Origin of the sequence: Streptomyces sp. NPDC012769 (genome assembly GCF_042901205.1) — a bacterium.
Taxonomy (GTDB): Bacteria; Actinomycetota; Actinomycetes; order Streptomycetales; family Streptomycetaceae; genus Streptomyces.
Genome location: NZ_JBIBCP010000001.1, coordinates 1,324,693 through 1,380,843 on the forward strand (window position 1 = coordinate 1,324,693; position 56,151 = coordinate 1,380,843).

The window sequence follows — 56,151 nt, forward strand, 5'->3', positions numbered from 1 at the left end:
GCCTCTGCCTCGCCTTCGGCCACGTCGAACCAGTTGATGTTGACGGGCTCCGAGTCGTCGGGGCCGCCCCACCACGCGCCGCGTGCGACGACCTCGCCGTCGCGCAGGGCGACGCGCTTCCAGTCGGGGCGGAACCGGGTACGCCGATGGCCTTCACGGGCGCCCAGGGGGTCGGGGAGTGCGTCGAAGAGATGGGCGTCGCTCGCGGAGAGCGCGCGGATGACCGGATCGGTCATGGATTCCTCCGGGATACAGGCTGCTCGGAGCGCTCCCGGTCAGAACTGACGAACCACGCCGGGACAGCGGAAGAGGGAGCGCTGGAAAGGTGTGAACTGCACGGCACTCGCCTCCTTCCGTCCGTCTCAGGGCGTGAAGCCCCACGGTACGAGATCTTCTGCGGGTCCGTCCACGGATTTCCGCGCCCCTCGAAGGAGGGGTTCGCGGGACGATGCGGAGCGCCGTGGCGGGAGGGGGCGGAGGCTCAGGACTCTTCGGTCGCCGCGTCGCGGGAGGACCTCGCGGTCCTTCTTCTGCGGTGGATCACCACACCGCACACCGCGAGGAGGAGGGCGACGACCACGGCCACGCCGAGCGCCGTCCGTTCGGCGAACAGTCGCCCCAGGATCTCCAGCGCCCCGAGCCCGGCGGTCGCGTAGACCAGCGCCCAGGCCGCTCCGCCCACGAACAGTGCGGGAAGGTAGCGCGAGAGGGGCATCCGCATGCTGCCCGCGAGGAAATTGGCGGCGGTCTGGAAACCGACGGTCAGGAAGGAGACGGCCACCACGGGCGCGCCCCACCGCTGGATCGCCCGTTCCGCGCGCCGGAACCTGGGCGAGGAGACCCGCCCGGCGAGCCTGCTGCGCCGGGCACCGGCACCGGCCAGCCACCCCACGGCGAACGTTCCTCCGGCGCGCAGCAGGACGATGACGTAGAGGGCGGCGGCAGTGAGCGCGATCTTGTCCACGACGCCTCACCCGTCCCCTGCGTTTCCACCGCGGCGGCACCGGAACCCGAGCCTGACGCCGAGCCGGGCTCACCCGGCACAGCCAGGTTAACCGAACGGCCGTGCGCCGGGCACACGGCCCTGGACCCAGGGGCCCGCCACGCCTCTGACCTGCGGATTCCTCACGGAGACATGCGGGTCGTCCTCGTGGGCGGCGGGTCCGGAGCCGTACGCGTCCCTCGCCGAGCTGTGGCGGGACCGACGCCCGGAACTGCGGGAGGGCCTCGAAGGGGACGGCTCCCTGAGCGCTGTGGTGGCGCAGGCCTACTTCCTGTTCCTCGAAGGGGACATGGACGACGCGGTGATGGCGCTCGGTTCGGTCACGGGCGCGCGGCCCGACGTGGCGTGGGGCGCGGCGCCGTGGTTCGGCGACGCGCGTCTTCTCGACGCGGTGAGCGCCGAGGCGCTGGCCGAGGCGTGTCTGCGGACGCTGGACTACGGCCACGACCTGGACACCGACGCGATGCGCGCGCGGTTCGCGCCCTGGTTCCACGCCATCGAGGTGGTGTCCGCCCGCAGTCCCGTCCCGGAATCGCCGGCCGCCATGGCCCGGCTGCCCCGGGCCTGCGGCCGCTACGAGCTGTCCTTCGCCGAGGTCTCCCTGCGCGCGGCGGGCGCCGCGTACCGCGCACGCCTCTCCGGCTCGTCCGACGACCTGAAGGCCCTGATCGCCCTGGCGCCGGAGCTCGCGAACACCGCCTACCGGAACCTCCTGATCGACCACGCGTGCGCGGGGCCGAAGCTGCCGCGCAGACTCGTGGCCAAGGCCCGCCGCATCGCCGGGAACTGAGGAGGACCCGTCCCGGATCTAGCCGGCCACCGGTGTCACGCTGCCGTTGGGGCCGCAGCGGACGGTCCACGGAGTGGTGGGGGTGGCGGACGGGGTGAGGCGTTCGTGGATACGGATGTCGACCTGGGCGGCGGGGCGGTCGCCGGGGACGTGGGCGTGGGCGGCGGTGCAGGCGAGCTGGGCGACGGCGGTGACGTCGAGGTCGCCGCTGCTCACCGTGCGGGGTACGTAGAGGTCGACCGCACCCGAGGTGGTGGTGGCGGTGAGCTGGCCGGCCATGGGCGGGACCTGGGTGATCAGGCCGCGTTCGCGCTCGGCGGGGGTGGGGCCTTCCAGGAGGAGGTCGAGGGCCTGCTGCGGGCTGAGCGGGCGGTCGGTGGGGCGGTTGACCGCGCGCAGGCCGTACGGGCCGGCGAAGTAGAGCCGGGCCGTACGGGCCTCGGTGCCGGGCCGCTGGATGCCGGAGGCGGGGGCCCCGGCGGGGGTGGGGCCGGTGGGCGTGATGCCGCAGGCTGTGAGTGTGAGGGCGGTGAGGGCGACCACCAGGGCGCCGCCGGCACGGGTACGGGAGGTCATCGGGGTTCCGGCGGGGTCGGGTCGAGCGGGAGGGTCAGGGTGAAGACGGCTCCGGCGCCGGGGGCGTTGGCGGCCGTCAGGGTGCCGTCGTGCAGGAGGGCGTTCTCCCGGGCGAGGGCGAGGCCGAGGCCGCTGCCCTCGGAGCGGGCGCGGGCGGTGTCGGCCTTGTAGAAGCGGTCGAAGACATGGGGCAGGGCATGGTCCGGGATGCCCGGTCCGTGGTCGGTCACGGTGAGGACCGCCCGGTCCCGCTCGGCCCGGGCGCGCAGGGTGACGGGCGGGTGTCCGTGACGCAGGGCGTTGCCGACGAGGTTGGCCAGGATGACGTCGACGCGGCGGGGGTCGGCGTGGACGCGGACGGGGCCGGCGAGGTCGACGGTGACCCGCTCGTCGGTGTCCCAGCCGCGCAGGCGCAGGGTCTTGGCGATCAGCGTGCGCAGGTCGACGTGCTCGGTCCGCAGGGGCGCAGTCCTGGCGTCGAAACGGGAGACCTCCATGAGGTCCTCGATCATGCGGGCGAGGGTGCGGGTCTCGTCGCTGATGAGGCGGACCGCGTCGGCGGTGTCGGGCGGCAGGGTGCCGGAGGCGGCGTCCTCGTCGAGGACTCCCGTGACGGCGCTCATCGCCGCGAGCGGCGTGCGCAGTTCGTGGGCGACGTCGGCGGCGAAGCGGCGCGCGCCCGCCTCCATGCGGCGCAGTTCCGCGTCGTCCTTCTGCAGGGTGGCCGCCATGGCGTTGAAGGTGCGGGTGAGGTCGGCGAGTTCGTCGTGGCCGTCGGTCTCGAGACGGGTGCCCAGCTCGCCGGCGGCGATGCGTTCGGCGCCGTCGTGGAGTCGGCGCACGGGGCGCAGGACGCGGCGGGCGGCGAACAGGGCGGGGACGAGGGCGAGGGCGAGGGCGGGGACCGCTCCGGCCTGGGCGGCGGTGAGGAGGGCGGCGATGTCGGCCTGGTCGTCGTCGAGCGGGAAGGAGGCGTAGACGGTGAGTCCGGAGGACCTGTTCGTACGGTCCGGCGGCGGCGGGTCGTCGGCGGCGTCGGCTTCGGCTTCGGCTTCGGCTTCGGCGTACGCGACGGGCATGGCGAGCACGAGCCACGGGCGGCCGTCGTGGGCGATGCGCTGGTACGCGGCCTCGCCGTCCTCCCGTACCGCCCGGCGCAGTTCCGGTGGGAGCGGCGGGGTGGCGGGGGAGGCGGAGACCAGGGGGCCGTCCTGGTAGGAGGCGGCGGAGTGCCAGGTGCGGGCGCCGCCGGCCCGGTCGAGCTGGAGGGCCAGGGCCCGCAGGTCCTCGGTGCTGGGCGGGAAGGGCAGGCCGGGGGCGAGGGAGTCGAGCTGGGCACGCAGGTCGGCCACGGCGTCGTCCTGGGTGCGGTCAAGGATCGCGGAGCGGGCCTGGAGGAAGGTGAGCCCCGCCGTGAGCAGGGAGCCGAAGGCGACGGCGAGCAGGAAGGCGACCACGAGCCGTGCCCTCAGGCCGCGCGGGACGCGGAGCCGAAGTGTCATGTGACGGGCCCGAAGCGGTAGCCGAAACCGCGCACGGTCTGAACGTACGCGGGGGTGCGCGGGTCGTCCTCGATCTTGGCCCGCAGGCGCATCACACAGGCGTCGACGAGGCGCGCGTCGCCGTAGAAGGAGTGCTCCCAGACCTGCTCCAGGAGCTGCTGGCGGCTGTAGACCTGGCCGGGCTTGGCGGAGAGGAACAGCAGCAGCTTCAGTTCGGAGGGCGCGAGGGCGAGTTCCGTGCCGTTCTTGGACACGATGAGCGCCGTGCGGTCCACGGCCAGGTCCCGGTGGCGCTCCGCTCCCGTCTGGGCTGGCGCGTCGGTCTCGCCGCCCTGGCTGGGGGCGACCCTGCGCAGGACCGCCTTGATGCGGGCTTCGAGGACCTCGCTGCCGGCCGGTTTGACGATGTAGTCGTCGGCGCCGGCCTCGAGTCCGACGACCATGTCGATGTCGTCGCCGCGGGCGGAGAGGATGATGATCGGGACCTGCTTGCTCTCGCGGATGCGCCGGCACACCTCCAGGCCGCTCATCCCCGGCAGCATCAGGTCGAGCAGCACCAGGTCGGGGCGGTGGCGCTCCAGAGCGAGCAGGCCGGTCTCACCGCTGGCCGCGACCTCCACCTCGTGTCCCCGGCGCTTGAGCGCGAGGGTGACGCCCTTCTGGACGGCCAGGTCGTCTTCGATGAGCAGGACTCGTGCCATGGCGGGTGTGCTCTTCTCCCGTCTGCGGTTCCGGGGGCTTCGGTGTCGTTCGCCCGGGGGTGTTGTTCGACCAGGGTGCTCGAAGCGTATGACGGGAGATTCCGCTTTTCGTGATGAAACGATGACAGCCTGCCCTTCTCGCCGCTCTCGCTGGTTCCGTCGAGGGCATGGACTTCATCACCACCACTCCTTCCCCCGCCCGCCGGACCGTCGGTCTCGCCCTCGCGGCCACCGCGGCCGTCCTCGGTCTCACCGCCTGCCAGGGAGCCGCCGGCGGCCCCGACGCCACCAGCACCGGCACCGGCACCGGCACCGGCACCGGCACCGACGACACCAAGCCGCGCAGGCTGCTGTGGATGGGCGACTCCATCGGCGAGGCCGAGGCCCCCGCCCTCGCCGCCGCGATCACAGCGGGCGGGGCCGAGTTCGCCTCCATGGCCGCCGCGGGAGGCGGCGGTGTCATCGGCGAGATCGCCGCGCCCACCTGGGAGGAACTCCCGAAGAAACTCGCCTCGTTCAAGCCGGACGTGGTGGCCTACCAGATCACCACCTACGACTGGGGCACCGCCGCCGAACAGAGGGCCGGATACGAACGCCTGTCCAGGACCGTGAACGAGGCCGGGGCCGATCTGCTCATCGTCTCCGCGCCGCCCTTCAAGATCGACGACTTCTACGAGGAGCACGAGGCCGCCATCAGGACGGCCCCCGCCTCGGCGCGCGAGGTCGCCGACGAGCACCCGGACACCGTCCGCTTCCTCGACGCCGCCGCCCTGTGGGGAACCGACGCATCCGCCGCCAAGGCGCAGCGCAGCAAGGACGGCATCCACTCCTGTCAGCAGGGGTCGGCCGCCTTCGCCACCTGGTTCGGCAAGGAACTGGACAAGCGGTACTCCTTCGAGCCCGCTGCCCCGGACCAGTGGGCCAACGGGCCGTGGACCGGCGACCAGGTCTACGGCCGGCTCGGCTGCGCGTAGCGCCCGGCACGTCGACGGCGCGGCACTCGGCGCGCGCCCACCACACCCACGCCCGTACGCGAGACGGCTCCGGGACTTCCGCCTCGGAGCCGCCTCGTTCCCCCCTCCCCCCTCCCCCCTCCCCCCTCCCCCGAGGAAGATCCCTTGGTCACGCAGACGCCCGCCCCACACTCCCCCCGCCGCGCCCCCGCCGCCCCGGCCCCCGCCCGGGCACCGGCACGCTCCCACCACATCGCCGCCCTGGACGGTCTGCGCGGGCTGGCGGTCCTCGGCGTGCTGCTCTTCCACGCCGGCCACTTCGGCGGCGGATTCCTCGGCGTCGACCTCTTCTTCGTCCTGTCCGGCTTCCTCATCACCGGCCTGCTCCTGGGCGAGGCGCGGACCCGGAACGGCCGTATCGACCTGGCCGCGTTCTGGGGGCGGCGCGCCCGCCGCCTCGCGCCCGCCCTCGCCGTCATGGTCGCGGGCACCCTGCTCCTCGTCGGGGCGTTCGGCACGCCGTCCGTCGTACGGCAGGCCCTCGACGACACGCCCTGGGTCGTGGCCAACCTGGCCAACTGGCACTTCATCGCCGATCAGGTGGGCTACTGGCAGTCGTCCGACACGCAGGTCTTCAGCCACCTGTGGAGCATCGCGGTGGAGGAGCAGTTCTACCTCGTCTGGCCCCTGCTGATCGTCGTGCTCGCGCGCGGCGGCGGGGCGGGCTCGGGCGACCGGCGCGTGGCGGTCGCGGCCGCGACCGGGGCCGTCCTCTCCCTCGTCCTCATGGTCGCGCTCGCCGATCCGGTCGACACCACGCGGGTCTACGAAGGCACCGACACCCGCGCCTTCTCGCTGCTCCTCGGCTCGCTCATGGCCACCGAACCGGCCGCGCGGCTGCTCCGCCGTGCCGGTGAGCGCGCCGTCGGCCGGTGGAGTCTCGTCCTGGCGGCGGGAATCGCCGCGTACTGGTTCGCCGCTGACGGACAGCACTCCCCCGGTCTCTTCCACGGCGGGCTCTTCCTCCACGCCCTGGGCGCCGCCCTGCTCATCGCCTGCGTCGCCCGAGCCCCGCGCTCCCCTCTCGGCCGCGCCCTGGCCGTGCCGCCCCTGCGTGGCCTCGGCCTGATCTCGTACGGCCTCTACCTCTGGCACTGGCCGGTCTTCCTGCTGCTGACCGACGACCGGCTGGGCCTGACCGGCCGGCGCCGCACGGCGGTGCTGCTCGCCGTGTCCCTGGCCGCCGCGTGGCTCTCCAAGGTCCTGGTGGAAGACCCGATCCGGTTCCGCGCGCGCTGGTCCTACGGCCGGACCGGCGCCGCCGCCCTCCTCGCGGCCCTCCTCGCACTCGCCGCCCTGTGGGCCCTGACGCCGCGGCCCGCCGTCGGCGCCGGATCCGTCGACATCACCCGCCTGACCGCGGGAGCGCCTCCGCACCCGGCACCGGCGCCGCCGGCGGCGCCGGCACCGGCCTCGTCGTGGATCAGCGGGGCGACCGCGAGGCCGCTCGTCCCTTCATGAGCGCGGTGTACAGGAGCAGGGAGGCGGCGAGGCCGACGGCCCAGCCGTAGTCGGCGAGCGGCTTCAGGAAGGGGATCAGACCGTCCTCTGGGAAGGGTCCGGTGCCGGGGGCCGAGTGGGAGCCGCCGATGGCGAGGATGCCGCCGACGGCGAAGGCGAGGACGGCGGCCGGGTTCCAGCCGCCCCGGTACCAGTAGGGGCCGTCCGCGCGGTACAGCCCTTCGAGGTCGAGGACGGTGCGCCGGACGAGCCAGTAGTCGGCGATGAGGATGCCGGCCACGGTGCCGAGCAGCCCGCCGACGAGGCCGAGCCAGGTGAAGATGTACAGCTCGGGGGTGGAGGTGAGCTTCCACGGCATGATGACGACGCCGACGACTCCGGTGATCAGGGCGCCCTTGCGGAAGTCGACGAGCCGTGGCGCCAGGTTGGCGAGGTCGTACGCGGGCGAGACGACGTTCGCGGCGATGTTCACCGACAGGGTCGCCACCAGGACCGTGACCAGGGCGAAGAGCAGTCCGAAGACGTTGTCGGTCTTGGCGGCCAGTGCCACCGGGTCCCACACCGCCACCCCGTACACGGCCTGTGATCCGGAGGTGACCAGGACCGACAGCAGCGCGAAGAGGGTCATCGTGGTCGGCAGGCCGAGCGTCTGACCCCGGACCTGGGCGCGCTGTCCGGCGCCGAAGCGGGTGAAGTCCGGGATGTTGAGGCTGAGCGTGGCCCAGAACGCGATCATGCCCATCAGGGACGGGAAGAAGACCGGCCAGAAGTCCGCGCCCCAGCCCAGCTTCGAGGGCTGGTCGAGCAGCGGCCCGAAGCCGCCGGCCTTGACCGCGATCCAGCCGAGGAGGACGAGCGCGCCGACGATGACGAAGGGCGCGGCCCAGTTCTCGAAGCGGCGCAGCGCCTCCATGCCCCGGTGGATGATGGCCAGTTCGAGCGCCCAGAAGAGGACGAAGCAGAGCCAGAGCGTCCAGGGCCGGCCGGCGATCCGGTCCGCGTCGGCCCAGCCGCCGAAGGTCTTTCCGAGCAGGACGAAGACGCCCTGACCGCCGATCCAGGTCTGGATGCCGAACCAGGCACAGGCGACACCGGCACGGATCAGCGCGGGCAGGTTGGCGCCGCGCAGTCCGAAGGAGGCGCGGGCGAGGACCGGGAAGGGGATGCCGTACTTCGGACCGGCGTGCCCGGTGAGCAGCATCGGCAGCAGCACGATCACATTGGCGAGCGCGATGGTGACGACGGCCTGCACCCAGTCCATGCCGAGGGCGACCAGGCCCGAGGCGAGCATCCAGGAGGGGATGTTGTGGGCCATGCCGACCCAGAGGGCGGCGAAGTTGTACGTGGTCCAGCGGCGCTCGGCGACGGGGACGGGCAGGAGGTCGTCGTTGACGAAACGCGGGTCGGCCGGGGCCGTGCCGGGCGTGAGCTCGACACGGTCGTCGGCTGTCGCCGGTCTGTCGGAGGGGCTGGTGGCGGTCATGGCGGCGGAACCCTTCGGTCAGGGACGGGTCGGAAGGGCCGTGCGGGACGTGGGGGGTTCGGCTGCGGGAGCTGAGGGGTGATCGCGGCGATGTCGGTGACGGCGAACCGGTCGACGGCGAGTTCCTTCCCTTCCACCGCACCGCGGAATCGACGAAGGCGGTTCCTTGTGCACGAGCGCCGAGTGCGCTGACCTCTGGAGCCCACCCCGGCTCCGTAAGGGCCGGCTGGATCCCGTAAGGGTCGTTAAGAACGCGCTAGGAATCGCGTCCCTCCCCGCCGGGCGTGCCGCTCGGCCGCACGGGGGCGTGCGCCGGGTCGCGGGCGAGCTCCTCAGGGTCGCCGTGCCCGCGATCGGGCGGGAACCGCTGGTGACCTCGTGTGGTTCCCGGGGTCGGGGTGCGGGGGCCCAGGGCCGCTCCCGCCGTCATCCGTGGCCGCCGCCTGTCGCGTACGTCTGGAGAAAACCGCAGCTCAGGGGGGCTGTCGGGGGCCTTCCTGGCCGGGCCGGTCGGGCGGTGCGGCGGGTGGCGCTCACGGCGCCGCGCTCCGCCGCCGCGGATCCGTGGGGCGAAATTCTCCACAGGACGGCGGGGCGGGGACGGCGCCGTACACCGCGCGGAGACACCGCTGTGAGGGTGTCGGCGGCCCTGAGAGCTTGGTCGGGCGGCCCGTCCGGGCCGTCGCATACTCGTTGGTCGGCGCGGAGCCGTCGATGTGGTGACCGCACGCCCGTGTGCTCGAGCGAGGAAAGGTTGATGGGGGAGATGGCAGACCCTGGCGAGCAGGCTGTTCCCGAAGTGGTGGACAGTCCGGCCCTGCGGACGCAGCCGACCGGCGCCGTGGCCCGGTGGCTGCTGCGCCACCAGGTCCAGCCGGTGGGGCCGGCGGCCGGCGAAGCCCACGCACAGCCGCACGCCTGGTGGAAGGTCATGTGCCTGACCGGAGTCGACTACTTCTCCAGCCTCGCCTACGTGCCGGCCATCGCCGCGCTCGCGGCAGGGGCGGTCTCCCCGCTGGCGACACTGCTGATCGTGGCGCTCACCCTGCTCGGCATGCTGCCCATGTACCGCCGGGTGGCCCGTGAGAGTCCGCACGGGGCGGGGTCGGTGGCGATGCTGGAGGATCTGCTGCCGTTCTGGTGGGGCAAGCTCTTCGTCCTGGTCCTGCTCGGCTTCGTCGCCACCTCGTGGATCATCACGATCACCCTGTCCACCGCGGACGCCTCCGTCCACGTGGTCGAGAACCCCTTCTTCCCCGCGGCGCTGCACGGCCACGAGGTCGCGCTCACGGTGGCGTTGCTGCTGGTCCTCGGCGGTGTGTTCCTGCTCGGCTTCAGCGAGGCCGTCACCGTGGCGATCCCGCTGGTCGCCGTCTTCCTGGCGCTGAACGCGGTCATCATCGCCGTCGGCCTGGTCCATGTGGTCACCACTCCGGGAGCGTTCGCGGCCTGGACGGACGCCCTTGTCGGGGGTGGCGCCGGTTTCGGGGACCTGATGGCTCCGGCGCTCCTGGCGTTCCCGCTGCTCGTCCTGGGCCTGTCCGGCTTCGAGACCGGGGTGAGCATGATGCCGCTCGTGTCCGCCGAGGGCGCCGACGACGGGGCGCGGCTGCGCTCGCGGATCCGCAACACCCGCAAGCTGCTGACCACCGCAGCCCTGATCATGAGCGTCTACCTGCTGGCGGCGAGCTTCGTCACCACCGTCCTCATCCCGGAGAAGGAGTTCGCGCCCGGCGGGGCGGCCAACGGCCGCGCGCTGGCCTGGCTGGCGCACGAGCACGTCGGTGAGGCGTTCGGCACGGTCTACGACATCAGCACCATCCTGATCCTGTGGTTCGCCGGTGCGTCCGCCATGGCCGGACTGGTCAACATCGTGCCGCGGTACCTGCCGGGGTACGGCATGGCCCCGGAATGGGGCCGGGCGGTGCGGCCCGTGGTGCTCGTCTACACCGCCCTGTGCATCCTCATCACCATCGCCTTCGACGCCGACGTCGACGCCCAGGCCGGCGCCTACGCCACCGGGATCCTCGCCATGATGGTCTCCGGCGCCTTCGCCGTCACCATCTCCGTGGCGCGCTCCGGCCGCCGCCTGGTCGCGGCGGGCTTCGGACTGCTCACCGCGGTCCTGCTGTACGCCCTGGTCTACAACATCGTCGACAAGCCGGACGGCATCACCATCTCCGGCATCTTCATCGCCGGCATCATCCTCGTCTCGCTGGTCTCCCGCGTGTCCCGCACCACCGAACTGCGCGCCGACCGCATCGTCTTCGACCCGGCGGCCCGGCAGTTCATCACCGACACGCTCGCCCATGACGCCGCCATCAACATCATCGCCAACCGCCGCCAGGCCGGTGACGCCGCCGAGTACGGCGGGAAGGAGTCCGAGCAGCGCGGCACCAATCCGGTGCCGGGCCCGGCCGACGTGATCTTCCTGGAGATCGACGTGGTCGACCCCTCGGACTTCAGCGAGGCCCTCACCGTGCGCGGCGTCGAGGTCGACGGCTACCGGGTCCTGCGAGCGGAGGCACCGGCCGCCCCGAACGCCATCGCCGCCATCCTCCTGGCCCTGCGCGACACCACGGGCGTCAAGCCGCACTGCTACTTCGCGTGGGCCGAGGGCAGTCCGCTGCTGCACATGTTCCGCTACTTCCTCCTCGGCCGCGGCGACACCGCCCCCGTCACCCGGGAGATCATCCGCAAGCACGAACCCGATCCCGACCGCCGGCCGGGCATCCACGTCGGCGGCTGACGCCTACGACCGGGTGACCGGCCGGCTTCGCCGGCGCAGATCTCCGCCGGCTCGGGCCTTCACCGGCTCAGACCTTCGCCGCGGGTTCCGCGGCCGCCGGTTCGGCGGCCCGGGCCTCGAGGCCGCGGTGGTAACGGCGCAGCAGGAGCAGGGCGGTGGCGGCGAGCCCGGTGAGCAGGCCGAGCCAGACACCGGTGCTGTCGAGGCCGGTGAAGCGGCCGAGGAGCCAGGCGGCGGGCAGGCCGATGAGCCAGTAGCCGACGAGGGTGACGTGGAAGCCGCCCTTGGTGTCGTCCAGGCCGCGCAGCAGGCCGACGCCGATGTTCTGCGTGCAGTCGAAGAACTGCAGGACGGCGGCGATGAGGAGGAGGTCGGTGGCGATCGCGAGGGCCGTGGTCTCGTCCGGGGAGAGGAAGGGTCGCAGGACCAGTTCGGGGACGAGGAGGTAGACGGCGCCGACGACGGCCATGACGGCGGCGGCGCAGGCCAGGGCGGTGTTCTTCAGGCGGCGGGCGGCGTCGATCCGGCCGAGGGCGAGTTCCCGGCTGACGTTGATGGACGCGGCGTGGGACAGGCCGACGGCGATCTGGAAGACCAGGTAGACGAGCTGGTTGACGGCGGTGTGGGCGGCGAGGGCGGCGCTGCCGAAGGTGCCGACGATGAGGGCGACGACGAAGAAGAAGCCGGCCTCGGAACCGTACGTGGCGGCGATGGGGGTGCCCAGGCCGGTGAGACGGCGCAGGGTGCTCGGGCGGGTCTTCCAGACGCGGATGTCGAGGAGGGGGGCGAGGGTGGCGTCGCGGGCCGTGAAGGCGTACAGCGCCAGGCAGGTCAGCAGGTACACCAGGGACGTGGCCACGCCGATGCCGGCCAGGCCCAGCTCCGGGAGGATCCAGGTGCCGTGGATGAGGCCCCAGTTGAGGGCGGCGTTGACGGCGATGGACGCGAGGGTGATCTGGAGCAGCGCCTGGGGGCGGCGCATGCCGACGGTGAACTGCCTGATGGCCTGGAACCACAGGCAGGGGATCAGGCCCGGGGCCATGGCGTAGAGGACGGGCTTGGCCGCGTCGACGACGGAGGCGTCCTGGCCGAGCCAGGCGACGGCGTGGCCGATGAGGATCATGAGCACGGCGCCGGCGAGGCCGGCGAGGGTGGCCAGGGCGAGGGCGGCGCGGACGAGGTCGCGTACGTCCTCGGCGGCCTCGGCCCGTGCCGTGTCGGTGTCCGCCGCTTCGGCGCGGGCGGCCGCGGCGGCCACCTGGTTGCCGACGGCGGTGACCATGCCGACGCCCATGGTGCGGAGCTGGTTGAAGATGACCATGGCGAGGCCGCCGGCCGCGAGCGCCTCGGCGCCCATGAGGCCCATCATCACCGTGTCCGTCGTGGTCAGGGCGACCTGGGCGAACTGGGTGAGGGCGAGCGGCACGGCCAGGCCGGCGAGGGCCCGGCTGTCGGTCAGCAGGGTGCGTAGGGGTGTCGGCATCGGTCTCAGTTCCCGCGGAGCTTGGTGAGCAGTTCGTCGATCTCGCGCTCGACCGTGGGGTCGATGAGGTCGCGAGCGTTCATCCAGTCGTCGTTGAAGACGGTGTCCATGTACTTCTCCCCGCCGTCGTTGACGAAGGCGACCATAGTGGTCTCGGGCGGCAGCGCCGTCATCCGGGTCAGCGCCTCGTAGACGACACCGCCGGCGGAGCCGCCGATGAGCAGTCCGGTCTTGCGGGCGACGACGCGGGCGGTGGCGAAGGCTTCGACGTCGCCGACCTTGACGCCCTCGTCGATGAGGTCGAAGTCGACCAGGGCGCCGATGGTGGCGCCTTCGGGCGTGCCGGTGCCGGACTGGTAGTAGTCGTGGGCCGGGCCGCCGAAGGCGATGGATCCCTTCGGCTCGACGCCGACGATGCGGACGTCGGGGACGGTGCGGCGCAGTTCGAGGCCGGTGCCGCACAGGCCGCCGCCGGTTCCGACGGCGCCGATGAGGATGTCGACGCGGCCGTCGAGGGCGGCGGCCAGCTCTCTCCCGACGGCGTAGTAGCCGACGGCGTTGGCCGGATTGTTGTGCTGCTCGGTGAAGATGGCGTTGTCGTCCTCGTCGGCCATCTTCTCGGCGAGGTCCTCGCGGGCGGCGGTGGCGAGTTCCTCGGTGCCGTCGTCGACGACGTAGACGAGTTCGGTGCCCATGGCCTTCATGCCGCGCAGTTTGTCGGCGGCGGCGTGGTTGTCGACGACGGCCGTGAAGGTGTAGCCCCGTTCGGCGGCGATCACGGCGAGGCCGAGGCCGGTGTTGCCGGAGGTCGACTCGATGATGCGGCCGCCGGGGCGGAGTTCGCCGGCCGCCTCGGCGGCGTCGATCATGGCGCGGGCCATGCGGATCTTCGCGGTGCCGGTGGGGTTGAACTGTTCCAGCTTGAGCAGCAGCCGGCTGCCGTTCTCGGTGCGGCACAGCTCGAAGAGGGGCGTGTAGCCGATGAGGTCGGAGACGCGGCTGACGACGGCGGGGCGCATCAGGTCCTTGTGCATGAAGGGCTCCAGGGCTCCAGAGGGGAGGGAAGGTCAGGAGGGCGGGCGGCGGTCGAGCCGCCAGCGGACGCGTCCGTCTGCTTCGTCGAGGACGACCTTCGGGGGGAGGGAAAGGTCGTGGAAGGGCGACTCGTTGGAGTCCATCTGGTATCCGGCGGTGTTGGGGTAGACCAGGAGGTCGCCGGGGCGGGGTCGTACGGGGAAGGCGACCTTGCGCCAGGTGAGCATGTCCGACTCCAGGCAGGTCGCGCCGCCGACGCAGGCGCGTACCGGGGCGGTGTCCGGTCGCTCGCCGGGGTTGGGGAGGCCGGGGGCGCCCTCGCGCCGTTCGCCGGTGGTGAGGAGCACCGGGTCGGGCAGATATTCGCTGTTGAACCACTGCTCGGACAGGCTCAGGCTGGTGCCGTCCGCGGTGAGGATGGCGTAGCCGCTGCGCTCCTTGACGCCCTGGACGCGGAAGACGGTGCAGCCGGCCCGGTCCAGCAGAGCGCGGCCGGGTTCCATCAGGAGCGTGACGCCGGCCTCGCGGAGCCGGTCCGCGAGCGGGGCGCCGCCCCCGGAAGGCCGGGCGGCGAGGATGGCGCGCAGCGCGTCGGCGCCGGCGACGGGCGAGTGGTACGGGTAGAAGTCGGCGGGCGTGAAGGTCTTGCCGGCGTGGTAATCGCCGGGGCCCTGCTCCGCGAGGAACCGTTCCCAGTCGCCGGCCGCCGCGTAGTCGACGGCGAAGCCGCCGCCGATGCTGATCCGGTCGGCCGGCAGACCCATGGCGCGGGCCTTGAGGCACAGTTCGACGAGCTCGCCGGCGAGGTCGGCGCGGGGCTGGGTGGCGTACCCGGACAGGTGGAAGGAGAAGCCCTCCATCCGTACGGAGCCGACGGCGTCCGCGCACCGCTGGAGCGCCGTGGCCAGTTCGGCGTCGTCCAGGCCGAAGCGGCTGTGCGGCTGGGCCGGGGGCAGCCGGCGCAGCAGCAGCCGGGCCGGGCGGGTGACCGTGGTCAGCGCGACGATCCGGTCGAGTTCGTCGAGGGCGTCGACGGCGATCAGGCAGCCCTGGAGGACGGCGATGCGCAGCAGGTCGTCGGATTTCGCGGGTCCGGTCACCACGAGGTTCTCGCCGCGTACGCCGTGCCCGAGCGCCTCGCGCAGCTCGCCGAGGGACGCCACGTCGACACCGGTGCCGTTCACCGCGCACCGCTCGATCCAGGCGGCCGCCTTGTTGGCCTTCTTGGCGTAGTACACGTGGCCGTCGACGCCCGCCTCGTCGAGGGCGGTGCGGAAGGCGGCGACGTTGGCGTCGAAGCGTTCGGGCAGCAGCAGGTGGAAGGGGCCGCCGAAGGCGTGCGCCAGCTCGTGCGGCAGGTCGCCGGCCAGGATCGCGTCGAGCCGCGGATCGGGGTGGGCCGGCAGGCTCGGCGGGTTGGTCACTGCCACAGCGGCACCCGCGTTCCGGCGCCCTGGGCGAGGGCGAGCTGCGCGAAGCGGTGGCCGAGGGCGATGTCGGTGACGACGAGCCCGCTGTTGTACGCGAAGACGCTCTGGCCGGCGTCGGTGCGGCCGGACGCGCGGCCGGCGAGGACCTCGGGGAACTCGGCGTCGACCTCGCGCAGTTCGCCGTCGGCGTCGGCCATGTCGGTGCCGGTGACCTTCATCTGCGCGGCGCTGGTGGCGATGACCCGGTCGGCGCGGTGGAGCGTGGAGGGCGCGATGCCGTGGCCGACGAGGATGCACAGGGCGGCGGGCTTCAGCCAGTCGGCCTCGACCTCGGCCGGGGTGTTCGGGCCCGCGGTGGCGACGATCACGTCGGCCGCGCCGGCGGCGGCGCGCAGGTCGTCGACGATCTCGACCTCGCGGTCGGGGAAGTGGCTGTGGAGCTGCTCGCGTACGGCGCGTATCCCGTCGGGGTGGGTGCCGTAGACCATGAGGCGGTCGAGCCGGGGCAGGGTGGTGAGGAGGAACGGCAGGGCGAGGCGGCCCTGGGTGCCGGTGCCGATGACCAGGGCGGTGCGGCTGTCGGGCGCGGCGAGCTCGCGGGCGAGCAGGGCGGAGACGGCCGGGGTGCGCAGGGAGCCGATGCGGCCGCAGTCCATCATGGCGACGGGCAGGCCGGTGACGTCGTCGTAGATCGTGAGCGCGGTGTAGTAGTGCTGCTTGTCGCGCTCCTCGTGCAGCCCGTGCTTGTACGAGGTCTTGATGGCGACGACGTCGCGCACGCCGTCGCGGCCGAGCATCGCGTACGAGACGGAGTGGCCGTCGGCGGGCTTGACCGTCAGCTTGCGGGGGTTGTCCGACTGCCCGGCGGCGAGGGTGCGGTACGCCTGCTCGACGACGTCGACGACGTCGGTCAGCGTGATGTCGATGCCCGCGATGTCACTGGTGCTGAGCACGCACAGGCTCTTGTCGGCCGCGAGTTCGGTGCTGGCGGTCATGGGAGTCCCCTTCGTCCGGTGGTTGTCCGTGGGATGGATGAGGCGCGCGCGGATCACGCGTACGCCTGGATCGCGGCCTGGCCGTAGCCGTGTTCGTCCGCCTCGGCGGTGGGCCGGGTGCGGCGGCCGGGCACGCGTACGGAGGCGCGCTTCAGCCAGCGGTCGGTGCCGTCGTAGCGGGCCTGGAAGGGCACGCGGCCGTGGACGACGAGGTCGTTGTCGACGACCAGGACGTCACCGGGCTCCAGGCTGACGGCCACGGAGACGCGGGCCAGTTCGTCCGCCAACCGCCCGTACGCGGCGCGGTGTTCGGGGGTGGCGTCGTCGAGCGGCGTGTAGGCGGGGTCGAAGCGGAGGGTGAGGCCCTCCCCGGAGTCCCACACGGTCGGCACCTTCGGCGGCAGGCCGTCGAATCCCTGCGCCTCGGCGTAGGCGTCGTCGGGCAGGATCGGCAGCTCCGGGCGGGCCAGCAGCGCCACGTCCTCGTCGGCGAGCCGGGTCTTGCGGATGCTGGCGGCGGTGGTGGCGATGTGGTCGTGGTTGCGCATGCAGCCGAGCATCAGCAGGTGGGCGCGGCCGGGGTGGAAGGCGTCCTCGGTGTGCGGGCTGAGCAGGACGGCGCTGCTGGCGCCGGTCTGCTCCTGCTCGTGGCCGGGGCTGGGGACGATGTTGTGGACGAAGCGGCCGTCCTGCTGGCCGGCCCAGGCGATGGGGTTGCCCATCACGGTGGCGAGCAGCAGCAACAGCACGTCCCAGACGGCGCCGCTGTCGCCCGCGGCGGCCCAACTCAGCGGTGTGGGGCCGATCTCGGCGTCGTCGAGGGGCAGGCCGCGCAGCACGAACAGGCCGTCCGCGGTGTCGACCGGGCGGCAGTGGTGTCGAGTCGTCTCGCTCAGGCCGGCCGCCGTCTCGGCGACGCGCTCGAGGAGTTCGGGCCGGGTGGCCGAGCTGCCGAACTCGTCGAGGATCTTCTGCGCCGCTCGGGTCAGTTCGTCGATCGTGGCGGCATCGAGCGCACGGACGGGGGCGGGGGCGGTCGCCGGAGTCATGGCTGAGTGTTCCGTTTCCGTTGCGGGCGTACGGGAGGAGACCGGGCGCGAGGCCGGAAGAGGGCATGCGAGGAAAGGCCCCCCGTGAGAACCGGAGGCCTGGATGACGTGGCCGCGTCAGTGATCAATTGGGAAAGTAGCAGCGCTATTTAGGTAAGGCAAGCCTTACTGACGAGAACAAGTCGCCTTTGCCGGACGTTAGTTCACCGTTAAATCGCCTGTTCACCACCGATGCGGAGAAGATTTCGGACATCGCGTCCGGTAAGCGATTGCCCCCTTGTCACGACCACGCCTCTTAGGGTAGGCACACCTAAGTAAAATGATTTTCGGTCTGAACGACGCAAGGACGGACGCGTGGAACTGAATCGACGGCAACTGCTGTGGGCCGGTGGCGGCATCGGCGCGACGGCCCTGCTGGCAGCCTGCGGAGCCGACGGCGACAGCTCGTCCCCCGACTCCGCCAAGAACTCCACCGCCAAGCCCAAGGCCGGTGGCACCCTCCGCGTCGGCGCCCTCGGCCGGACGAACGCCATCACCCGGGATCCGCACGGCAGTCAGGCCAACGAGACCGACTACCTCATCCTGTCGCTCGTCTACGACACCCTCACCGTCCCCGGCACCAAGCCGAACACCCTCCCCCGCCTCGCCTCGTCCTGGACCTCCTCGGACGACATGAAGACCTGGCGCTTCACCCTCGCCAAGGGAGCGAAGTTCCACGACGGCACCCCCGTCACGGCCGAGGACGTCGTCTTCTCGCTCCGCCGGCTGCGCGGCACCCCGTCCGGCGCCTCGCGCCTGCCCGGCATCAAGGCCGAGAACATCAAGGCCGAGGGCACGGACACCGTCGTCCTCGTCTCCGACTACGCCAACGCCGAACTCCCGCTGCTCATGCGCCTGACGACCTTCGTGATCAAGAAGGGCACGACGGACAAGGACATCGAGAAGGCGCCCGGCACCGGCCCCTTCAAGCTGGAGTGGTTCCGCGGCGGCAACGCCCGCCTCGTCCGCAACGACGACTGGTACGGCGGCAAGGTCCTCCTGGACGCCATCGAGGTCAAGATCTTCGAGTCCCCCCAGGCCATGGCCAACGCCCTGCTCGCGGGCCAGATCGACGTCGCCTCCAACGTCGGTGCCGTCGCCGCCCGCACCGCCGAGAAGCGCAAGGACGTCCAGGTCGTCCGCCGCGCCAACGACATGGCGATGCCGATCGTCATGCGCACCGCCGCCGGCTCCCCCTTCGCCGACCCCAGGGTCCGCGAGGCGCTGCGCCTGGCCGTCGACCGCGAGGCCATGGTCAAGCAGGTGCTGTCCGGGTACGGCACGGTCGCCAACGACATCCTCGGCACCGGCGACCCCGGCTACGCCAAGGACCTTCCGCAGCGCACCCGTGACCTGGCGAAGGCCAAGTCGCTGCTCAAGGAGGCCGGTTTCGACCTGTCGAAGACGTACGAGCTGATGACGACCGAGGACGTCCCCGGCCTCGCCGAGATGGCCACTCTCTTCGCCACCCAGGTCCGCGAGGCGGACGTCAAGATCAAGGTGGTCAAGCAGGAGTCGGGCACCTTCTGGGACAAGACCTGGCTGAAGGGCGACCTCTACACCACCTATTGGGGCACCAACGACTCCGTCGTCTTCTTCGCCAGCAAGGTCCTGGTCTCCGAGAGCGGGACGAACGAGACCGGCTGGAAGGACCCCGCCTTCGACGCCGCGTACCGCACGGCCATGGCCACCAAGGACCCGGCGGCCCGCGCCAAGCTGCTGCACGACGTACAGAAGATCCAGTACGAATCCTCCGGCTACCTGCTGTGGGGCATGGCCGACGGCATCGACCTCGCCAACGCCGCCGTGCAGGGCCTGCCCACGCTCCCGGGCTACGGCCGGGTCCAGCTCGAGCGGGCATGGCTGAACCGCTGACGGACACCGCCGCGCGGCCGGGCACCGGGACGACCGGAGGGAAGACCTCCGCGCCGTCCCGGCCCCGGCCGTTCGCGGGTGTCCCCCTCCTCGGCCCCCTGCTGCGCCTCCTCGGCCTCCTCGCGCGCCGCGCCCTGCTGCTCGCCGCCCTCCTGGCCACCCTCTTCGCCGCCGTCGAGCTGCTCCCGGGAGACGCGGCGACGGCCACCTCCGAACGCGGCGAGAGCGCCGCCGACCTCGCCGAGCGGCGCCGGCTGCTCGGCCTGGACCGCCCGGTGCTCGAACGGTTCGCGGACTGGATGACCGGCCTGCCCACCGGCGACCTGGGCACCTCGGCGCGCGGCGAACCGGTCGCCGACCTGCTCTCCCGCCCCTTCCCCAACACGCTCCTGCTCGGCGGCCTGGCCCTGCTGGTCACGCTCCTCGCCTCGCTCGCCCTCGGCGGCTGGGCCGCGCTCAGGCCCGGCGGCAGGACGGACCGGGCGATCTCCGGCAGTGCGACGGCCGTACTCGCACTGCCCGAATTCGTCGTCGGTGTCGCGCTGGTGCTGGTCTTCGCCCAATGGCTGGAATGGCTGCCGGCCGTGACCCTCGCCGACAGCGACGGCGCGCCCGCGTCCTGGCAGATGCTCGTCCTGCCGGTCATCGCGCTGTCCGTCCCGCAGATCGGCTGGAACACCCGGATCGTCCGGGCCGCCCTCGCCGACGAGGCCAGGGCTCCGCACGTGGAGACCGCCGTCCTCGACGGGCTCCCGAGCCACCGCGTCCTCCTGCACCACGTGCTGCCCGGCGCGCTGCCCGCCGTCGCCGCGGGCATCGCCACCTCCACCGGCATGCTCCTGGGCGGCGCGGTCGTGGTGGAGACCATCTTCAACTACCCCGGGCTCGGTGCCGTTCTCGCGGGCGCCGTCACCGACCGCGACAGCCCCGTCATCGCCGGAGTCGTCGCCGTGACCGGCGCCGTCATCACCTGCGTACTCCTGCTCGCCGACCTCGTCCGGGCCTGGGCCTCCGGAGGACGCCTGTGACCACCGCACCTCCCGCGCGGCGCACCCGACCCCTCCGGGCCACGCTGCCGCGCACCCTCCCCGCACTGCTCCTGGTGCTCCTCGCCGTGGCCGGGCCGTGGCTCGCCCCGCACGCCATCGACGCCCCGCTCACCGCCCCGTACGCGGAAGCCGGCGACGGAGCCCTCCTCGGCGGCGACCAGCTCGGCCGCGACGTCTGGACCCGGCTCCTCGCCGGCGGGCGCGCGCTCATCGCGACCTCCCTCGTCGTGGCCGCGCTCGTCACCGGGACGGCCGCCGTCCTCGGCACGGTCGCCGCCCTGCGCCCGGGGATCGGACGGGCCATCGACAGGGCGGCCGACGTCCTCATGCTGCTGCCGCCGGTCCTCGGCATCCTGCTGGTCGCCCTGTCCTGGCCGGCCGGCGGGCGCGTCGCGCTGATCGCCGCCGCGTACGTCCTCGGCGTGCCGTACGCGGTACGGCTGGTGGCGGCGGCCGCCGCACCCGTCGTGGCGTCCGGCTACGTCGAGGCGGCGGCGGCCGGCGGCGAGCGCCTCGGACAGCTCGTGGTCAGGGAGGTCCTGCCCAATCTGCGCGCCACCCTGCTCGCCCTGTTCGGACTGCGGTTCGTCGCCGCCGTGTACGTCGTCGCCACGGCCGGCTTCCTCCAGGTGGGGCCCCAGCCCCCCGCCGCCGACTGGGCCCTGATGATCCGGGAGAACGCCGGCGGCATCCTCCTCAACCCCTGGGCCGTGCTGGCCCCCAGCATCGCCATCGGCCTGCTGGCCATGAGCGTCAACCTGGCCGCCTCGGCGCTCGTCCCGCACGGCGGCCGCAAGGCGGTGACCGCGCTGTGAACCACATGCCCGACTGGTACACGGACCAGCAGCCGTCGGCGGACGGGACCGCCGTGCGCGTCGACGGCCTGACCGTCACCGGACCCGACGGCCGCCCGCTCCTGGAGAACGGCGGCCTCGAACTCCGCGCGGGCCGGGTCGTGGCCCTCACCGGCCCGTCCGGCTGCGGGAAGACCACCCTGCTGCGGGCCGTCGCCGGCGTCCTGCCCCCCGGCGCCCGCAGGTCGGCCGGCACCGTCGACGTCCTGGGCCACGACCCCTTCGCCCTGCCCGACGCGGAGCTGCGCGAGCTGCGGCGCCACCGCCTCGCGTACGTCGGCCAGGACCCCGGCTCCGGACTCAACCCCCGGATGAAGGTCCGCCGCCTGCTCGCCGAGGTCGCCGCGGACCGCGGCCCGGGGGCCATCACCGCGCTCCTCGAAGAGGTACGGCTCCCCACCGACGGAGACCTCGCCGACCGCCGCCCCGGTGGCCTCTCCGGGGGCCAGCAGCGGCGGGTCGCCCTCGCCCGCGCGCTGGCCCGCCGCCCGGCGGTCCTCCTCCTCGACGAACCCACGGCCGGCCTCGACCCGCACCTGCGCGACGAGATCGGCGAGCTCCTGCGTCACCTGGCGGAGCGTCACCACATAGCGATCGCCCTGTCCTGCCACGACGCCGATCTCGTCAGCCGGCTCGCCGACGAGGTCGTGGAACTCCACGCGGGAACACCCACGCGGCCCGCCCGTATCCCCTCTCCCCGAGCCGCCTCCGACGGCCCCGCCGCGTCTCCCCTGCTGACGGTCACCGGTCTGACGGCCGCCTTCACCCACCGCGGGCGCCGCGTCCCGGCCCTGCACGGCATCGACTTCACCCTGCCCACGGGCGGCAGCCTGGGCCTGGTCGGGGCGTCCGGATCCGGCAAGACCACGCTGATGCGCACCGTCGTCGGCCTGCACCCCGCCACCGGCGGCACCGTCACCCTGCACGGCGACGCGGTGCCCGCCTCCGCCACGCGCCGCAACCGCGAACAGCGCCGCGCCGTCCAGCTCATCCCCCAGAACCCCCTGGGCACGCTCAACCCGAGCCGCACCATCGGCGCGGCCATCCGCCGTCCCCTCGCCCTCCACGACCGCACCCCCCGCCCGCAGCGGGACGAACGGGTCCTGGAGCTCCTCGAACAGGTCGGCCTTCCCGCCGACTTCGTGGCCCGCTACCCCCACGAGCTGTCCGGTGGCCAGCGCCAGCGCGCCTCCATCGCCCGGGCCCTGGCGGCCGACCCCGACATCCTCGTCTGCGACGAGGTGACCTCCGCCCTCGACCCGGAGACCGCCGAGGCCGTCATGAACCTGCTGGGCGAACTGCGCGCCCGGAGGAACCTCGCCCTCGTCCTGATCAGCCACGACCTGCGTCTGGTGGCGGACCGCACCGACAGCATGCTGGTGCTGTCGGAAGGCAGGATCGTCGAACACGGCCCCACGGCGGAGCTCTTCGCCCGCCCCGCCCACCCCGTGACGGCGGCGCTGCTGGGAGCCGTACCGGTCGAATGACCGTAGGAAGCGTGGACCGGCCCCGGCCCGGCAGGCGGGGGCCGGTTCGGCAGGCGGGGGGGGCCGCCCCCAGGGTGGCGGCCTACGCGCCGCCCCACGTGTCACCGGAGTCCCCGCCACCGCCGTACGGCCACGGCTCGTCCGTCCCGAAGTGGACCCACAGCCAGTAGGCCCCCAGACCGAGCGCCAGCAGACCGACGGGAATGAGGACGGCCAGCAGTATCGTCACCACCACGTCCGACTCCTCCGCCCGGCGTGTCCGGGGCGACGAACAGGTCCGCGCATCGCTCCCGGGCTTCACCTTCCTACTCGGCCTTGTGCATACTCCACAAGAGGCGGAACCGACCGCCTGAACCGGAGGTTGGCGGATGGACCAGACCCTCCTGACGAAACTCCTGATCGCCGGCGGTGTCTTCGCGGCGATCCTCCTCGTCGGCCTCCTGCCGATGCTCCTCATCCAGACGCCCAAGGAATGGTGCCGCACCTGCAAGCACCAGAGCTACGACCACGAGGGCGGCACCGGACAGTGCACGGGAGACGACTTCGCCACCGGGGAACTCGCACCGTCCGGCACCTGCCGCTGCTGGGCGTACGTGTCGAACAGGGAGCCCCGATGAGGGCGGCCGCCCCGGCTCCCCCTCCCCCGCCTCGTAGAGGCCAAGTGGCGCGAGCAGTCCGGTAGTTCGCCGGCCATCGCCCGCAGGCATACTGGACGCGCATCCGGATCGCGACGGGGGAGCGTGCCACACATGGGGCTGGGTACGGAGGGCGGGGACCTGCCGGGACGCATCGGCGGGTACACCCTGGAGCGGGAACTGGGTGCGGGCGGCATGGGGACGGTGTACCTGGCGCGGTCCCGTGGCGGCCGCACCGTGGCCGTCAAGGTGGCCCGGCCCGAGCTGGCCGCCGATCCGCACTTCCGCGCACGGTTCCGGGCCGAGGTCGAGGCCGCCCGAAAGGTCGGCGGCTTCCACACGGCGCCGGTCGTCGACGCCGACCCGGACGCCGCGACGCCCTGGCTGGCCACCGCCTACATCCCGGGGCCCACGCTGTCGAGGATGCTCGGCGAGCGAGGCCCGATGGACGAGGAGCGACTGCGCCTGCTGGGCGCCGCCCTGGCGGAGGCGTTGCAGGCCATCCACGCCTGCGGGCTGATCCACCGCGACCTCAAGCCGGGCAACATCATCATGGCCGACGACGGCCCCCGCGTCCTCGACTTCGGCATCGCCCGCGCCCTGGAGTCGACCCGGCTCACCTCCACCGGCACGGCCTTCGGCACGCCCGGCTTCCTCGCCCCCGAGCAGGCCCAGGGACTCGAAGTCGGCCCCGCGGCAGACGTTTTCGCGCTGGGGGCGGTGCTGGTCGCGGCGGCTGGCGGCAGCGCCTTCGGAGAGGGCACGCCGATGGCGCTGATGTACCGCTCGGTGCACGAACAACCGGACCTGTCCGCCCTGCCGGGTGAGATACGGCCGATGGTCGCCGACTGCCTGTCGAAGGACCCGGCGCAACGGCCCACGCCAGAGCGGCTGTTGGACCTCCTGTCCCCGGAACCGCCCTCGGATGCCCCGCACTCGGATGCCCCGCCCTCGTACACCCCGACCGTGTCCGCACCCGCCTTGCCCACACCGGCCCGGTCGGCCCCGCCCACGCCGACCGCCACCCCCACCGCCGGTGCCATCGAGAGTGCCGCGACCGTCACCGCCACCCCGACCGCCGAGCCCCGGACCCAGGAGCCGACGGCCGCTCCGCAGAGCGTGCGGCGCCCTGGCGTGGTCGTCGCCTCCGTGCTGGCGGTGGCCCTGCTCCTGATCGGCGGGGCCGTCTACGCCACGTACGCACTGAAAGAGCCGGAGAAACCGTTCCCCGAGGCCACCCACGAGCTCACCCTGCCCACCTCGATCATGGGAGGCACCTACGTCCAGGACGCCGGACGATCGGACTCGCCCAGCGCCATGGAGGACGATGCCGTCACCAAGGACGCGACGCGCGTCTCCATCACCTACACCGGTACCTCGAAGTCGAGGTTCGGCACCCTGCAGGTGTCCGGCTGGTACGGCCGGCTCAAGGACCCGGAGCGGCAACGGGACGCGCACATGAACGCCGTGACCGAGGCCCTCGATGCGAGGAGCCTCGTGCCGCGCCAGGAGTTCCGCCTGCCCGGATCCGACGTCGAGTTCAGCTGCGAGATGGTCAATTACCTCACCGTGTGCGCCTGGGCCGACGACAACACCGTGGGCTCCGTCTCGTTCGAGCCGGCCACCGCCTCTCTTGACGTCGCTGCCGCGGAGACCCGCAAGATCCGCGACGACATGCGCAAGCCGATCGTCCGATAGGCCCCTGGGCCGCCCGGACGCCCTGGACGCCACGGTCTCCGGACGGCGCGCGCCGCGGTTACGCTGTGCCCCCGGAGCACGCCGGAGCATGGGCGTGGGACAAGGTGAGGAGCTGGGTGATGGGCACACACGAGCGCTGGACGCGGCTCCTCGACGCGCTCGGTGAGCGGGGCAGCATCGAGGTGGGCGAGGCCGCCGAGCTGCTCGACGTCTCCCCCGCGACCGTCCGCCGTGACCTGGAGGAACTCGCCCGCCAGCAGCTGCTGACCCGGACTCGGGGCGGTGCGGTGCTCAGCGGCGTCACCTACGACCTGCCCCTGCGCTACAAGACCGCCCGCAAGGCCGACGAGAAGCAGCGGATCGCCCGCGCCGCGGCCGCCCTCGTCCCGCCCGGCGCCGTCCTCGGCCTCACCGGCGGCACCACCACCTCGGAAGTCGCCCGCGAACTGGCCACCCGCCCCGACCTGGCCGAGCACACCTCCGGGACCGCACTGACCATCGTCACCAACGCCGTGAACATCGCCAACGAGCTGGCCGTCCGCCCGTATGTGAAGACCGTCGTGACGGGCGGGGTCGCCCGCCCCCAGTCGTACGAGCTGACCGGCCCCCTGACCGCCGCCGTCCTGCAAGGCCTGTCGCTCGACTACGCGATCCTCGGCGTCAACGCCGTCGACCCGGGCTTCGGCGCCTCCACCCACGACGAGGGAGAGGCCAGCGCCAACCGGGCCATGGCCGAACGAGCCGACAAGATCGTCGTCGTCGCCGACTCCACCAAACTCGGCCGACGGGCCTTCGCCAGGGTCTGCACGATCGCGGAGATCGACGTCCTGGTCACCGACCACGACGCCCCCGACGACCTAGTCGAACAACTCACCCAGCAGGGCGTCGACGTCCACTGCGTCTGACAGCCACCACAGCCGTCGTCGCGGCCTTCCCCCGACTCCCCGGCGGTCGAGCCGCATAGCGTGGCGCCTGTCACCGGTGGGGCGGCTCGCCGGCCCTGTCGCGCTTCTGCACCGTAGACGTGGACCTGCCGCTTGCCCCCGCGTACGAAAGGGGCCGCAAGGGCCATGGCATTCGGAAGACGCAAAGGGGCGGCCGGGGGGCTTCTGGCCGTGGGAGCGGTGGTCGCCTCCTTGGTAGGGGCTCCGCAGACGGTCGCGGAGGAGGTGCCGACAGCGCCCAAGCCGGTGCTGCGGGTGATCTCCTGGAACATCTGCGGCGAGGCGGGCGGCGCCCGCACACAGACGGGCTACTGCCCCCGCCGCAACGACGTCGCGGCCAAGGTCGCCGCCGTCGCCTCCCTCGCCCGACAGCACCGCGCGGACGTGCTGCTGCTCCAGGAGACCTGCGGTTACGGGGACGGGGACGTCCCTGAGAACAAGGCGAGCAGCCATCTGGCCCATCTGGAGACGACCCTCGGCACGGAGGGCTGGCAGTTCGCCTTCGCCAAGGGCAATCGCCCGGAGAAGCGCCCCGGAGGCGAGACGGTCTACAACAGCGACTGCCGTGGCGCCGTGGGCGGTGATGTCGGGGTGGTCCTCGGGGTCAAGGGGACCCTCAAGGACGTGCAGCGCTTCGACACCATGCCGAAGGACGACCCCACCATCGCCTCCGCCTACGCGAACCGGGTGCTGCCCGCACTGTGCGGGCGCCTGGAAGGCTGGCCCGACAAGGTGTGCAGTACGCACCTGATCCCCGGGGACGGCGCGGAGGCGGCCGAGAACGCCCGCGCCAAGCAGTCCGCGCGGATCCGCAGCACTCTCAAGGACGACTTCGCCAAGGGCCTGGTCATCGGCGGCGACCTGAACGCCCGTGAGACCTCGTCCAGCCTGGCTGACTTCACCGCCCAGCCGGGCGGTCTGCACCGTTACACCAGCGACGAACACACGCGGCAGAGCTGGCCCTTGGGCCAGAGGGACCCGAGCCGCAGCCGTAGGGCGGCCTGCGGCTGCACCCGGGGGACGGCACCGGCAACCACGGTCCATCGGTCTCCGTCCACGCGTCGAAGCAGTGGGCCGGCACCTCCGTGACCCACCGCGGCGACTGGACCGGCGACGGCCTGGAGGACGTGGTCGCCCGCTTCGGCACCGAGCTGCGCCTCTACCCGAACAGGGGCGGCGGGCAGGTCGACACGTACCAGGTGCTCGCCACGGGCCTGGAAAGCGGCGCCAAGGTGATCGGCGTCGGCGACACCGGCGGGGACGGCTTCCCCGATGTGGTGGTCCAGAACCCCGTCTCCGACGAGCTGTTCCGCTACGACGGTCTGCCCGGCTCCGCCCCGTCGGTGAAGGCCCCCGTGCGGGTCGGCCATGGCGGCTGGAGCGTGATGGACCTGACGGCCGCCGGTGACGCGGACGGGGACGGCTTCCCGGACTTCCTGGCCCGCAATCGCAGCACGGGCGTCCTGTACCTCTACCGTGGCGGCGACGGGGTCAAGGACGCGAACGGCACGATCCCCCGCCCGATCGGCTCCTTCGGCGCCCGTATCCCCTACGGCAGCGGCTACACCACCGCCAGCCGGCCCCTGATCGCCGGCGCCCACGACGCGAACGGCGACAGGGTCGCCGACATGTGGACCACGGCCGTGGACGCCTCGGGCGTCCACACCCTGCTGTTCTACGCGGGCGAGGTGGACGACACCACCGGCACGCCGCCCGACGGCCCCTCGACGAGGGTCGGCGCGGGCGACTGGTCGGTCTACAGCGCCTTGAGCTGATCCGATCCGATCCGGTCCGATCCGATCCGGTCCGGTCCGGTCCGGTCCGGGTGAGCGCGGGCGGGCGGAGAAAGCCTTCGCCCGCCCGCGCCTCGCGCCCGGCATCCCGCCCGGTATCGCGCTCGCTCAGCGCTGGATCTCGAGCCGCGCCCTCTCGTTCGGCGTCGCGATGTCCCAGAAGCGGGCGATGCCCCGAGCGTTGCGGTAAATGCCCGTGCCGCCGGTGACGGCCATGTCGAGGGAAGCCGTTCCCTTCGTCCACAACGACTGCATCGTCACGGAACCCTGGGCGACTTCCATCGTGATCACGCACTGCGACGTGAGTTCTTCGCCCTTCAGATGAATGACCTGACAGGTTCCGCCCCCTCGTCCGACACTTCGCCCGTCCTTGATCGCCGTGCCGGAATACACGTCCATGTCACCGAGGCTCGGCCCCGCGGGGCCGAGATCGACAGCCGTGTACTGATCGTTCTGCACCTTGAGTTCGAGCACCTCGACCCGCCCCTTTTCCGGAACTCCGGCATTCGCGCTGCCGACTGCCCCGAAGCCGACCGCGACCACGGCGAGCGACGCGGCGGCGAACCTCATGAGCGTCGCTCGCCTGCGCGGCTTCGAAGTGGATGCAGAACCGCTGGTGATCATGATGAACACTCCCTCTTTCCCTGTGCATTCGATGAGCGGACGACTTCGACGCGATGCGTGGGACGATCACGGCCGTTGCTCGTCGACCCAGCCGCGCTCGACCGCCCACCCGCCCGTGAGGTCCTCCGCGGCGGGCAGCGTGAGGAGCGAGACGGCGGACGCGACGACGAGGAGCCCGATCGAAACGGCCCAGGCGCGAGGACGGGTCCCGTCTTGGTCTGTTCCGCGTGTTCGGTCATACCCTCAAGACACCGCAGCCCCTCGGAATGTGACGCCGGCCGACGTGACACCAGGCACACCCGGCACACCATTCCCCGTCCTACGCAAAACGCTCGACCGGGAATCCCCGGTCGAGCGTCTCGCCGAACTCCTGAACCCAGCCGTCCGATCCCTCGGATTCGCTAGCGGAGCGGATACGCGGCGATCACGGTCTGATCGGTGACGCCGCCTGCGGCGTCGATCAGGTGAGCCTTCAGGGAGACGGTTCCGGCGTCCCTGGGAGTGGGGAAGATCGCCGTGTACGTGCCCTTGCCGGTCGGTACGACCATGGCCTTCCGCCAGGTCTTGCCGTCGTCTCCGGAGACCTGGATCTCCAGCTTCCTGATGTCCGGCAGCGACGCACCGGGCTGGGCGGCGACCTCGACGGGCAGCGCGGTCACCGGCCTGCGGTCGACGGCGTTCTCGCTGTCCACGTTCGGCTTGTAGCGCACGGCGAGCATCGGCAGCAGCGTCTCCCGGGTCGTCGCGGCCGAGGAGAACGTCCAGGTCAGGTCGGTCCTGGTGCTGAACGTCGAGTACGTCTGCCGCGTCTGGGAGGTCTCCAGCCGGTACGTCGCCTCCCCGGCGGGCAGCCCGCTCGTGTTCGCGGAGCCGAAGAACGGCTCCTCCGCGATGAGCTGTCCGTCCCTGTAGAGCTTGCTGTACTGGGAGTCGGTCAGGCTGCCGCCCATGTTCCCGTCGGCGTCCAGCGCCGCGCCGGCCGAGAGGTGCAGCAGGTCTCCCGTCCTGCTCGCGGTGATCGGCGCGGGGCTGAAGACCGCCGCGTTGAGCCGCTGACTGTAGGTCCTGCCGGCCGTGTAGTGCGTGGGCCGTGTGGTCAGGGCGCTGATCGTGATCGGCATCGGGTTGTTCGGATCCGGGTGCGGGATCACCTCCTCGATCCTGGTACGCCAGGTGACCGAATCGTCGCCGACCAGCAGCAGCTTCGTGGTGATCGGGGCCTCGTTGGTCAGTCCGACCGCCCAGGCTCCGCCCGCGTCGGGCGCATCGCCGTACACGATCCGCTCGACCCGCCGGTCGGAGCTGGCGTTGATGGTCTGGTCGACCACGGCCAGATCCTCTGTCTCGACGTCCCGCTGGAATCCGGTCGGGAAGCCGCCCCGTACGGTGTCGAGCTGGCTGTACAGATACGGCGTCTTCGTGAACGTCCCGTCGGCGGACCGCCTGCCCCACTGCGACGAGATGTGACTGCTCATCTGCTCCGGCGGCAACGACGCGCCGACCTGTGCGGTGTAGACGTGGTCGAGGTTCCGGAACAGACTTCCCGAGTCCAGCCGGCGGAGCCCGTCGGCGGACCGCCGCAGGTAGCCGATGTCGGCGATCGCGACCTCGGCCTCGGACTGCGGCATCGTGACCTTGACGGGCTTGGCGTTCCGCGCGTCGAGGACCGCGCTGGTGTTCTCGGTCAGCCGCAGACTCGGCTGGACGAGCTGGTAGGAGGCTTCGCCCTGACCGTCCGGGGCGGGGAAGTCGATCGTGCTCTGCAGCGCGTACTCGCCCTTGGGCAGCCGCAGCTTCGACGTACCGTCGGCTTCGTAGAACCAGGTGAAAACGTCCTTGTCGAGCCCGAACACCACACCCGAGGCTGCCGTCGGCTCCCCGTCGGGACCGACACTTGTGACGGTGAGGTCGTAGCTCTCCTCCTCCATGACCACCGCGATCGCGGTGCCGACCGTGATGTCACCGCCGGTCGCGGTGATCCGGCCGGAGTAGCCGCCGTCCGGGCCGCTGTGGTTGGTGTCGGACGTCGCCTGCACCGACGCGGTCCCGCCGGCCGCGACGGTGAGAGTGTGCGCGCTGAGCCGGATCGCTCCGGCCGGGGCCGGGGCTCCGTCGGGACCGGCCAGCGTCGCCGTCAGGTCGAGCGTCACCGGCTGGTCGCCGAGGTTGCGGTAGGTGAGCGTCCTGGTCACCGGGGTGTCGTCGTCATGCGGTGAACTCGCCGTGCCGAACGAGATGCTGCCCGGCTCGGCGATCACGCTCTGTGTGATGCCCTTGGCGACGTCGACGCGGCCGGCGCCCTGCTGGAAGGCGGTCTGGCCGGCGGCCGGCTTCGCCGAGGCCATCAGCGCGCCCTTCAGCTCGGCGGGCGTCCAGTCCGGGTGCCGCTGCGCCAGCAGAGCCGCCGCGCCCGCGGTGTGCGGGGTCGCCATCGACGTGCCGTCGAGCCGCAGGTAGTGGTCACCCACCGGCGTACCGATGCTCGACTTCGTCGCCTTGGCGGCGACGATGCCGACACCGGGCGCGGTGACGTCGGGCTTGATCGCCCCGTCGCCGACGCGCGGGCCGCGGCCGGAGAAGCCGGCCAGCCCGTCCTGCCCGTCCACCGCGCCGACGGTCAGCGCCGCATCCGCGCTGCCCGGGGAATCGACCGTGCGCTCATCGGGACCTCCGTTGCCGGCCGCGATCACGAACAGCGTGCCGGTCTGCGCGGTCAGCCGGTCGACGGCCTCCTCGAGCGGGTCGGTCTCCGGTGTGTCGGGACCACCGAGGCTGAGGTTGACGATCTTCGCGTGCACCTCGTTGGCGGCCCACTCCATCCCGGAGAGGATCGCCGACTCGGGGCAGCCGAACTGCTCGCACACCTTGCCGTCGTACAGCGTGGCGTCCGGCGCGACGCCCTTGTACCGGCCGTCCGAGGCCGCCGCGGTGCCGGCGATCGTCGAGGCGACGTGGGTGCCGTGGCCGACCAGGTCCTCGGCCGTCTCGTCGGTGAAGTTCTTCGCGCCGGCCACCCGGCCGGCCAGGTCCGGGTGCGAGGCGTCGATGCCGGTGTCGAGGACGGCGACCGACACGCCCTTGCCGGTGTACCCGGCCTGCCACGCGGTCGGCGCGCCGATCTGCGGGACGGACCGGTCGAGGCTGATCTCCCGCTTGCCGTCGAGCCAGATCCTGTCGACGCCCGTGGTGGATCGTGCCGAGGTGGCGCCGGTCAGGAACGCGCCGGTCTTCGCCTTGTCCACCTTCATGGCCGCGCCGTTGACGCCCGGCAGCCGACGGGTCACCGTCGTCCCCGGCGCGGCCGACCGCTTCGGGGTCTTCTCGGCCTTCTGATGGTCGGCGTACGTCACGATCACCGGGATCGCCGTGGTCGACCTGTCGTCGTACCCGGCCTTGATCAGACCGGTCACGTCGAACAGCCGCCGGTCCAGGCGTCCGCTCGCGATCTCGTCCTGGACGTCGGACGGTACGACGTACAGGTGGTCCTTCAGGCGGTGCGTACGGAAGGTGACGTCGCCTCGGCCCGCTCCCGGATCGATGGCGGCACGGCTCGGATCGCCTCCCTGCAGCGTGATCCGGTCACCGGTGATCAGCGTGACCCGCTGATCCGGTGCCGCCGTCTCCGACCCGGCGGCGGCGATCGACTGCTGCCGCGGCCGGATCTCCGATGCCTGAGCCGGACCGGCCAGGCCCACCCCTGACAGGCACAGTCCCGAGGCTGCGATGAAGGCGACGGTTCTGGCGGAGCCAGCTCGCCTCGATCGTGGTGTGGATGTCACCACGCGTCCCTCCCCTTCGGTTGTCTCACGTCGGCGAAAGGGGCGCCCCCGTAACGGAGTCGATCTCCCCTTCGCCATGGGACGCGATACTCCCCAGCCCGTCGACCACCCGTCCATGCGTTTGCGTCGCCACTTGCGGCGACTCGCGGCGGCTGACTGCGACTGACGGCGAAGGACAGGTTGTCGAGCGTCACGTAGACGGCGAACTGCCGATTGCCTCTCCCCGAGAGCCGTGCGGGCCGCCGGGTGGGGCCTCGCTTCGCGACCGGACCGACCGGTCGACCTTCCTCCCCGCGCCCAGGGGGTGGCATGACAGCGCACAGGCCCCGAGAAGGCATCACACCCCGTGGCACCCGGCCAGGGCTCACCCGCTGAGACGGCGAGGGGAGGGCGTGGCCTATCGTGCGGTTGTGCCGTCGTACAGCATTGGGCAGGCCGCGCAGCTGCTCGGAGTGAGTCCGGAGACCGTTCGCCGGTGGGCGGACGGTGGCAAGCTGGGCATGGAGCGGGAAGGGTCCGGCAAGCGGGTGATCGAAGGGACGGCCCTGGCCCGCTTCGCTCAGGAGCGGGGCGCCGGGCTCCACGCCGTCCCGGAGGACGACGTGCCGACCTCGGTCCGGAACTCCTTCGTGGGGATCGTGACCGCCGTGCGGGCCGACGACGTGGCCGCGCAGGTGGAGGTCCAGTCCGGTCCGCACCGGCTGGTGTCGCTGGTGACGCGTGAGGCGGTCGAGGAGCTGGGGCTCGATGTCGGTGTCACGGTGACCGCCCGGGTGAAGTCGACGAGCGTGCACATCGATCTGCCCTGACCCCTCCCCTGCTGGATCTCAGCGGCAGAGGAGTGCCGCGCGCAGGTCGACCTTGTGGTCGAGTCGCGACAGATCCCGGCCGGTGAGCGCCCCGATGCGTTCGACGCGGTAGTGGACCGTGGTGACGTGTATGCGCAGGGCCTCGGCGGTCCTCGCCCAGGAGCAGTCGTGGGCCAGGAAGACCGCCAAGGTCTCCAGGAGCATCGCACTCGATCCCCGGCCGGCGGCGACGAGCGGCCCCAGGACCGTCTCGCGGTACGCGTTCCGCACGTCGGCGGGGATTGTGGCCATCAGCCTGCCCAGTCCGTCGAGGTCAGCGAGGCCGGCGACGCACGCGGACGACGGCCCCGCCGCGCGGGCCGCCGCCAAGGCGTAACGGGCTTGCACAAGCGCCGAGTCCAGCCCGGACGACGCGGCGGCCGGCGCACTGACCCCGACGTGCAGCGCGATCTCCGGGTGGCAGGCGTCGATCAGCGGCCCCACTTCGCCCAGCCGCGCCCGCCCACGCCGGATCCATCGCGCTCGCGCTCTGGGGGGGGGACGTGGCCCTCCCGGCCACGCTCACCGTCGCCGATCTGCGTGCAGGGTGGGAGCAGCACCGGGGCCGAAGTGGTGTTCGACCGCGCGACGGCGGGACCGCAGCACCACACCTTCGTCGGACCACTCCCGCGCGAGGTGGCGGCCGTGGCACGAGCCGGATTCGACCCCGTCCGCCGCACGGAACGCTCCCGCTTCCTGCTGGCCGTGAGCGGTGGCGACGGACACCACACCGCCCTCTCCTGGGCGGAGATCGATGCCGACTTCGGCGACGCGCCCGTCCTGCTCGCCACCCGCGTGGACGACGAGGAACTCGACATGGCCGGCGCCCAGCTCGTCATGCCGTCCGACCGCTGCGGCGCCCGCTACGTCAGCGCCGCCACCGGGATCTGGATCGGGACGCCACGGCTTCCGGGTATCCACCCGCCCGAGGGCTGAGACGCCGCCCGCCCCTCCTCGTCCCTTCCTCCAAGGCGCCTCGCATCCGCGATGGAGAGTCCCACGATGTTGTTGCAGATGAGGGCGAATGCGCCCTACGGTGTCGCACATGCAGTCCTACACCATCGGTCAGGCCGCAAGGCTGCTGGGCGTCAGCCCCGACACCGCGCGGCGCTGGGCGGACGCGGGCCGGGTTACCACCCACCGCGACGAGAGCGGCCGGCGCGTGATCGACGGCAAGTCGCTTGCGGCGTTCTCCGTGGTGATCGCGCAAGGCGATGAAGACGACGCGTCGTACACCTCGGCGCGCAACGCCTTCCCCGGCATCGTCACGGGGATCAAGCTCGGCGACATCGCGGCCCAGGTCACCATCCAGGCCGGTCCGCACCGGCTGGTCTCCCTCCTCACCCGCGAGGCCGTGGAGGAGCTGGGACTGGAAGTCGGCGTGCAGGCCACCGCCCGCGTGAAGTCGACCAGCGTGCACATCGACCGCACCTGAGAGCTGACCACAGCTGACCCCTCACGCAGCACCGAGAGATCTCGGCCGTCGGCGCGACCGGCCCCTCCCGCACTTTCCGCTCGTTCCCAAGGAGTTCAGACCCTCATGTCCCCCATCCTGACCGTCGCAAGACGTCGCTCCGCTGCCGCCGCGCTCACCGCCGCGCTGCTCGTGCCGCTCGCGGCCTGCTCGTCCGACGACGGCACCGGGAAGGACACCGGCGGGTCCACCGCCTCCGGGTCCGCCGGTGCCGCGCCGGCGGCCGACCTGACGGTCCTGGCGGCCGCCTCGCTGACCGACGTGTTCAAGACGGCCGGCGCCGCGTACGAGAAGGCGCACCCCGGCACGAAGATCAGGTTCTCCTTCGCCGGCTCGCAGGAGCTCGTCGCCCAGGTGTCCCAGGGCTCGCCCGCCGACGTCCTGGTCACCGCCGACACCAAGAGCATGGACAAGGTGGAGGCCGACACGAGCACCCCTGCGATCATCGCGAAGAACCGGCTCGTCATCGCCACCGGCGAGGGCAACCCCCACAAGGTCGCGGGCCTCGAGGACCTCGCCGACACCAAGCTCAAGGTCGTGCTCGCCGCGCCCGAGGTCCCGGCCGGCAAGTACAGCAGGCAGATCCTCGACGCCCAGAAGATCACGGTGAAGCCGGTCTCCCAGGAGCCCAACGTCCGCGCCGTGCTCAGCAAGGTCGAACTCGGCGAGGCCGACGCCGGTCTGGTCTACAAGACCGACGCCGAGAGCGCCAAGGACAAGGTCGACGCGGTGGAGATCCCGGACGTCCAGAACGCCATCGCGAAGTACCCGGCCGCCACGCTGAAGGAGTCCAAGAACGCCGAGGCCGCAGCCGCGTTCGTCGCCTGGCTGAGCTCGCCCGAGGGCCAGAAGATCCTTCAGGACGCCGGCTTCCAGAAGCCGTAGCGGGGCGGGGTCAGGTCGGACCGCGAGGGCTGTCCGTCTCGGGGGGCGGACAGCCCCTCGCGTGCGCGGTGACCAGGAACCCCCGCTTCCCCTGGGTCGCCCGGATGCCGGGCCGCAATGCCTGGGCCGGCAGGCAACGGCCGACGGCCTGGCCCTCAACGCGGGCGGGCCGCGGGCTCGGCCCGCAGCCCGCCCCCGCGTTCATCGAGGCCGCGCCGCCGGTGTCAGCGGCGTCGGTCGTACGCCGGCGTCGTTGATGGGCCGCCCCATCGCGACGCTCAGGTGAGCATCGGGATGACCTCCGAGCCGTACGCGTCGATGGTGCCCTCGCGGTTGTCGTGCATCGCGTAGACGGCGAACTGGTCGACGCCGAGGTCGCGGAGGTGGCGGAGCTTGGCGATGTGGGTCTCGGCGGGGCCCAGGAGGCAGAAGCGGTCGACGATCTCGTCGGGGACGAAGTCGGTGGAGGGGTTCCCGGCACGGCCGTGGTGGGAGTAGTCGTAGCCGTGGCGGTTCTTGATGTACGCGGTGAGCTCGTCGGGGACCATCGAGGAGTGCTCGCCGTAGCGGGCGACCAGGTCGGCGACGTGGTTGCCGACCATGCCGCCGAACCAGCGGCACTGGTCCCTCGCGTGCGCCAGGTTGTCACCGACGTACGCGGGGGCGGCGACGCAGATGGTGATCGAGGCGGGGTCGCGGCCGGCCTCCTCGGCCGCTTCACGGACCGCCCTGACCATCCACTCGGTGAGGAAGGGGTCGGCGAGCTGGAGGATGAAGCCGTCCGCCTTCTGCCCGGCGAGGGCCAGCGCCTTCGGGCCGTACGCGGCCATCCACACGGGCAGCTTCCCGTCCTTCACCCACGGGATGCGGACCGGATTGCCGTCGACGTCCGCCTCCCGGCCCTCCGCCAGGTCACGGATGACGTCGATGGCCTCGCCGAGCCGGGCCAGGGTGTTCGGCTTGCGGCCCGCGACGCGCATGGCGGAGTCGCCGCGGCCGATGCCGCAGATCGTCCGGTTGCCGAACATGTCGTTGAGGGTGGCGAAGGTGGAGGCCGTCACCTCCCAGGTCCGTGTGCCCGGGTTCGTCACCATGGGGCCGACGTGGAGCTTGGTGGTGTGCTCCAGGATCTGGCTGTAGATGACGAACGGTTCCTGCCACAGCACGGCCGAGTCGAAGGTCCACCCGTAGCGGAAGCCGTTGCGCTCCGCCCGGCGCATCAGGCCGACGACCTGCGAGGCGGGCGGGTCGGTCTGCAGGACGAGTCCGAAGTCCACTTCGGCGGCCTCCTAGTTCAGGTACTGGCAGGTGGAGCGGGGGACGAAGCTGCCGTGGCCGGCGCGCCCGGTGAACTTCCGCTGTTCGATGACGACTTCGCCGCGCGACAGCACCGTCTCGACCTGTCCGGTGACGCTCTTCCCCTCGTACGCCGAGTAGTCGACGTTCATGTGGTGGGTGGCCGCCGACAGGGTCTGCGTGACGTGCGGGTCGTAGATCACCACATCGGCGTCCGCGCCCGGCGCGATCGTGCCCTTCTGCGGGTACAGGCCGAACATCCGGGCCGGGGTGGCGCAGGCGATCTCGATCCAGCGGCGCCGGGAGATGTGCCCGTCGACGACCGCCTGGTGGAGCAGGTCCATGCGGTTCTCGACGCCCGGCAGCCCGTTGGGGATCTTGGAGAAGTCCCCGACGCCCAGCTCCTTCTGCCCCTTGAAGCAGAACGGGCAGTGGTCCGTCGACACCACCTGGAGGTCGTTGGTCCGCAGGCCCCGCCACAGCGCCGCCTGGTGCTCGCGCGGCCGCAGCGGCGTCGAGCACACGTACTTCGCGCCCTCGAAGCCCGGCTCGGCGAGGTTGTCCGTCGACAGGAACAGATACTGCGGACACGTCTCCCCGAAGACCGGCAGGCCCTTGTCCCGGGCGGCGGCGAGCTCCGCCACCGCCTCCTCCGCAGACACGTGCACCACATACAGCGGCGAGCCCGCCACCCGGGCGAGCTGGATCGCCCGGTGCGTCGCCTCCGCCTCCAGCAGGGCCTTGCGGACCTCACCGTGGTAGCGCGGATCGGTCTCGCCCCGGGCCAGGGCCTGCTCGACGAGGACGTCGATCGCGATGCCGTTCTCGGCGTGCATCATGATCAGCCCGCCGTTGGCGGCGCCGCGCTGCATGGCCCGCAGGATCTGCCCGTCGTCGCTGTAGAAGACGCCGGGATAAGCCATGAAGAGCTTGAACGAGGAGATGCCCTCCTCGACGAGCTTGTCCATCTCCTTGAGCGTGTGTTCGTTGACGTCGGAGAGGATCATGTGGAAGCCGTAGTCGACGGCGCACCTGCCGTCGGCCTTCGCGTACCAGGTGTCGAGGCCCTCGCGCAGGGTGCTGCCGACGGTCTGGACGGCGAAGTCGACGATGGTGGTGGTGCCGCCCCAGGCGGCGGCGCGGGTGCCGGTCTCGAAGGTGTCGGAGGCGAAGGTGCCGCCGAAGGGGAGCTCCATGTGGGTGTGGGCGTCGACGCCGCCCGGGATGACATAGCGGTCGGTGGCGTCGATGACGCGCTCGGCGGTCCAGCCGGCGGCGGCGTCCGAGCCGTGGGCGGCGAGGGCGGCGATCCGCCCGTCCTCGATCAGCACATCGGCGTGGAGCTCGTCGGCGGCGGTGACGACGAGGCCGCCCCTGATGAGTGTGCGGGTGCTCACGGGACTTCTCCCCTGCGAACTAGAGGGAACGGAGGGCCTGTTCGAGGATCGCCGCGCCTTCCTCGGCCTCGGCGACGGTGAGCGAGAGCGGGGGTGCGATGCGCAGGGCGCTGGTGTTGTGGCCGCCGCCCTTGCCGATGAGCAGGCCGTTCGCGCGGGTGGCCTCCAGGACGGCGGCCGCGGCGTCGGGGTCGGCCCGGTCGGTGCCCGGTTCGGTGAGTTCGAGGCCGATCATCAGTCCGCGTCCGCGCACCTCGCGTACGGCGTCGATGCCGGCGGTGGCGGCCCGGAGCCGTTCGATGAGGAGGCCGCCGACGCGGCGGGCGTTGCCCTGGAGGTCGTGTTCGAGGAGGTACGTGAGGTTGGCGAGCCCGGCGGCCATGGTGACGGGCGAACCGCCGAAGGTGGAGATGGAGTTGGCGTCCAGGCAGTTCATGATCTCGGCGCGGGCGACGACCCCGCCGATGGACATGCCGTTGCCGATGCCCTTGGCGAAGGTGAGGATGTCGGGCGGTCCTGCCTGGCCGTGCGCCTGCCAGCCCCAGAAGTGGTCCCCGGTGCGGCCCCAGCCGGTCTGCACCTCGTCGGCGATCCACAGGATGCCGTGCCGGTCGAGGACCCGGCGGAAGGCGGCGTAGAGCCCGTCGGGCGGGGAGGTGAAGCCGCCGACGCCCTGGACGGGTTCCGCGATGAGGGCGGCGACGTCCCTGGTCTGGCCGAGCAGGTCCTCCAGGTCCGCGACGCAGGCCTCGACGAACCGCTCGTCGGTGAACTGGGCGTACGGCCCGCGGGTGCGGACGCCGCCGTGCACGTACTGGGTCTGGAGCGGGGAGAGGCCGGTGGGCGACCAGGAGCGGTTGCCGGTGATGCCGACGGTGGAGAAGGAGCGGCCGTGGTAGCTGTTGCGCATCGCCAGGATCTGGTTCGAGCGGCGGTACGCGGTGGCGAGGAGGAGGGCGGTGTCGTTGGCCTCGGTGCCGGAGGTGGTGAAGAAGACGCGGGCGTCGGGGATGCCGGAGAGGGCGGCGATGCGCTCGGCGAGCTCCACCATCGGGCGGTTGAGGTAGAGGGTGGAGGAGTGGATGATCCGCCCGGCCTGCTCGGCGACCGCCTTGGTGACCTCGGGCAGGGCGTGGGCGGTCATCGTGGTGAGGATGCCGCCGAAGAAGTCGAGGTAGCGGTTGCCGTCGGCGTCCCAGACGTATCGGCCGTCGCCGTGGGTGAGCTCGATGGGGTTCTTGTAGTACAGGGCGAGCCAGTCGGGGGCGACGGCGCGGTGGCGTTCGTAGAGGCTGCTCACGGCTGCACCAGCCCGTCGTAGGCGTCGGGTCGGCGGTCGCGGTAGAAGGCCCACTGCTGCCGGACCTGGTCGATGAGGCCGAAGTCGAGGTCGCGGACGACGAGTTCCTCCTCCTTGTCGGAGGCGACGTCGCCGACGAACTGGCCGCGCGGGTCGACGAAGTAGCTGGTGCCGTAGAAGTCGTTGTCGCCGTACTCCTCGATGCCGACGCGGTTGATGGCGGCGACGAAGTACTCGTTGGCGACGGCGGCGGCGGGCTGCTCCAGCTGCCAGAGGTAGGAGGAGAGACCGCGGTGGGTGGCCGACGGGTTGTAGACCAACTGCGCTCCGTTGAGGCCGAGTTGGCGCCATCCCTCGGGGAAGTGGCGGTCGTAGCAGATGTAGACGCCGACCTTGCCGACGGCGGTGTCGAAAACGGGCCAGCCGACGTTGCCCGGTCGGAAGTAGTACTTCTCCCAGAAGCCCTTCACCTGCGGGATGTGGTGCTTGCGGTACTTGCCGAGGTAGGTGCCGTCGGCGTCGATGACGGCGGCGGTGTTGTAGTAGAAGCCGGCTCCCTCGACCTCGAAGACGGGCACGACGACGACCATCCCGGTCTCCCGGGCGAGGTCCCGCATCCGGCGCACGGTGGGGCCGTCGGGCACCGGCTCGGCCCAGCGGTAGTGCTCGGGCTCCTGCACCTGGCAGAAGTACGGGGCGTTGAAGACCTCCTGGAACCCGATGACCTTCGCTCCCTGCCGGGCGGCCTCGCGGGCGTGCTCCTCATGCTTGGCGATCATGGATTCGGTGTCGCCGGTCCAGGTCGCCTGGACGAGCGCGGCGCGTACGACGTCGGTCATGAGCTGCTCCTTCGGCACGGCGTCAGAGAGCCTCTACGCACGTAGACGCGGTGCGTAGGAGGAGAACGTAAGCCCCGTCACAGCCCGGAGCAAGACCACTGCCGTGAACCGGCGGAGTCGATCATGTTTCATACCCGAGTGGTCCACGTCGGACACGTACCGACACGTCCCGGGTCATGACGATCAGCTCCGCCGTCGTTGTCGCCCCCGACGGCGCCAGCTCCGCCGCGCGTCCGCACAGGCCTCGCGTCACACCACTCGGGCGACCCGCAGCGCGTGCAGCACGTCCCGCTCGCGCGACGGGGAGACGGACCGGGCGGCGGCCAGCAGCCCGGCGGTGAGGACGGCGGGGTCGGCCTCCCTGCCGGCCCCCGGGTCGGCGGCGGCGAGCCGGGCGGCGTCCTCGGGCGTACGACAGCGGACGAAGGCGGTGAGCAGCGCGAGGGCCTCCGCGTGGTGGCCCTCGGCGTACAGGGCGGCGCAGGCCCCGGCCAGTTCCTCCACCGGGCGGGCCACGCCCTGCCGGAGCAGCTGGTCGCAGTCGTGCGGGCGGCCCGCGTCGGCGAGCGCCCCGGCGACGGCGGCCAGCCGGGCGGGCGGCAGCGTGGCGGCCTCCCACAGCAGGGTCGCCCAGTCGGCGGCGAGTCCGGCGCCGTGCAGCTCGGCGGCGAGCACCGGCAACCACGCGGGCGGCCCGGCGAGTGCCTCGCACAGCAGCGCGTGCGCCTCGCCGCTGCGGCCCTGGGCACGCAGCCGCCGCAGCGCGTAGACGGCGTTGCCCGCGGCGCGGGCCGCCTGCCCCGAGTCGTCGGCCACCTCCCGGGCCACCGGAGCGGGCGCGCGTCCCGCCGCGGCCGACGCCCCACCGAACCGCGCCCCACGCGGCGCCGAGGCCGGGGCCATGGGCAGCGCGGCCACGGGCACCCCGACCGCGGGCGACGGATCCGCGTCCTCCAGCCACGCGTAACGGGCGCCGCGCGGGCGACGCCGGGCCGCCGGTGGGGCGGAGGCCGTCGCGGGCGGGGCGGAGGTCGTGGGTGCGCTGGGCGCCGTCGGTACGGATGGTCCGACGGACGTCGTCGGCGCAGAGGACCCGGCGGACGTCGTCGGTACGGAAGGCCCAGTGGCCGCCGTTGGCGCGGGAGGCCCGGTGGGCGTCGTGGAGGCGGACGCCCTCGGCGCCGAGGACCCGGCGGGCGCCGTCGGCACCGCGGCCGGGTGCTGCCCCCTCGACCCGGCGTACGGGCCCGTCGGGGCGAGGCGGGTCAGCCGGGCGGTGAGTTCCGTGACGCGGGCGCGGGCGCGGCGCAGGTCGTCGTGGGCCCAGGCGAGCGACGTGGCGTCGGGGTCGGGGCGGTCGGTCAGTTCGCGGACGCGGGTCTCGGCGTGCCGGGCCTCGCGCCGCATCAGCTCCCGGCGTTCGGCGAGCGCCTCCGCTCCGCCCGGGGCGGCGCGGTCGTGGGCGGTCGCGGCGGCCTCGTGCAACGCCCGGCCGCGCAGGGCGCGGGCGCCGTCGAGGGGTTCGTCGAGGTCTTGGAGCAGGGACTCGACGACGTCCCAGGGCAGGACGTCCGCGCCGGCGAAGCAGGCGCGCAGCCCGGCCGGGTCGCGGGCGGAGAAGACGCCGTACCAGCCCTCGCCGGGGGTGAGCCGGCCGGCCGTCTCGCTCAGCCATCCCGTGAACGCCGCGACTTCCGCCGGAAGTTGATGCACCGCCATACCCCTGCCTTTCGGTCCACCGGCATTGGACCTCAGCCGTGTTACGGGACGGCTACGGAGAGTTTTCGGTCAGGCGCCCGTGAACCTCACGACGATGCCCGTGTGGGGGCGCTTTCCGAGGCGGGCGAGGGTCGCGGGCCAGTCGACCGCCCAGAACTGCCAGGTGTACTTGCGGGAAAGCAGTCCCCGCACCCGGCGCAGCTCCTCCCCCGTGACGAGCCGGGCCGTGCCCTCCGCCCGTACGGCGTCCTGCGGCACGTTCCCCCGGACGTCGCAGACGGCGGCGACGACCCGGGGGTCGCGGCGCAGCCGCTTCACCTTCCAGGAGTCGGTGCGGGTCCAGGCGTACAGCTCGTCGCCCTCCACCGCGTACCAGACGGGGGTGGCGACGCCGGTGCCGTCCTTCCGGAAGGTGGTGAGGCTGACGTAGCGGCCGCGCCGCAGCTCTTCGGGGATGGTGTCGGGCTTCATGCGGGGAGCCTACGCAGCCGCGTCCGGGCCCAGGACGCCGGTGTCGTAATCGTCCCGCGCCTCGGTGATCCGCGACCCGTGGGCGCGGGCCCACGCGCAGGCGGTGTCGAGGGGGCCGAGCAGGGAGCGGCCGAGGTCGGTGAGGGCGTACTCGACGCGGGGCGGGTTCTCGTCGTACTCGGTCCGGGAGACGAATCCGTCGCGCTCCATGGCGCGCAGGGTCTCGGTCAGGACCTTGGGGGTGATCCAGTGCAGCGGCTCGCGCAGTTCGGTGAAGCGGCGGGGACGGCCGTCCTCCAGGCAACGCAGCACCATGGCGGTCCACTTGCCGCCGACGCGGATGGGGCGGGGGGCGGAGTCTGCGCAGTCGTCGAACACGGGTCGGACGCTAGCCCAGTACCGTTGAAGTAACCAGGGACCCTCGCTCTACGGTCGCCGACATGAGCGACGACACGAGCAATGACGCGGGCACTGGCGCGGGCACTGGCGCGGGCAGTGACACGGACAAGAAGATCATCGTTTTCGGGGCGGGCGGACGCGTGGGCCGGGCCGCGGTGGCCGAGGCGGCGGCCCGTGGCCACCGGGTGACGGCGGTGGTGCGCGACCCGGCGAAGTACGCGGACCTGGAGGACGGGGTCGCGGTGACGGTGGTACGGGGCGATGTCACGGACGCGGAGTCGGTGGCGCTCCTCGCCTCCGGGCACGACGCGGCGGTGAACGCCTCGGTCCGCCTGGACGTGCCCTCGGCGGAGTACTTCACCGCGGCCGCCCGGGCCCTGGTCACGGGCCTGCGCCGGGCGGGCGTGGGCCGGCTGCTCACCCTCGGCATCGCGACCACGCTGGAGACCGAGCCGGGCGTGCGTCTGATGGACGCACCCGAATTCCCCGCGGAATGGCGGGCGTTCGCGCAGGGCCATGTGGCCGAGTTCGAGCTGCTCACGGCCGAGGCGGGCCCGGAGCTCGACTGGCTGATGGTGGTGCCGCCCCTCGACCTGGCCCAGGACGCGCCGCCGACCGGCCGCTACCGCACGGCGATCGGCACGGTCCTCGACGGCCCGGGCCGCATCGCCCACACGGACCTGGCCCTGGCCCTCCTGGACGAGATCGAACGGCCTCGGCACGGGCGGGTGCAGCTGGCGGTGTCCGTCTGAACCCGAGCCCTCGCACATGCCCCCGGACACCTGGGCGGGCACCTAGTGCTGTGACCGCATAGGTTCACCGGGTTGCCTTGGCCAGTGGCGACAGCTCGTGCGGCGATCATGGTGGGCAGTGATCTCAAATTCGGCTGCGCCGGAGGCACTCATCTGCGAGAGTCACGCGCTGTGAACAGTGATCGCGTTGTACTTCGGCAGGCCGTTGACTCTGACGCGCTCGGCATGGCCGAAGTGTGGCTGCGGTCCTTCGCCGCCGCGCTGCCGGCCGTGCGCCGCGCGCACAACGATGACGAGGTACGGAACTGGTTCTCGCACGTGGTGGTACCGCAATACGAGACCTGGGTGGCGGTCGGCGGGGGCTCCGTGGTCGGGCTGCTGGTACTCGACAAGGGCACGGAGCTGGAGCAGCTCTACCTCGATCCGTCGTGGCGCGGCCAGGGACTGGGCGACCGGTTCATGTCCCTGGCCAAGCGACAGCGCCCGCAGGGACTGGAACTGTGGACGTTCCAGGTCAACAAGCCGGCGCGACGGTTCTACGAGCGGCACGGCTTCATTGCGGTTGAGCGAACCGACGGACTGCGCAACGAGGAACGAGAGCCGGACATCCGCTATATCTGGCGGCCTTGAGTAGCAGGACAGGCTGCGAACACCGGTCAGGCGGCCGTCGCCAGGGGGCGTCCTCCCCAGCGGATGCCTTTCTCGCTGCGGATGCGTGCTCGTTCGCGTCGCTGGGCGGCCAGGACGTCTGGATGGCGGGCGTTGTTGTTCCGCCGGCGCAGGTAGGCATGCAGGGCCCGGGTCTGGACGGAGTGGTTCGGATGGTGCGAGTTGGCCAGGGTGAACTGCCGCAGCGGCCCGAAGTGGGCCTCGATGGGATTGGCCCAGGATGCGTAGGTGGGTGTGAAGCACAGCTCGACCTTGTTCTTCGCCGCCCACCTGCGGATCTTCCGGTTCAGATGGGCCGAGAGGTTGTCGAGGATCACGTAGATCGGGGCGCCGTCGGGTCTGGCGGCGCGGATCGACCGAAACGCGGTTCAGGTGTGCTCGATGCCCTTGCGGCGCCGGTTGACCCCCCACATCTGGTCGTCACCGACCGAGTAGCAGCCGTGGAAGTAGGTGATGCCGTGGGTGCGGCGATAGGTGGCCGGCAGCCGGTCGGGGCGGCCCTGTTCAGCCCAGCAGGAGCCGGCGGTCGAGCGGATGCCGAGCGGGCCGAACTCGTCGAAGGCGAACCTGCGGTCCGGCCGCTCGTTGAGCGCGTACTCGATCCGGTCCAGCTTGGCGTCGAAATTCGGGTCCGGCGACTCCTTCCAGGTCTTCGTTCGCTGGAAGGAAATCCCGCGCCGGACCAGTAAGCACCGCAGGGCCTCGCGGCCGATCCGGACGGGCCGGGCGATGTTGCGTCGCAGGTGGTCGGCGAGTTTGCGGATCGACCATCGGGTGAAGGGCTTGCCCAGCTTGGTCGGGCGGGTGGTGGCCGTCTGGATGACGAAGTCCTCGTCGTCACGACTGAGCAGGCGGGGACGGCCTCCCGCCCAGTGAGGGTTGAGGCATGCGAGCCCCATCTCGTTGAACTTGTGGATCAGGTCGCGGACGGTGTCCTCGTCCGCCTGGACAAGACGGGCGATCACCGGGACCGTGCTGCCGCCGGCCGAGGCCAGCAACATCATCGCCCGCCGGAACCGCACAGAGCTGGTACTGCCCCGCCGCACGATCTGCTGAAGTTTCTGTCCCTCCTGCTCAGTGAGCCTGCGGACCCTGACCAGTGGTGCCATCCCGTCTCGCCAGGCTGGTTGGAAGCGTCGTCACTTCCAACCAGCACAACGAGCAACCCGGCAAACCTTCTCGGTCACCGCACTAGACGGGCACCAGCGCGCAGCGCGTGACCAGCTCGTCCATCGACAGGCCGAGGACGCCGGCGAGCGCGGCGACGGTGAAGAAGGCGGGGGTCGGGGCGCGGCCGGTCTCGATCTTGCGGAGGGTCTCCGCGGAGAGGCCGGCCGCCGCGGCGATCTCGGCCATCGAGCGGCCGCCGCGCGCCTCGCGCAGGAGCCGGCCGAGCCGCTCGCCGCGCTCGCGCTCTTCGGGGGTCAGGGGTGTGCGCACCATGGCACCCATTCTAATACCGGTATAGTAATTGGCATGGTGGAGATCAAGACGGATGCGAACCTGCTGCTCATGCGCGAGGCCGGGAGGGTGGTGGCACAGGCCCTGGAGGCCGTACGGAAGAGGGCGGCGCCCGGGGTGACGCTCGGCGAGCTCGATCGGGTGGCGCGGGAGGTCCTGACGGCGGCGGGGGCCGGGTCGCCGTTCCTGGACTACCACCCCGACTGGGCGCCGGTGCCCTTCCCGGCGGTGGTCTGCCTCTCGGTCAACGACGCGATCGTGCACGGCATCCCGGACGGCACCCGGCTCGCGGACGGCGATCTGCTGAGCGTGGACTGCGGGGCGGTGCTCGACGGCTGGGTCGGCGACGCGGCCGTGAGCCTCGCGGTCGGCCGGGCCCGCCCCGAGGACGCCCGGCTGATCGACACGGCGTACGAGGCCCTGGAGGCGGGCATCGCCGCGGCACGGGTCGGCAACCGGGTCGGCGACATCGCGCACGCGATCGGCCGGGTCTGCCGACGGGCGGGCTACGGCATCCCGGACGGCTTCGGCGGCCACGGCGTGGGCCGCACGATGCACGAGGGCCCGGACATCCCCAACGAGGGGCGCCCGGGCCGTGGCATGCCGCTGCGACACGGGATGGTGATCGCGATCGAGCCGATGCTGATCGCCGGCGGCGGCGACCACCACTACACGGCCGGGGACGGCTGGACCGTCCGTACGATCGACGGCTCGCGCGCGGCCCATACCGAGCACACCGTCGCGATCACGGACGACGGCCCGCGCGTCCTGACGGCTCTTTAGAAGCTGCTCGGCGGGGCCCCTACGGCGCCGGCTTCACCACCATCGCCGAGCCGCCGCCCCGGCGCACCGTCTCCGCGGCGGCCAGCCAGCGCCCGTCCGGCAGCCGCTGGACGCCGGTGGCCGCGCCGATCTCCGGGTTCTGCCGGAAGGCGTGGCCGAGCGCTTCGAGCTCGGCCCTGACCGGGCTGTTCCACAGGCCCGGTTCGAGTTCGGTGGTGGCCTGGTTGCGCTGGCTCGCCCGGGGCGCGGCGATGGCGTCGACGAGCGGCAGGCCGCGGTCCACGACCCCGGTGAGGGTCTGCAGGACGGTGGTGATGATGGTCGCGCCGCCCGGGGAGCCGAGCGCGAGCACCGGCCGGCCGGCCTTGTCGAGCACGATCGTCGGCGACATCGAGGAGCGCGGGCGCTTGCCGGGGCCGGGCAGGTTGGGGTCGTGCACGGCCGGGTTCGCCGGGGCGAAGGAGAAGTCGGTCAGCTCGTTGTTGAGCAGGAAGCCGCGGCCGGGGACGGTGATGCCGCTGCCGCCGGTGGACTCGATGGTGAGGGTGTAGGAGACGACGTCGCCCCACTTGTCGGCGACGGTGAGGTGGGTGGTGTTCTCGCCCTCGTACGTGGTCGGGGCCGCCGTCCCGCCGCTCTTGCAGGGCACCGGGTCGCGCGGGTCGCCGGGGGCGAGCGGGCTGGTCAGGGCGGCGTCGTCGCGGATGAGGCAGGCGCGGGAGTCGGCGTACCGCTGGGAGAGCAGTCCGCGCACGGGCACGTCCTCGAAGGCCGGGTCGCCCACCCAGCGCCCGCGGTCCGCGAAGGCGATCCGGCCGGCCTCGATGAACCGGTGGAGGTAGCGGGTCTGCGAGGCGCGGGAGAGGTCGGTGCCCTCCAGGATGTTGAGGGCCTCGCCGACGGTGGTGCCGCCGGAGGAGGACGGGGCCATCGAGTAGACGTCGAGGCCGCGGTAGGAGACCTTCGTGGGGCGGCGCTCGATGGTCCGGTAGGCGGCGAGGTCGCCCTCCGTCAGGTCGCCGGAGCGGACCACCCGGGTGGCTCCCGCGCGGACCGGCGGGTTTTGGACGGTGTCGACGATGTCGCGGGCGATCGGCCCTTCGTAGAGCGCGCCGACGCCCTGCCGGCCCATCTTCTCGTACGTACGGGCGAGGTCGGGGTTCTTGAACGTCGAGCCGACCACCGGCAGGTGGCCGCCCGGCAGGAAGAGGGCGGAGCTGGCCGGGAAGTCGCGGAAGCGGGCCTCGTTGGCGGCGGTCTGGGCGCGGAAGGTGGCGTCCACGGTGAAGCCGTCGCGGGCGAGGCGCTCGGCGGGCCGCAGGAGCGTGCGGAGCGGTTTGCTGCCCCAGGCGTCGAGGGCGGTCTCCCAGGTGGCGGGGGTGCCGGGGGTGCCGACGCCGCGGCCGCTGGTCATGCCCTCCTCGAAGGGGATGGGCTTGCCGTTCTCGACGAAGAGCTGCGCGTCCGCGGAGGCGGGCGCGGTCTCCCGGCCGTCGATGGTGTGGACCGTACGGGTCTTCGCGTCGTAGTGGACGAAGTAGCCGCCTCCGCCGATGCCGGCCGAGTACGGCTCCGTGACCCCGAGGGCGGCGGCCACGGCGACGGCGGCGTCGACCGCGTTGCCGCCCTGGCGCAGCACCTCGATGCCGGCGGCGGAGGCGTCGGCGTCGACGCTGGCGACGGCGCCGCCCCAGCCGGTGGCGACGGGCACCTTGGCCGGGGTCGGGGTGCCCGTCGGCGGGGCGGTCGCCGGCGGGGCGGCGGCCCCGACCGCCAGCACCGTCGCGGCGACGGCCACGATCGACCCGTTACGTACGGCGGAACGACGCATCCCTACCTCCAGTCAACGACCGTCCGCGCAGCGTAACTTCCCTTCCCGTCTTCCGTCAGGACCGCCTGTCGAACGGTCACCCGATCGCCGCTAGCATGCGCGCCCATGAACGAAGACCTGTGGAACGTCGTCCTGGGTGTCCTGGCCACCGGAGTCAGCGGCTCCCTCGGCTGGCTGGCCCGCACCTACCTCTGGCGGCGACGGCTCCGCAGGAAGCAGGCCTTCTTCGGGCTGCCGACGGGCTCCGAGTGCCTGTTGGTGGTGAACCGCCAGGCGGGCAACGAGCGTGCCGTGCACGCCACCGACGTGTCGGCGCTGCTCGAACTGTCCGCCCTGATCAAGGACTGCGGTGCGCGGCTGCGGATCGTCCAGCACGACACCGCCCGGCGGGGGCTGGGCGAGACGGCGGAGTTCTGCATCGGCGGCCCCTACTCGAACCACCGCATGGCCGCCCACCTGTCGAATCTGCTGCCGGGGTTCACGATGAACGTGGAGTCGGAACCACGGGAGGACCGGGGCATGTTCAGCGTCGGCGGCCAGACCTATCGCGCACAGTGGGGCGTCGCCGAGTACGTCGTCCTGGCCCGGCTGACGGGCGGCGAGGGCGAGCGGCCGCTGTTCCTGCTCTGCGGCCAGGCCGCGGTCAGCAATCAGGCGGCGGCCCGCCATCTGTCCCGCCACCACGAGGCACTGGCCCGCACCTACGGACGGAACGGCACCTTCGCGCTGCTGCTGAAGGTGATCAACTCGCAGGCGTACGGCCCCGATGTGGTGGAGGTGGTCGCCGACATCACCCGCGAGGCGCGCACGGCTCCACCCGCACCGGCAGCGACTTGATCCCGTTGATGAAGTTGGAGACGAGGCGCCGGGGCGGCCCGGCGAGCTCCAGGTCGGCGCAGGCCGCCCGCACCTCCTCGTACAGGATGCGGAGCTGGAGCCGGGCGAAGTGGGCACCGAGGCAGACATGGGGGCCGTCGCCGAAGGAGACGTGCGGGTTGGGGGTGCGGGCGAGGTCGAGGCGGTGGGGGTCGGCGAAGACCCGCTCGTCGTGGTTGGCGGAGGCGTGGAAGACGACGACCTTGTCCCCCGCGGCGATCGGCACTCCGGCCAGCTCGGTGTCCCGGACGGCGGTGCGCCGGAAGGAGAGCACGGGCGGGTGGACGCGCAGGAGCTCGTCGACCGCCGTGTCCATGCCGACCTTCCCCTCCCACAACTCACGTCGCCGGTCCGGGTGTTCGGCGAGGGCGAGCAGTCCGCCGGGCGCGGCACTACGGACGGTGTCGTTGCCCGCGACGGTCAGCAGGAAGAAGAACATCTCCAGTTCGGCGTCGTGGAGTTCACCGGTGGCGAGCGTGGTCATGACGTCGTCGGCGGGGTGTGCGCGCTTGTGGGCGGCGAGCTGTTGCGCGTAGGCGAACATCTCGGCGAGCATGGCGGGTGAGCGGGGGTTGACCGGCCGTCCCCCCGCGTCGAGGACGGGCGGCTCGTCGGGGTCCTGGTAGGCGATGACCCGCTCGGTCCAGGTGTGCAGCAGCCCCCGGTCGCTCGCGGGCACGCCGAGCAGATCGGTGAGGTTCAGCAGCGCGTAGTCGTCGGTGACGGCCCGCACGAGGTCCACCTCGTCTCCCGACTCCCGTGCCGCGTAGAGGAGTTGGCGTGCGCGCCGGCGCGCGGTGTCGGCGAACCGCTCGATCCGCCCCGGCGTGAAGGCCCGGCTGACGAGCCGCCGGAGCCGTCCGTGGTGCGGGGGGTCCTGGTTGAGCATCATCCGGCGGATGAAGGGCAGGTCGGCGGGGTCGGAGTCGCGGATCTGGGTGGCGCCGAGGTACGAGGAGAATCCGGCGGCGTCCTTGAGCACCCGTACGACGTCGGCGTGCCGTGTCACGGCCCAGAAGCCCGGCCCGGCGGGCCAGCCGAGGACCTCGTACTCCTCCTGGCGTGCGACGGGGTGGTGGTCGCGCAGGGCCCGGAAGCGGTCGTGCGGGATGCCGGAGGCGTAGATCCGCGGGTCGAAGACGTCGGGGACGGTCCCGGGGGCGATCTCAGGGACCGTCTCGGGGGCGCCGATGGCGTCGGGTGCCTCGCTCGGGTTCTCCACCGGCCCTCCCGTCGGGGTGAAGACGTCACCATCATGACAGGTCAGGGCCGTTTTTCGTAGGACGGAACGCACAGTTCGAGAGCCTTGTCCGGCCTGTGTCCCGACTCCCAGAATCTCCCTTCGTGAATCACCCGGAGAGCAGGGGGAACGTGGCGGACACGGAGAAGATCGATCAGGACGCGGTGCTGCGGGCGCGGGTGCTGCTGCTGGGCTCGGGCCGGCTGAGCACGTGGGAGTGCGTCGGTGCGTACCGGGTGCTCGCGCGGGTGAGCCCGCGGGCGTATCTGCCCCGGCTGATGGACGCGCTGTTGGGTCGGGGGTACGAGCTCGACGATCCGGAGGTGCGGGTCCGGCTCTTCGCCGAGGCGGTGGACGCGGCACGGCGGATCGAGGGCGACGCGCGGCCGGGGCGGCTGGCCCGCGCGCTGGGGGCGTACGAACGGGCGCTGTTCGCCGCCGGCAGGCGGGCGGAGGGGCGTGCGGTGTGCGAGGAGTCGGCCGGGGCCGGGGCGTACGGGAGGCTCGCGCTGGTGCTCGCGGAGGAGGGGCGGCACGCGGAGGCGGCCGCGCTGTACGGGCGGCACGTCGGGCGGGAGGGGGCGGACGCGTCGGAGTGGAGTCTGATCGAGTGGGCGGCCGAACTCGACGCGGCGGGGCGGCGCGAGGAGGCGCTCGAGGTGTTCGCGCGTCTCGTGGCCGACAGGCGGCGCGGGGCGAGGGAGGACCGGGCCCCGCTGGCCTCGCTGGTGTGGATGGTCGCCCATCACGCCGGGATGCTCCTGGCCGCCGGGCGCCCGGCCGAGGCGGCCGAGGCGCGGCGGGAGGCGCTGACGGTGCTCACGCGTCTCGCGAGCGAGGGTGAGCCCGTGAGCTGGAGCAACATCCAGGCGTGGTGGGTCACCCTGTTCGTCCTGTCGGGCAGGCCGGACGAACCGGCGGCCACCGCGGACGCGCCGATGCCGCCGTTCGGGGCCTATGTGGTCCACGGCTGGTCGCCGGACACGAGGGAGTCCTACGTCGCCTCGATTCCTTCCTTCGAGCGGGAGGTCGCCGCCCTGCGCGCCTCCGGTGACCTGCGCGGCCTCGTCACGGTCCAGCGCCGCCTGACCCTCCGTCGGGCCCTGCGGTGGGAGACCGAAGGCCGCCGGGCCGAGGAGACGCTCCGTCCGGTCCTCGACGAGGGCGTGGCCCTGGCCCGCCGGCTGCCCGGCGACGAGCCGTCGGCGCTCGCCCGCGCCCTCACCGACCGCGCCCTGTTCCTGCTCGCCGTCAAGCGGTACGCCGATGCCCGGCGGGACTTCGCGGAGGCCGTCGCCCTCCAGGACGGCCCCGCCCGACCCGTATCGCCCATCTCACATCCGACATCACAGAAATAGGGCACATGTACGGAACCATCTCCGGTCGCCGGGACTCTCACCTCCCGTAAGAGATCACCACCGGAGGTCGTTCCCGTGAACCGCATACCCGTGCCCGCCCTGCTCGTCACCACCGCCCTGGCCCTCACGCTCGGGGCGTGTTCCGGCGGGCCGGGCGGCTCGGGCGGCGGTTCCGCTCAGGACGCGCCGAGCACCAGGATCGCGGTGAACCTGACCGGGCAGCAGGCGAAGGCCGGGGCGCCTGTGGTGGTCACGCTCACCGAGGGGCCGCGGCTCCAGCAGGTGACGGTGACGGACTCCAAGGGCGGGAACCTGGCCGGGAAGGTGTCGGCCGACGGCAGGACGTGGACCTCCCAGCGGCCGGCGGCGCCGGGGACCTCGTACGCCGTGGAGGCGCGGGACACCGGCGGCGGCAGTGCGAAGGCGGACTTCGCGACGGCCGCGCCCGCGAAGGTGAACAAGCTGAGCCTGGCGCCCGGCAAGAACACCACGGTCGGCATCGCCCAGCCGCTGTCGATCGTCTTCGACCACCCGGTGAAGGACAAGGCGGCCGTGGAGCGGCGGCTGAAGGTCACCACGTCGAACGGCACCGAGGGTTCGTGGGGCTGGATGCAGGACTGGTCGGGCAAGGACCGGGTGGACTGGCGGCCGAAGGAGTACTGGAAGCCGGGCACGAAGGTCACCCTGGACGCCGAACTGAACGGCGTCGACTCGGGGGCCGCCGGCGGCTGGTTCGTGCGCGACTACACCACCACTTTCACGGTCGGCCGCGCCCAGGTCGTCAAGGTCGACCTCGACGGCCACCGGCTGAAGCTGCTGCGGGACGGCCAGGTGGTGAAGGACGTGGCCATGTCGGCGGGGACGCCCGGTGGCGAGAAGGCGTCCTGGCGGGGCACGACGGTCCTGATGTCCAAGGAGGGCACGATCAACATGCGCTCCGAGACGGTCGGTCTGGGCGATGCCTACGACAAGATGGTCGACTACTCGATGCGGCTGACCTGGTCGGGGATGTACGCGCACGCGGCCCCCTGGAACGCGGCCTATTTCGGCAACGCGAACCGCAGCTCCGGCTGCATCGGCATGAGCGACGCGAACGCCGCGGCCGTGTACGACGCGGTGCAGGTCGGGGACCCCTTCGAGATCACCGGGGCGGACGCCAAGGGCACGCAGGCGCTGAACAACGGCTACGGCGAGTGGAACCTGTCCTGGGCCGACTGGCAGGCCAAGAGCGCGCTGCGCTGACGGCGCCCCGAGAACGGGATTCCGCCAATCGTTACTCATGCGTAACATACCGACCGGTTACCACGGGTAAGCCGTCGCGGTTACCGTCGGGTCACTTTCACTGCCCCCCATTCAGTGAACCAGTGAGGAGTGACCCGTGCGCACAGCCCTGACCCTCGCCGTCTCGGCCGCCCTCGTCGCCGGCACGGCGCTCGGGCTCGCCCCCGCCGCCCACGCCGACACGTCCGACGCCGAGACCCAGGCCGCCGGCTCCATCCGCTTCGTCGACATCGCCGGGGACGGCGGCACGATCCTCAAGGCCAATGTCATCACCCCGGCCGGCGCCGGCGACTCCGCCCGCTACCCGGTGATCGTGCTGCCCACGAGCTGGGCCATGCCCCAGATCGAATACCTGGCGCAGGCGCAGAAGCTCGCCGACTCCGGCTATGTCGTGGTGAGTTACAACTCGCGCGGCTTCTGGCAGTCCGGCGGCGAGATCGAGACCGCGGGACCCAAGGACGTCGCCGACGCCTCCCTGGTCATCGACTGGGCCCTGGCGAACACCCCGGCCGACCCGGCCAGGGTCGGCATGGCCGGCGTCTCCTACGGGGCCGGGATCAGCCTGCTCGCCGCCGCGCACGACAAGCGGATCAGGGCGGTCGCCGCGCTCAGCGGCTGGGCCGACCTCATCGACTCCATCTACAGCGGCCGCACCCAGCACCTCCAGGCCGCCGCCCTGCTCGGCGGCGCCGGCCATCTCACCGGGCGACCCGGCCCCGAACTCCGGCAGATCCTCGGCGACTTCCTCTCCTCCAACCTGGACAAGGAGAGCGAGATGATCGCCTGGGGGCGCAAGCGCTCCGCGGCGACCTACGTCGACGCCATCAACGCCAACCGCCCGGCGATCATGCTCGGCAACGCCTGGGGCGACACCATCTTCCCGCCCAACCAGTTCGCGAGCTTCTACGAGAAGCTCACCGGCCCCAAGCGCCTGGAGTTCCGCCCCGGCGACCACGCCACCGCCGAGGCCACCGGTCTGCTCGGGCTGCCCAACGACACCTGGACCAGCGCCCGGCGCTGGTTCGACCACCACCTCAGGGGCGCCGACAACGGCGTCGACCGCGAGCAGCCGGTCCGCCTCAAGCCGCGCTCCGACGCCGGCTACGAGAGCTACCCCGACTGGAAGTCCGTGGGCGCCGACCAGCGGAAGTTCGCCCTCGGCGACTCCGAACACCTTTGGGCGAACGTCGACTCGGGCGCCAACGGCGGGATCGTGATGCTCTCCAACCTCCTGGACCAGTTCTTCCAGGCCCCGCCCGTCGCCTCGATCCCGCTGCTCCCCCGCGCCTTCGCCGGGGTCTGGCAGTCCGAACGCTACGACTCCCCGCAGCGGGTGCGCGGCACGGCGCGGCTGCACACCACGGTCACGCCGACCGCGTCGAGCGGCACCTTCGTCGCGTACCTCTACGACGTGGGGCCCCTCGGCATGGGCAAGCTGATCAGCAACGCCCCCTACACCTTCCACGACAAGGCGCCCGGCAAGCCGTTCCCCGTCGACCTGGAGCTGTTCTCCACGGCGTACGACGTACCGGCCGGGCACCGGCTCGCCCTGGTCGTGGACACGGTCGACCCGCTGTACATCGAGCACAACCCGACCGGCGCGCAGCTGACCTTCTCCTCCCCCGCGGCCGACCCGAGTTATGTGTCGGTACCGCTGCGGAAAGAGTGATCACCGGCTGCTGCCGGGCGGGCAGGGCCCGTGCGGGGGCTACTCGCGGCCCGGCAGCAGCGTGGCCGGTTCGGCGGGAGCGACGTCCGTGGCTCTCGTCCGGGGGCTGCGCCGCTCCCGCTTCGCCACCCAGGTGGCGAACCAGGAGAGCAGGACGCACATCCCGATGTAGATCGGCGAGATCACCATCACGACCGGGATGAAGGGCAGATCGTAGTCCAGGTTGGAGGCGATCAGCTTGCCCGCGTGCAGGAACTCCTCGTAGGTGATGAGGAATCCGAGCGAGGTGTCCTTCAGCGCCACCACCAGCTGGCTGATGATGGCGGGCAGCATCGCCCGCACCGCCTGCGGCACCAGGACGTAGGTCATCACCTGCGTCTTGCGCATGCCGAGCGCGTACGCCGCCTCCCCCTGGCCGCGCGCCACCGCGTGGACACCGGTGCGGAAGACCTCGGCGAGCACCGAGCCGTTGTACAGGGCGAGCCCGGCGACCAGGGCGGGCAGCGGCTGCACCTTGAGCGCCACGAAGATGAAGAAGATCATCACGAGGACGGGCATGGCGCGGAAGAACTCCACGAACAGGGTGGAGGTCCAGCGGAAGACCCGGTGCTCGGAGAGCCGTCCGGTGGCGAGGACCGCGCCGAGCGCGAGGGAGAGCACCGAGGCGTACGCGAAGGCCTTGAGGGTGTTGCCGAGGCCGCGCAGCAGGAGTTCCTGGATGCCCTCGTACGCGAAGGGCGACCATTTGGAAGCGGTGAACTGGCCGCTGTCGAAGAGGAGGTAGAGAATCCAGGCGACGATCCCGAGGAGGGCGGCGGTCGAGATCAGACCGTAGAGGAGATGGCGTCTGCGGGTGCGCGGGCCCGGGATGTCGTAGAGCGCGGTGGAGGCGGTGGTCATCGGGCGACTCCCCAGCGGCTCTCCAGGAAGTGGAAGAGCGCGCTGATGGCGAGGGTGATGATGAGGTAGCCGACGGCGATCCAGACGAAGGTCCAGATGATGTTGTAGCCGAGCTCGCTCAACGTCTTGTAGGTGCCGAGGAGTTCGGTGACGCTGAACGCCCCGGCGATGGCCGAGTTCTTGGCGAGGGCGATGAGGGTGGAGCCGATCGGCGGGATGACCGAGCGGAAGGCCTGCGGGAGGATCACGTTGCCGAGGGTCTGGCCGAAGGTCATGCCGAGGCTGCGGGCGGCTTCGCCCTGACCGAGCGGCACGGTGTTGATGCCCGAGCGCAGCGCCTCGCAGACGAAGGCGGAGGTGTAGCAGCCGAGCGCGAGGACCGCGAACAGCCGGAAGGGCAGCACGATGCCGAAGCGGGGCAGGCCCAGCATCACCGCGAAGAAGAGCAGGGTGAGCGGGGTGTTGCGCAGCACCGTGACCCACACGGTGCCGAAGACCCGGAAGGAGCCGACCGGCGCGGCCCGGAAGGAGGCCATGAGGAAGCCGAGGGCGAGGGCCAGGAGCGAGGCGTAGACGGTGAGTTCGACGGTGCCGAGGAAACCGTCGCCGTAGGTGGAGAAGTTCTCCGTCAGGACGTCCATGAAAGGGCGGTGCTC

At 72.1% G+C, this 56,151-nt stretch carries 50 protein-coding genes and 2 pseudogenes (1 of these 52 only partly in view); 24 read left to right on the plus strand and 28 right to left on the minus strand.

Features of this window, described 5'->3' with window-relative positions; translation table 11 throughout:
* Together ACFY7C_RS05930 and ACFY7C_RS05935 are read right to left on the minus strand one after the other, a co-directional pair.
* A protein-coding gene (locus tag ACFY7C_RS05930; protein WP_389644341.1) for a GNAT family N-acetyltransferase crosses the window boundary here: on the minus strand, positions 1 to 236 show its 5' portion. The gene continues 664 nt to the left of window position 1, outside the view; the window shows 236 of its 900 coding nt (coding positions 1-236); it begins with the start codon at positions 234 to 236; its stop codon lies off the left edge, out of view.
* 245 nt (positions 237 to 481) lie between these two features.
* Complete coding sequence (locus ACFY7C_RS05935) at positions 482 to 964, minus strand: DedA family protein (protein ID WP_389644343.1); 483 nt, start codon at positions 962 to 964, stop codon at positions 482 to 484.
* A gap of 289 nt (positions 965 to 1,253) precedes the next feature.
* Here ACFY7C_RS05935 and ACFY7C_RS05940 point away from each other — a divergent pair, with 289 nt between their 5' ends.
* On the plus strand, positions 1,254 to 1,793 hold the full coding sequence (locus tag ACFY7C_RS05940) for a hypothetical protein (protein ID WP_389644345.1): 540 nt from the start codon (positions 1,254 to 1,256) through the stop codon (positions 1,791 to 1,793).
* Positions 1,794 to 1,811: 18 nt separating this feature from the next.
* Here the strand turns inward: ACFY7C_RS05940 and ACFY7C_RS05945 are convergent, their stop codons facing one another.
* Genes ACFY7C_RS05945 through ACFY7C_RS05955 form a run of 3 tightly spaced genes read right to left on the minus strand, consistent with a single transcriptional unit; the run spans position 1,812 to position 4,572 of the window.
* A complete protein-coding gene (locus tag ACFY7C_RS05945; RefSeq protein WP_389644347.1) occupies positions 1,812 to 2,369 on the minus strand; it encodes a hypothetical protein in 558 nt (185 codons plus the stop codon).
* On the minus strand, positions 2,366 to 3,871 hold the full coding sequence (locus ACFY7C_RS05950; RefSeq protein WP_389644350.1) for a sensor histidine kinase: 1,506 nt from the start codon (positions 3,869 to 3,871) through the stop codon (positions 2,366 to 2,368). Before ACFY7C_RS05950 ends, ACFY7C_RS05945 begins: the two co-directional genes overlap by 4 nt.
* A complete protein-coding gene (locus ACFY7C_RS05955) occupies positions 3,868 to 4,572 on the minus strand; it encodes a response regulator (protein ID WP_389644353.1) in 705 nt (234 codons plus the stop codon). Before ACFY7C_RS05955 ends, ACFY7C_RS05950 begins: the two co-directional genes overlap by 4 nt.
* Before the next feature lie 167 nt (positions 4,573 to 4,739).
* Between ACFY7C_RS05955 and ACFY7C_RS05960 the strand changes: the two genes are divergently transcribed.
* Together ACFY7C_RS05960 and ACFY7C_RS05965 are read left to right on the plus strand one after the other, a co-directional pair.
* On the plus strand, positions 4,740 to 5,546 hold the full coding sequence (locus ACFY7C_RS05960; RefSeq protein ID WP_389644356.1) for an SGNH/GDSL hydrolase family protein: 807 nt from the start codon (positions 4,740 to 4,742) through the stop codon (positions 5,544 to 5,546).
* 144 nt (positions 5,547 to 5,690) lie between these two features.
* A complete protein-coding gene (locus ACFY7C_RS05965) occupies positions 5,691 to 7,046 on the plus strand; it encodes an acyltransferase family protein (protein ID WP_389644359.1) in 1,356 nt (451 codons plus the stop codon).
* On the opposite strand, the gene ACFY7C_RS05970 is transcribed toward ACFY7C_RS05965, so the two are convergent.
* Positions 7,009 to 8,529: an NCS1 family nucleobase:cation symporter-1 gene (locus ACFY7C_RS05970; protein WP_389644361.1), complete on the minus strand. Its 1,521-nt coding sequence runs from the start codon at positions 8,527 to 8,529 to the stop codon at positions 7,009 to 7,011. The genes ACFY7C_RS05965 and ACFY7C_RS05970 overlap by 38 nt on opposite strands.
* A gap of 766 nt (positions 8,530 to 9,295) precedes the next feature.
* On the opposite strand from ACFY7C_RS05970, the gene ACFY7C_RS05975 reads away from it, so the two are divergent.
* A complete protein-coding gene (locus tag ACFY7C_RS05975; RefSeq protein WP_389644364.1) occupies positions 9,296 to 11,278 on the plus strand; it encodes an amino acid transporter in 1,983 nt (660 codons plus the stop codon).
* 67 nt (positions 11,279 to 11,345) lie between these two features.
* On the opposite strand, the gene ACFY7C_RS05980 is transcribed toward ACFY7C_RS05975, so the two are convergent.
* Genes ACFY7C_RS05980 through ACFY7C_RS06000 form a run of 5 tightly spaced genes read right to left on the minus strand, consistent with a single transcriptional unit; the run spans position 11,346 to position 17,270 of the window.
* Complete coding sequence (locus ACFY7C_RS05980) at positions 11,346 to 12,761, minus strand: MATE family efflux transporter (protein ID WP_389644367.1); 1,416 nt, start codon at positions 12,759 to 12,761, stop codon at positions 11,346 to 11,348.
* A 5-nt stretch (positions 12,762 to 12,766) separates the two neighbouring features.
* Entirely contained in the window at positions 12,767 to 13,795 is a 1,029-nt protein-coding gene (locus ACFY7C_RS05985) for a cysteine synthase family protein (RefSeq protein WP_389644370.1), read from the minus strand.
* 33 nt (positions 13,796 to 13,828) lie between these two features.
* Positions 13,829 to 15,226, minus strand: coding sequence for a Y4yA family PLP-dependent enzyme (locus ACFY7C_RS05990; RefSeq protein WP_389644372.1), 1,398 nt, complete (start codon positions 15,224 to 15,226; stop codon positions 13,829 to 13,831).
* A complete protein-coding gene (locus ACFY7C_RS05995) occupies positions 15,217 to 16,221 on the minus strand; it encodes an ornithine cyclodeaminase family protein (protein WP_389644374.1) in 1,005 nt (334 codons plus the stop codon). The genes ACFY7C_RS05990 and ACFY7C_RS05995 overlap by 10 nt, the downstream gene beginning before the upstream one ends.
* 53 nt (positions 16,222 to 16,274) lie before the next feature.
* On the minus strand, positions 16,275 to 17,270 hold the full coding sequence (locus tag ACFY7C_RS06000) for a TauD/TfdA family dioxygenase (protein ID WP_389644377.1): 996 nt from the start codon (positions 17,268 to 17,270) through the stop codon (positions 16,275 to 16,277).
* 354 nt (positions 17,271 to 17,624) lie between these two features.
* On the opposite strand from ACFY7C_RS06000, the gene ACFY7C_RS06005 reads away from it, so the two are divergent.
* The 4 genes from ACFY7C_RS06005 to ACFY7C_RS06020 are packed head-to-tail and all read left to right on the plus strand — an operon-like array spanning position 17,625 to position 22,574.
* Entirely contained in the window at positions 17,625 to 19,184 is a 1,560-nt protein-coding gene (locus ACFY7C_RS06005) for an ABC transporter substrate-binding protein (RefSeq protein WP_389644380.1), read from the plus strand.
* Positions 19,169 to 20,212: an ABC transporter permease gene (locus tag ACFY7C_RS06010; RefSeq protein WP_389644383.1), complete on the plus strand. Its 1,044-nt coding sequence runs from the start codon at positions 19,169 to 19,171 to the stop codon at positions 20,210 to 20,212. The genes ACFY7C_RS06005 and ACFY7C_RS06010 overlap by 16 nt, the downstream gene beginning before the upstream one ends.
* Positions 20,209 to 21,048: an ABC transporter permease gene (locus ACFY7C_RS06015; RefSeq protein ID WP_389644385.1), complete on the plus strand. Its 840-nt coding sequence runs from the start codon at positions 20,209 to 20,211 to the stop codon at positions 21,046 to 21,048. Before ACFY7C_RS06010 ends, ACFY7C_RS06015 begins: the two co-directional genes overlap by 4 nt.
* Positions 21,045 to 22,574 carry an ABC transporter ATP-binding protein gene (locus ACFY7C_RS06020; RefSeq protein WP_389644388.1) on the plus strand — a complete coding sequence of 510 codons (1,530 nt, stop codon included), beginning with the start codon at positions 21,045 to 21,047 and terminating at the stop codon, positions 22,572 to 22,574. Before ACFY7C_RS06015 ends, ACFY7C_RS06020 begins: the two co-directional genes overlap by 4 nt.
* Positions 22,575 to 22,656: 82 nt before the next feature.
* Here the strand turns inward: ACFY7C_RS06020 and ACFY7C_RS06025 are convergent, their stop codons facing one another.
* Positions 22,657 to 22,809 carry a hypothetical protein gene (locus ACFY7C_RS06025; RefSeq protein ID WP_389644390.1) on the minus strand — a complete coding sequence of 51 codons (153 nt, stop codon included), beginning with the start codon at positions 22,807 to 22,809 and terminating at the stop codon, positions 22,657 to 22,659.
* Between the two features lie 133 nt (positions 22,810 to 22,942).
* Between ACFY7C_RS06025 and ACFY7C_RS06030 the strand changes: the two genes are divergently transcribed.
* The 5 genes from ACFY7C_RS06030 (at position 22,943) to ACFY7C_RS06050 (ending at position 27,626) form a co-directional block, all read left to right on the plus strand.
* On the plus strand, positions 22,943 to 23,191 hold the full coding sequence (locus tag ACFY7C_RS06030; protein ID WP_389644392.1) for a hypothetical protein: 249 nt from the start codon (positions 22,943 to 22,945) through the stop codon (positions 23,189 to 23,191).
* A gap of 132 nt (positions 23,192 to 23,323) precedes the next feature.
* Positions 23,324 to 24,907 (plus strand): serine/threonine-protein kinase, encoded by a 1,584-nt coding sequence (locus ACFY7C_RS06035; RefSeq protein WP_389644395.1) that lies wholly within the window; start codon positions 23,324 to 23,326, stop codon positions 24,905 to 24,907.
* Positions 24,908 to 25,026: 119 nt separating this feature from the next.
* Positions 25,027 to 25,812 (plus strand): DeoR/GlpR family DNA-binding transcription regulator, encoded by a 786-nt coding sequence (locus ACFY7C_RS06040; protein WP_389644397.1) that lies wholly within the window; start codon positions 25,027 to 25,029, stop codon positions 25,810 to 25,812.
* 165 nt (positions 25,813 to 25,977) lie between these two features.
* The gene (locus tag ACFY7C_RS06045) at positions 25,978 to 26,940 is read left to right on the plus strand and encodes an endonuclease/exonuclease/phosphatase family protein (RefSeq protein ID WP_389644399.1); all 963 of its coding nucleotides are present in this window, start codon (positions 25,978 to 25,980) and stop codon (positions 26,938 to 26,940) included.
* A complete protein-coding gene (locus tag ACFY7C_RS06050) occupies positions 26,937 to 27,626 on the plus strand; it encodes an FG-GAP repeat domain-containing protein (RefSeq protein ID WP_389644401.1) in 690 nt (229 codons plus the stop codon). The genes ACFY7C_RS06045 and ACFY7C_RS06050 overlap by 4 nt, the downstream gene beginning before the upstream one ends.
* Before the next feature lie 126 nt (positions 27,627 to 27,752).
* Here the strand turns inward: ACFY7C_RS06050 and ACFY7C_RS06055 are convergent, their stop codons facing one another.
* Both ACFY7C_RS06055 and ACFY7C_RS06060 read right to left on the minus strand, forming a co-directional pair.
* Positions 27,753 to 28,268: a hypothetical protein gene (locus ACFY7C_RS06055; RefSeq protein WP_389645991.1), complete on the minus strand. Its 516-nt coding sequence runs from the start codon at positions 28,266 to 28,268 to the stop codon at positions 27,753 to 27,755.
* 401 nt (positions 28,269 to 28,669) lie between these two features.
* Complete coding sequence (locus ACFY7C_RS06060) at positions 28,670 to 31,963, minus strand: S8 family serine peptidase (protein WP_389644404.1); 3,294 nt, start codon at positions 31,961 to 31,963, stop codon at positions 28,670 to 28,672.
* 494 nt (positions 31,964 to 32,457) lie between these two features.
* Here ACFY7C_RS06060 and ACFY7C_RS06065 point away from each other — a divergent pair, with 494 nt between their 5' ends.
* A complete protein-coding gene (locus ACFY7C_RS06065; protein ID WP_389644406.1) occupies positions 32,458 to 32,856 on the plus strand; it encodes a molybdopterin-binding protein in 399 nt (132 codons plus the stop codon).
* Between the two features lie 18 nt (positions 32,857 to 32,874).
* Here ACFY7C_RS06065 and ACFY7C_RS06070 read toward each other — a convergent pair whose 3' ends face one another.
* Complete coding sequence (locus ACFY7C_RS06070) at positions 32,875 to 33,147, minus strand: PucR family transcriptional regulator (RefSeq protein WP_389644409.1); 273 nt, start codon at positions 33,145 to 33,147, stop codon at positions 32,875 to 32,877.
* 224 nt (positions 33,148 to 33,371) lie between these two features.
* Between ACFY7C_RS06070 and ACFY7C_RS06075 the strand changes: the two are divergent.
* The 3 genes and pseudogenes from ACFY7C_RS06075 to modA all read left to right on the plus strand — a co-directional run bounded on the left by ACFY7C_RS06075 (position 33,372) and on the right by modA (position 35,254).
* Positions 33,372 to 33,831, plus strand: a pseudogene (locus tag ACFY7C_RS06075) (molybdopterin-dependent oxidoreductase).
* 109 nt (positions 33,832 to 33,940) lie between these two features.
* On the plus strand, positions 33,941 to 34,330 hold the full coding sequence (locus ACFY7C_RS06080; protein ID WP_389644412.1) for a molybdopterin-binding protein: 390 nt from the start codon (positions 33,941 to 33,943) through the stop codon (positions 34,328 to 34,330).
* A 105-nt stretch (positions 34,331 to 34,435) separates the two neighbouring features.
* On the plus strand, positions 34,436 to 35,254 hold the full coding sequence (gene modA, locus ACFY7C_RS06085) for a molybdate ABC transporter substrate-binding protein (RefSeq protein WP_389644415.1): 819 nt from the start codon (positions 34,436 to 34,438) through the stop codon (positions 35,252 to 35,254).
* Positions 35,255 to 35,532: 278 nt separating this feature from the next.
* Here modA and ACFY7C_RS06090 read toward each other — a convergent pair whose 3' ends face one another.
* From ACFY7C_RS06090 to ACFY7C_RS06120, 7 genes are all read right to left on the minus strand, one after another.
* On the minus strand, positions 35,533 to 36,531 hold the full coding sequence (locus ACFY7C_RS06090; protein WP_389644418.1) for a TIGR03842 family LLM class F420-dependent oxidoreductase: 999 nt from the start codon (positions 36,529 to 36,531) through the stop codon (positions 35,533 to 35,535).
* 12 nt (positions 36,532 to 36,543) lie between these two features.
* Positions 36,544 to 37,947, minus strand: a complete 1,404-nt coding sequence (gene hydA / locus ACFY7C_RS06095; RefSeq protein ID WP_389644421.1) for a dihydropyrimidinase — start codon at positions 37,945 to 37,947, stop codon at positions 36,544 to 36,546.
* 19 nt (positions 37,948 to 37,966) lie between these two features.
* Positions 37,967 to 39,247, minus strand: a complete 1,281-nt coding sequence (locus ACFY7C_RS06100; RefSeq protein ID WP_389644424.1) for an aspartate aminotransferase family protein — start codon at positions 39,245 to 39,247, stop codon at positions 37,967 to 37,969.
* Complete coding sequence (locus tag ACFY7C_RS06105) at positions 39,244 to 40,086, minus strand: nitrilase-related carbon-nitrogen hydrolase (RefSeq protein ID WP_389644427.1); 843 nt, start codon at positions 40,084 to 40,086, stop codon at positions 39,244 to 39,246. Before ACFY7C_RS06105 ends, ACFY7C_RS06100 begins: the two co-directional genes overlap by 4 nt.
* Positions 40,087 to 40,335: 249 nt before the next feature.
* Entirely contained in the window at positions 40,336 to 41,805 is a 1,470-nt protein-coding gene (locus ACFY7C_RS06110) for a UL36 very large tegument protein (protein WP_389644429.1), read from the minus strand.
* Positions 41,806 to 41,874: 69 nt separating this feature from the next.
* A complete protein-coding gene (locus ACFY7C_RS06115) occupies positions 41,875 to 42,276 on the minus strand; it encodes a PPOX class F420-dependent oxidoreductase (protein ID WP_389644431.1) in 402 nt (133 codons plus the stop codon).
* A gap of 9 nt (positions 42,277 to 42,285) precedes the next feature.
* Positions 42,286 to 42,654 (minus strand): winged helix-turn-helix transcriptional regulator, encoded by a 369-nt coding sequence (locus ACFY7C_RS06120; RefSeq protein ID WP_389644434.1) that lies wholly within the window; start codon positions 42,652 to 42,654, stop codon positions 42,286 to 42,288.
* Between the two features lie 62 nt (positions 42,655 to 42,716).
* On the opposite strand from ACFY7C_RS06120, the gene ACFY7C_RS06125 reads away from it, so the two are divergent.
* Together ACFY7C_RS06125 and ACFY7C_RS06130 are read left to right on the plus strand one after the other, a co-directional pair.
* Positions 42,717 to 43,427: an NAD(P)-dependent oxidoreductase gene (locus ACFY7C_RS06125; RefSeq protein ID WP_389644437.1), complete on the plus strand. Its 711-nt coding sequence runs from the start codon at positions 42,717 to 42,719 to the stop codon at positions 43,425 to 43,427.
* A 225-nt stretch (positions 43,428 to 43,652) separates the two neighbouring features.
* A complete protein-coding gene (locus tag ACFY7C_RS06130) occupies positions 43,653 to 44,057 on the plus strand; it encodes a GNAT family N-acetyltransferase (RefSeq protein WP_389644439.1) in 405 nt (134 codons plus the stop codon).
* Between the two features lie 26 nt (positions 44,058 to 44,083).
* On the opposite strand, the pseudogene ACFY7C_RS06135 reads toward ACFY7C_RS06130, so the two are convergent.
* A pseudogene (locus ACFY7C_RS06135) lies at positions 44,084 to 45,205 on the minus strand (IS630 family transposase).
* Between the two features lie 82 nt (positions 45,206 to 45,287).
* Entirely contained in the window at positions 45,288 to 45,539 is a 252-nt protein-coding gene (locus ACFY7C_RS06140) for a helix-turn-helix domain-containing protein (RefSeq protein WP_389644442.1), read from the minus strand.
* 33 nt (positions 45,540 to 45,572) lie between these two features.
* On the opposite strand from ACFY7C_RS06140, the gene map reads away from it, so the two are divergent.
* Complete coding sequence (gene map / locus ACFY7C_RS06145; protein WP_389644445.1) at positions 45,573 to 46,340, plus strand: type I methionyl aminopeptidase; 768 nt, start codon at positions 45,573 to 45,575, stop codon at positions 46,338 to 46,340.
* 19 nt (positions 46,341 to 46,359) lie between these two features.
* Here map and ggt read toward each other — a convergent pair whose 3' ends face one another.
* Positions 46,360 to 48,171: a gamma-glutamyltransferase gene (gene ggt / locus ACFY7C_RS06150; RefSeq protein WP_389644448.1), complete on the minus strand. Its 1,812-nt coding sequence runs from the start codon at positions 48,169 to 48,171 to the stop codon at positions 46,360 to 46,362.
* Between the two features lie 105 nt (positions 48,172 to 48,276).
* On the opposite strand from ggt, the gene ACFY7C_RS06155 reads away from it, so the two are divergent.
* A complete protein-coding gene (locus ACFY7C_RS06155) occupies positions 48,277 to 49,008 on the plus strand; it encodes a hypothetical protein (protein WP_389644451.1) in 732 nt (243 codons plus the stop codon).
* Here ACFY7C_RS06155 and ACFY7C_RS06160 read toward each other — a convergent pair.
* Positions 48,962 to 50,239: a cytochrome P450 gene (locus ACFY7C_RS06160; protein ID WP_389645994.1), complete on the minus strand. Its 1,278-nt coding sequence runs from the start codon at positions 50,237 to 50,239 to the stop codon at positions 48,962 to 48,964. The two genes, ACFY7C_RS06155 and ACFY7C_RS06160, sit on opposite strands and share 47 nt — an antisense overlap.
* 179 nt (positions 50,240 to 50,418) lie before the next feature.
* Here ACFY7C_RS06160 and ACFY7C_RS06165 point away from each other — a divergent pair, with 179 nt between their 5' ends.
* The 3 genes from ACFY7C_RS06165 to ACFY7C_RS06175 all read left to right on the plus strand — a co-directional run bounded on the left by ACFY7C_RS06165 (position 50,419) and on the right by ACFY7C_RS06175 (position 54,595).
* Entirely contained in the window at positions 50,419 to 51,645 is a 1,227-nt protein-coding gene (locus ACFY7C_RS06165; RefSeq protein ID WP_389644454.1) for a hypothetical protein, read from the plus strand.
* 75 nt (positions 51,646 to 51,720) lie between these two features.
* The gene (locus tag ACFY7C_RS06170) at positions 51,721 to 52,887 is read left to right on the plus strand and encodes an Ig-like domain-containing protein (protein ID WP_389644457.1); all 1,167 of its coding nucleotides are present in this window, start codon (positions 51,721 to 51,723) and stop codon (positions 52,885 to 52,887) included.
* Positions 52,888 to 53,023: 136 nt separating this feature from the next.
* The gene (locus ACFY7C_RS06175) at positions 53,024 to 54,595 is read left to right on the plus strand and encodes an alpha/beta fold hydrolase (RefSeq protein WP_389644460.1); all 1,572 of its coding nucleotides are present in this window, start codon (positions 53,024 to 53,026) and stop codon (positions 54,593 to 54,595) included.
* Between the two features lie 39 nt (positions 54,596 to 54,634).
* Here ACFY7C_RS06175 and ACFY7C_RS06180 read toward each other — a convergent pair whose 3' ends face one another.
* The gene (locus ACFY7C_RS06180) at positions 54,635 to 55,495 is read right to left on the minus strand and encodes an amino acid ABC transporter permease (RefSeq protein WP_389644463.1); all 861 of its coding nucleotides are present in this window, start codon (positions 55,493 to 55,495) and stop codon (positions 54,635 to 54,637) included.
* On the minus strand, positions 55,492 to 56,136 hold the full coding sequence (locus tag ACFY7C_RS06185) for an amino acid ABC transporter permease (RefSeq protein WP_389644466.1): 645 nt from the start codon (positions 56,134 to 56,136) through the stop codon (positions 55,492 to 55,494). The genes ACFY7C_RS06180 and ACFY7C_RS06185 overlap by 4 nt, the downstream gene beginning before the upstream one ends.
* Between the last annotated feature and the right edge of the window lie 15 nt (positions 56,137 to 56,151).

Excerpts from the sequence above, each read along its gene's own strand:
- ACFY7C_RS06055 (WP_389645991.1), bottom strand. The coding sequence starts at position 28,268 with ATGATCACCAGCGGTTCTGCATCCACTTCGAAGCCGCGCAGGCGAGCG.
- ACFY7C_RS05985 (WP_389644370.1), bottom strand. The coding sequence starts at position 13,795 with ATGCACAAGGACCTGATGCGCCCCGCCGTCGTCAGCCGCGTCTCCGAC.
- ACFY7C_RS06000 (WP_389644377.1), bottom strand. The coding sequence starts at position 17,270 with ATGACTCCGGCGACCGCCCCCGCCCCCGTCCGTGCGCTCGATGCCGCC.
- ACFY7C_RS06010 (WP_389644383.1), top strand. The coding sequence starts at position 19,169 with ATGGCTGAACCGCTGACGGACACCGCCGCGCGGCCGGGCACCGGGACG.
- ACFY7C_RS06030 (WP_389644392.1), top strand. The coding sequence starts at position 22,943 with ATGGACCAGACCCTCCTGACGAAACTCCTGATCGCCGGCGGTGTCTTC.
- ACFY7C_RS06070 (WP_389644409.1), bottom strand. The coding sequence starts at position 33,147 with ATGGCCACAATCCCCGCCGACGTGCGGAACGCGTACCGCGAGACGGTC.
- modA (WP_389644415.1), top strand. The coding sequence starts at position 34,436 with ATGTCCCCCATCCTGACCGTCGCAAGACGTCGCTCCGCTGCCGCCGCG.
- ACFY7C_RS06125 (WP_389644437.1), top strand. The coding sequence starts at position 42,717 with ATGAGCGACGACACGAGCAATGACGCGGGCACTGGCGCGGGCACTGGC.
- ACFY7C_RS05970 (WP_389644361.1), bottom strand. The coding sequence starts at position 8,529 with ATGACCGCCACCAGCCCCTCCGACAGACCGGCGACAGCCGACGACCGT.
- ACFY7C_RS05945 (WP_389644347.1), bottom strand. The coding sequence starts at position 2,369 with ATGACCTCCCGTACCCGTGCCGGCGGCGCCCTGGTGGTCGCCCTCACC.
- ACFY7C_RS06105 (WP_389644427.1), bottom strand. The coding sequence starts at position 40,086 with ATGACCGACGTCGTACGCGCCGCGCTCGTCCAGGCGACCTGGACCGGC.
- ACFY7C_RS06140 (WP_389644442.1), bottom strand. The coding sequence starts at position 45,539 with ATGGTGCGCACACCCCTGACCCCCGAAGAGCGCGAGCGCGGCGAGCGG.
- ACFY7C_RS06080 (WP_389644412.1), top strand. The coding sequence starts at position 33,941 with ATGCAGTCCTACACCATCGGTCAGGCCGCAAGGCTGCTGGGCGTCAGC.
- ACFY7C_RS06130 (WP_389644439.1), top strand. The coding sequence starts at position 43,653 with ATGGCCGAAGTGTGGCTGCGGTCCTTCGCCGCCGCGCTGCCGGCCGTG.
- ACFY7C_RS06115 (WP_389644431.1), bottom strand. The coding sequence starts at position 42,276 with ATGAAGCCCGACACCATCCCCGAAGAGCTGCGGCGCGGCCGCTACGTC.
- ACFY7C_RS06035 (WP_389644395.1), top strand. The coding sequence starts at position 23,324 with ATGGGGCTGGGTACGGAGGGCGGGGACCTGCCGGGACGCATCGGCGGG.
- ACFY7C_RS06185 (WP_389644466.1), bottom strand. The coding sequence starts at position 56,136 with ATGGACGTCCTGACGGAGAACTTCTCCACCTACGGCGACGGTTTCCTC.
- ACFY7C_RS06110 (WP_389644429.1), bottom strand. The coding sequence starts at position 41,805 with ATGGCGGTGCATCAACTTCCGGCGGAAGTCGCGGCGTTCACGGGATGG.
- ACFY7C_RS05980 (WP_389644367.1), bottom strand. The coding sequence starts at position 12,761 with ATGCCGACACCCCTACGCACCCTGCTGACCGACAGCCGGGCCCTCGCC.
- ACFY7C_RS06040 (WP_389644397.1), top strand. The coding sequence starts at position 25,027 with ATGGGCACACACGAGCGCTGGACGCGGCTCCTCGACGCGCTCGGTGAG.
- ACFY7C_RS06045 (WP_389644399.1), top strand. The coding sequence starts at position 25,978 with ATGGCATTCGGAAGACGCAAAGGGGCGGCCGGGGGGCTTCTGGCCGTG.
- ACFY7C_RS06180 (WP_389644463.1), bottom strand. The coding sequence starts at position 55,495 with ATGACCACCGCCTCCACCGCGCTCTACGACATCCCGGGCCCGCGCACC.
- ACFY7C_RS05960 (WP_389644356.1), top strand. The coding sequence starts at position 4,740 with ATGGACTTCATCACCACCACTCCTTCCCCCGCCCGCCGGACCGTCGGT.
- ACFY7C_RS06155 (WP_389644451.1), top strand. The coding sequence starts at position 48,277 with ATGAACGAAGACCTGTGGAACGTCGTCCTGGGTGTCCTGGCCACCGGA.
- ACFY7C_RS05975 (WP_389644364.1), top strand. The coding sequence starts at position 9,296 with ATGGCAGACCCTGGCGAGCAGGCTGTTCCCGAAGTGGTGGACAGTCCG.
- ACFY7C_RS05995 (WP_389644374.1), bottom strand. The coding sequence starts at position 16,221 with ATGACCGCCAGCACCGAACTCGCGGCCGACAAGAGCCTGTGCGTGCTC.
- ACFY7C_RS05950 (WP_389644350.1), bottom strand. The coding sequence starts at position 3,871 with ATGACACTTCGGCTCCGCGTCCCGCGCGGCCTGAGGGCACGGCTCGTG.
- ggt (WP_389644448.1), bottom strand. The coding sequence starts at position 48,171 with ATGCGTCGTTCCGCCGTACGTAACGGGTCGATCGTGGCCGTCGCCGCG.
- ACFY7C_RS05955 (WP_389644353.1), bottom strand. The coding sequence starts at position 4,572 with ATGGCACGAGTCCTGCTCATCGAAGACGACCTGGCCGTCCAGAAGGGC.
- map (WP_389644445.1), top strand. The coding sequence starts at position 45,573 with ATGGTGGAGATCAAGACGGATGCGAACCTGCTGCTCATGCGCGAGGCC.